49 protein-coding genes and 1 other RNA gene (2 of these 50 running past the window's edge) are annotated in these 56,629 nt (G+C 65.7%); 23 read left to right on the forward strand and 27 right to left on the reverse strand.

Features of this window, described 5'->3' with window-relative positions:
• The 3 genes in view from EJB06_RS18505 to EJB06_RS18515 are tightly spaced (at most 16 nt apart) and all read right to left on the reverse strand, a layout consistent with a single transcriptional unit that may run on beyond the window.
• On the reverse strand, positions 1 to 837 hold the 5' portion of the coding sequence (locus tag EJB06_RS18505) for an efflux transporter outer membrane subunit (protein WP_229427149.1). The gene continues 603 nt to the left of window position 1, outside the view; 837 of the gene's 1,440 nt are visible here — the first part of the coding sequence; its start codon is at positions 835 to 837; its stop codon lies off the left edge, out of view.
• Between the two features lie 16 nt (positions 838 to 853).
• A complete protein-coding gene (locus EJB06_RS18510; RefSeq protein ID WP_126075486.1) occupies positions 854 to 2,461 on the reverse strand; it encodes a DHA2 family efflux MFS transporter permease subunit in 1,608 nt (535 codons plus the stop codon).
• A gap of 9 nt (positions 2,462 to 2,470) precedes the next feature.
• Positions 2,471 to 3,640: an HlyD family secretion protein gene (locus EJB06_RS18515; protein ID WP_126075487.1), complete on the reverse strand. Its 1,170-nt coding sequence runs from the start codon at positions 3,638 to 3,640 to the stop codon at positions 2,471 to 2,473.
• 109 nt (positions 3,641 to 3,749) lie between these two features.
• Between EJB06_RS18515 and EJB06_RS18520 the strand changes: the two genes are divergently transcribed.
• A complete protein-coding gene (locus EJB06_RS18520) occupies positions 3,750 to 4,412 on the forward strand; it encodes a TetR/AcrR family transcriptional regulator (RefSeq protein ID WP_126075488.1) in 663 nt (220 codons plus the stop codon).
• An 87-nt stretch (positions 4,413 to 4,499) separates the two neighbouring features.
• Entirely contained in the window at positions 4,500 to 4,685 is a 186-nt protein-coding gene (locus tag EJB06_RS18525) for a hypothetical protein (RefSeq protein WP_099875462.1), read from the forward strand.
• Positions 4,686 to 4,828: 143 nt separating this feature from the next.
• Here the strand turns inward: EJB06_RS18525 and lpdA are convergent, their stop codons facing one another.
• The 3 genes from lpdA to aceE all read right to left on the reverse strand — a co-directional run bounded on the left by lpdA (position 4,829) and on the right by aceE (position 10,877).
• Positions 4,829 to 6,652 (reverse strand): dihydrolipoyl dehydrogenase, encoded by a 1,824-nt coding sequence (lpdA, locus tag EJB06_RS18530; protein WP_126075489.1) that lies wholly within the window; start codon positions 6,650 to 6,652, stop codon positions 4,829 to 4,831.
• A 13-nt stretch (positions 6,653 to 6,665) separates the two neighbouring features.
• Complete coding sequence (gene aceF / locus EJB06_RS18535) at positions 6,666 to 8,027, reverse strand: dihydrolipoyllysine-residue acetyltransferase (protein ID WP_126075490.1); 1,362 nt, start codon at positions 8,025 to 8,027, stop codon at positions 6,666 to 6,668.
• 153 nt (positions 8,028 to 8,180) lie between these two features.
• On the reverse strand, positions 8,181 to 10,877 hold the full coding sequence (gene aceE, locus EJB06_RS18540; RefSeq protein ID WP_126075491.1) for a pyruvate dehydrogenase (acetyl-transferring), homodimeric type: 2,697 nt from the start codon (positions 10,875 to 10,877) through the stop codon (positions 8,181 to 8,183).
• A 299-nt stretch (positions 10,878 to 11,176) separates the two neighbouring features.
• On the opposite strand from aceE, the gene folD reads away from it, so the two are divergent.
• From folD to EJB06_RS18570, 6 genes are all read left to right on the forward strand, one after another.
• The gene (folD, locus tag EJB06_RS18545) at positions 11,177 to 12,022 is read left to right on the forward strand and encodes a bifunctional methylenetetrahydrofolate dehydrogenase/methenyltetrahydrofolate cyclohydrolase FolD (RefSeq protein WP_126075492.1); all 846 of its coding nucleotides are present in this window, start codon (positions 11,177 to 11,179) and stop codon (positions 12,020 to 12,022) included.
• A gap of 59 nt (positions 12,023 to 12,081) precedes the next feature.
• Positions 12,082 to 14,166, forward strand: coding sequence for a M3 family metallopeptidase (locus EJB06_RS18550; protein ID WP_126075493.1), 2,085 nt, complete (start codon positions 12,082 to 12,084; stop codon positions 14,164 to 14,166).
• Positions 14,167 to 14,192: 26 nt separating this feature from the next.
• The gene (locus EJB06_RS18555) at positions 14,193 to 14,807 is read left to right on the forward strand and encodes a glutaredoxin family protein (protein ID WP_126075494.1); all 615 of its coding nucleotides are present in this window, start codon (positions 14,193 to 14,195) and stop codon (positions 14,805 to 14,807) included.
• A gap of 8 nt (positions 14,808 to 14,815) precedes the next feature.
• Positions 14,816 to 15,241: a DNA polymerase III subunit chi gene (locus EJB06_RS18560; RefSeq protein WP_126075495.1), complete on the forward strand. Its 426-nt coding sequence runs from the start codon at positions 14,816 to 14,818 to the stop codon at positions 15,239 to 15,241.
• The gene (locus EJB06_RS18565) at positions 15,238 to 15,618 is read left to right on the forward strand and encodes a DUF2486 family protein (protein ID WP_126075496.1); all 381 of its coding nucleotides are present in this window, start codon (positions 15,238 to 15,240) and stop codon (positions 15,616 to 15,618) included. The genes EJB06_RS18560 and EJB06_RS18565 overlap by 4 nt, the downstream gene beginning before the upstream one ends.
• A 222-nt stretch (positions 15,619 to 15,840) precedes the next feature.
• A complete protein-coding gene (locus EJB06_RS18570) occupies positions 15,841 to 16,986 on the forward strand; it encodes a branched-chain amino acid ABC transporter substrate-binding protein (RefSeq protein ID WP_126075497.1) in 1,146 nt (381 codons plus the stop codon).
• A gap of 89 nt (positions 16,987 to 17,075) precedes the next feature.
• On the opposite strand, the gene EJB06_RS18575 is transcribed toward EJB06_RS18570, so the two are convergent.
• Positions 17,076 to 17,327, reverse strand: coding sequence for a c-type cytochrome (locus EJB06_RS18575; RefSeq protein ID WP_229427158.1), 252 nt, complete (start codon positions 17,325 to 17,327; stop codon positions 17,076 to 17,078).
• A 242-nt stretch (positions 17,328 to 17,569) separates the two neighbouring features.
• On the opposite strand from EJB06_RS18575, the gene EJB06_RS18580 reads away from it, so the two are divergent.
• Positions 17,570 to 17,800, forward strand: coding sequence for a TIGR04438 family Trp-rich protein (locus EJB06_RS18580; RefSeq protein WP_126075499.1), 231 nt, complete (start codon positions 17,570 to 17,572; stop codon positions 17,798 to 17,800).
• A gap of 37 nt (positions 17,801 to 17,837) precedes the next feature.
• Here the strand turns inward: EJB06_RS18580 and ilvD are convergent, their stop codons facing one another.
• Positions 17,838 to 19,523, reverse strand: a complete 1,686-nt coding sequence (ilvD, locus tag EJB06_RS18585; protein ID WP_126075500.1) for a dihydroxy-acid dehydratase — start codon at positions 19,521 to 19,523, stop codon at positions 17,838 to 17,840.
• A 124-nt stretch (positions 19,524 to 19,647) separates the two neighbouring features.
• On the opposite strand from ilvD, the gene EJB06_RS18590 reads away from it, so the two are divergent.
• Complete coding sequence (locus EJB06_RS18590) at positions 19,648 to 20,562, forward strand: LysR substrate-binding domain-containing protein (RefSeq protein ID WP_126075501.1); 915 nt, start codon at positions 19,648 to 19,650, stop codon at positions 20,560 to 20,562.
• The gene (gene lgt, locus EJB06_RS18595; protein WP_126075502.1) at positions 20,540 to 21,385 is read left to right on the forward strand and encodes a prolipoprotein diacylglyceryl transferase; all 846 of its coding nucleotides are present in this window, start codon (positions 20,540 to 20,542) and stop codon (positions 21,383 to 21,385) included. Before EJB06_RS18590 ends, lgt begins: the two co-directional genes overlap by 23 nt.
• Here the strand turns inward: lgt and EJB06_RS18600 are convergent.
• The 14 genes from EJB06_RS18600 to EJB06_RS18665 form a co-directional block, all read right to left on the reverse strand.
• The gene (locus tag EJB06_RS18600; RefSeq protein ID WP_126075503.1) at positions 21,336 to 22,139 is read right to left on the reverse strand and encodes a sulfite exporter TauE/SafE family protein; all 804 of its coding nucleotides are present in this window, start codon (positions 22,137 to 22,139) and stop codon (positions 21,336 to 21,338) included. The genes lgt and EJB06_RS18600 overlap by 50 nt on opposite strands.
• 95 nt (positions 22,140 to 22,234) lie before the next feature.
• Complete coding sequence (locus EJB06_RS18605) at positions 22,235 to 23,467, reverse strand: EAL domain-containing response regulator (protein ID WP_126075504.1); 1,233 nt, start codon at positions 23,465 to 23,467, stop codon at positions 22,235 to 22,237.
• A complete protein-coding gene (locus EJB06_RS18610; RefSeq protein ID WP_126075505.1) occupies positions 23,464 to 24,075 on the reverse strand; it encodes a response regulator in 612 nt (203 codons plus the stop codon). The genes EJB06_RS18605 and EJB06_RS18610 overlap by 4 nt, the downstream gene beginning before the upstream one ends.
• Positions 24,072 to 25,703 carry a methyl-accepting chemotaxis protein gene (locus EJB06_RS32985; protein WP_126075506.1) on the reverse strand — a complete coding sequence of 544 codons (1,632 nt, stop codon included), beginning with the start codon at positions 25,701 to 25,703 and terminating at the stop codon, positions 24,072 to 24,074. The genes EJB06_RS18610 and EJB06_RS32985 overlap by 4 nt, the downstream gene beginning before the upstream one ends.
• 368 nt (positions 25,704 to 26,071) lie before the next feature.
• Complete coding sequence (locus tag EJB06_RS18620) at positions 26,072 to 27,673, reverse strand: methyl-accepting chemotaxis protein (protein WP_126075507.1); 1,602 nt, start codon at positions 27,671 to 27,673, stop codon at positions 26,072 to 26,074.
• A 402-nt stretch (positions 27,674 to 28,075) separates the two neighbouring features.
• On the reverse strand, positions 28,076 to 28,720 hold the full coding sequence (locus EJB06_RS18625) for an ANTAR domain-containing response regulator (RefSeq protein ID WP_126075508.1): 645 nt from the start codon (positions 28,718 to 28,720) through the stop codon (positions 28,076 to 28,078).
• The gene (locus EJB06_RS18630; protein WP_126075509.1) at positions 28,717 to 29,133 is read right to left on the reverse strand and encodes a response regulator transcription factor; all 417 of its coding nucleotides are present in this window, start codon (positions 29,131 to 29,133) and stop codon (positions 28,717 to 28,719) included. Before EJB06_RS18630 ends, EJB06_RS18625 begins: the two co-directional genes overlap by 4 nt.
• A complete protein-coding gene (locus EJB06_RS18635; protein WP_126075510.1) occupies positions 29,130 to 31,658 on the reverse strand; it encodes a hybrid sensor histidine kinase/response regulator in 2,529 nt (842 codons plus the stop codon). The genes EJB06_RS18630 and EJB06_RS18635 overlap by 4 nt, the downstream gene beginning before the upstream one ends.
• Positions 31,659 to 31,769: 111 nt before the next feature.
• Positions 31,770 to 32,159 (reverse strand): response regulator, encoded by a 390-nt coding sequence (locus EJB06_RS18640; protein ID WP_164557963.1) that lies wholly within the window; start codon positions 32,157 to 32,159, stop codon positions 31,770 to 31,772.
• A 13-nt stretch (positions 32,160 to 32,172) separates the two neighbouring features.
• Positions 32,173 to 32,889, reverse strand: a complete 717-nt coding sequence (locus EJB06_RS18645; RefSeq protein ID WP_164557964.1) for a response regulator — start codon at positions 32,887 to 32,889, stop codon at positions 32,173 to 32,175.
• A 17-nt stretch (positions 32,890 to 32,906) separates the two neighbouring features.
• Positions 32,907 to 33,392, reverse strand: a complete 486-nt coding sequence (locus tag EJB06_RS18650; protein WP_126075513.1) for an EVE domain-containing protein — start codon at positions 33,390 to 33,392, stop codon at positions 32,907 to 32,909.
• A 93-nt stretch (positions 33,393 to 33,485) separates the two neighbouring features.
• Positions 33,486 to 33,666: non-coding RNA, 6S RNA (gene ssrS / locus EJB06_RS18655), on the reverse strand.
• A gap of 44 nt (positions 33,667 to 33,710) precedes the next feature.
• Complete coding sequence (locus tag EJB06_RS18660) at positions 33,711 to 34,022, reverse strand: cell division protein ZapA (RefSeq protein WP_126075514.1); 312 nt, start codon at positions 34,020 to 34,022, stop codon at positions 33,711 to 33,713.
• Positions 34,019 to 34,294 (reverse strand): hypothetical protein, encoded by a 276-nt coding sequence (locus EJB06_RS18665; protein ID WP_126075515.1) that lies wholly within the window; start codon positions 34,292 to 34,294, stop codon positions 34,019 to 34,021. Before EJB06_RS18665 ends, EJB06_RS18660 begins: the two co-directional genes overlap by 4 nt.
• Positions 34,295 to 34,646: 352 nt before the next feature.
• Here EJB06_RS18665 and groES point away from each other — a divergent pair, with 352 nt between their 5' ends.
• Positions 34,647 to 34,937, forward strand: coding sequence for a co-chaperone GroES (groES, locus tag EJB06_RS18670; protein ID WP_126075516.1), 291 nt, complete (start codon positions 34,647 to 34,649; stop codon positions 34,935 to 34,937).
• An 89-nt stretch (positions 34,938 to 35,026) separates the two neighbouring features.
• Positions 35,027 to 36,673 carry a chaperonin GroEL gene (groL, locus tag EJB06_RS18675; protein WP_126075517.1) on the forward strand — a complete coding sequence of 549 codons (1,647 nt, stop codon included), beginning with the start codon at positions 35,027 to 35,029 and terminating at the stop codon, positions 36,671 to 36,673.
• A gap of 108 nt (positions 36,674 to 36,781) precedes the next feature.
• Here the strand turns inward: groL and EJB06_RS18680 are convergent, their stop codons facing one another.
• Positions 36,782 to 37,219 (reverse strand): OmpA family protein, encoded by a 438-nt coding sequence (locus EJB06_RS18680; protein WP_126075518.1) that lies wholly within the window; start codon positions 37,217 to 37,219, stop codon positions 36,782 to 36,784.
• A 115-nt stretch (positions 37,220 to 37,334) separates the two neighbouring features.
• Between EJB06_RS18680 and EJB06_RS18685 the strand changes: the two genes are divergently transcribed.
• Together EJB06_RS18685 and EJB06_RS18690 are read left to right on the forward strand one after the other, a co-directional pair.
• On the forward strand, positions 37,335 to 37,964 hold the full coding sequence (locus tag EJB06_RS18685; RefSeq protein WP_126075519.1) for a 2-hydroxychromene-2-carboxylate isomerase: 630 nt from the start codon (positions 37,335 to 37,337) through the stop codon (positions 37,962 to 37,964).
• 62 nt (positions 37,965 to 38,026) lie between these two features.
• A complete protein-coding gene (locus tag EJB06_RS18690) occupies positions 38,027 to 38,515 on the forward strand; it encodes a hypothetical protein (RefSeq protein ID WP_229427150.1) in 489 nt (162 codons plus the stop codon).
• 17 nt (positions 38,516 to 38,532) lie between these two features.
• Here EJB06_RS18690 and EJB06_RS18695 read toward each other — a convergent pair whose 3' ends face one another.
• The gene (locus tag EJB06_RS18695; RefSeq protein ID WP_126075520.1) at positions 38,533 to 40,377 is read right to left on the reverse strand and encodes a glucokinase; all 1,845 of its coding nucleotides are present in this window, start codon (positions 40,375 to 40,377) and stop codon (positions 38,533 to 38,535) included.
• Positions 40,377 to 42,017, reverse strand: coding sequence for an alpha-amylase family glycosyl hydrolase (locus EJB06_RS18700; RefSeq protein ID WP_126075521.1), 1,641 nt, complete (start codon positions 42,015 to 42,017; stop codon positions 40,377 to 40,379). Before EJB06_RS18700 ends, EJB06_RS18695 begins: the two co-directional genes overlap by 1 nt.
• Positions 42,018 to 42,363: 346 nt before the next feature.
• Here EJB06_RS18700 and EJB06_RS18705 point away from each other — a divergent pair, with 346 nt between their 5' ends.
• The 8 genes from EJB06_RS18705 to EJB06_RS18740 all read left to right on the forward strand — a co-directional run bounded on the left by EJB06_RS18705 (position 42,364) and on the right by EJB06_RS18740 (position 53,237).
• Positions 42,364 to 43,926 (forward strand): POT-type proton-dependent oligopeptide transporter, encoded by a 1,563-nt coding sequence (locus EJB06_RS18705; RefSeq protein WP_126075522.1) that lies wholly within the window; start codon positions 42,364 to 42,366, stop codon positions 43,924 to 43,926.
• A gap of 66 nt (positions 43,927 to 43,992) precedes the next feature.
• A complete protein-coding gene (locus tag EJB06_RS18710; protein WP_126075523.1) occupies positions 43,993 to 44,454 on the forward strand; it encodes a cache domain-containing protein in 462 nt (153 codons plus the stop codon).
• Between the two features lie 198 nt (positions 44,455 to 44,652).
• Entirely contained in the window at positions 44,653 to 45,621 is a 969-nt protein-coding gene (locus EJB06_RS18715; RefSeq protein WP_126075524.1) for an ABC transporter substrate-binding protein, read from the forward strand.
• Between the two features lie 12 nt (positions 45,622 to 45,633).
• Complete coding sequence (locus EJB06_RS18720) at positions 45,634 to 46,455, forward strand: ABC transporter permease (RefSeq protein WP_126075525.1); 822 nt, start codon at positions 45,634 to 45,636, stop codon at positions 46,453 to 46,455.
• 1 nt (position 46,456) lies between these two features.
• Complete coding sequence (locus EJB06_RS18725; protein ID WP_126075526.1) at positions 46,457 to 47,254, forward strand: ABC transporter ATP-binding protein; 798 nt, start codon at positions 46,457 to 46,459, stop codon at positions 47,252 to 47,254.
• Positions 47,255 to 47,299: 45 nt separating this feature from the next.
• Positions 47,300 to 49,069, forward strand: coding sequence for a sensor histidine kinase (locus tag EJB06_RS18730; RefSeq protein WP_126075527.1), 1,770 nt, complete (start codon positions 47,300 to 47,302; stop codon positions 49,067 to 49,069).
• Positions 49,070 to 49,074: 5 nt separating this feature from the next.
• Positions 49,075 to 50,406 (forward strand): sigma-54-dependent transcriptional regulator, encoded by a 1,332-nt coding sequence (locus EJB06_RS18735; protein WP_126075590.1) that lies wholly within the window; start codon positions 49,075 to 49,077, stop codon positions 50,404 to 50,406.
• A gap of 113 nt (positions 50,407 to 50,519) precedes the next feature.
• The gene (locus tag EJB06_RS18740) at positions 50,520 to 53,237 is read left to right on the forward strand and encodes an alpha-1,6-glucosidase domain-containing protein (RefSeq protein WP_126075528.1); all 2,718 of its coding nucleotides are present in this window, start codon (positions 50,520 to 50,522) and stop codon (positions 53,235 to 53,237) included.
• A gap of 2 nt (positions 53,238 to 53,239) precedes the next feature.
• Here EJB06_RS18740 and EJB06_RS18745 read toward each other — a convergent pair whose 3' ends face one another.
• Positions 53,240 to 55,093, reverse strand: a complete 1,854-nt coding sequence (locus EJB06_RS18745) for a glucokinase (RefSeq protein WP_126075529.1) — start codon at positions 55,091 to 55,093, stop codon at positions 53,240 to 53,242.
• Between the two features lie 143 nt (positions 55,094 to 55,236).
• Positions 55,237 to 56,629, reverse strand: the 3' portion of a protein-coding gene (locus EJB06_RS18750; protein WP_126075530.1) for an alpha-amylase family glycosyl hydrolase. 260 nt of this gene lie beyond the right edge of the window; 1,393 of the gene's 1,653 nt are visible here — the last part of the coding sequence; its start codon lies beyond the right edge, outside the window; it ends in the stop codon at positions 55,237 to 55,239.

A 56,629-nucleotide genomic window follows, 5' to 3' on the forward strand; every position in this document is an offset into this window, starting at 1 on the left:
CGGCAGGCCGACCGGTATGGCCGGCGGCGCCGGCAGCTCCGCCTTGGCGCTTGCCGCGATCAGCGGCGACGAGGGCGACACGCCGACCAGGGTGGCCAGGCTGTGTTCGAGCAGGTTGCGCTGGCGCTGCACCTCGTGCAGGTCGGCCTCGGCGTTGGCGCGCTCGATGCGGGCGCGCGAGACATCGAGTTCGTTCGACAGGCCGGCCTCGAAGCGCGCTTCGACCAGCTGCTGCGATTCGCCGCGCGTGGCCAGGGCGTTCTTCAGGATCGCCAGTTCGGCATCCATGCCGCGCAGTTGCCAGTAGGTGCTCGCCACCTGCGCCGACAGCAGCAGGATCACGCCGTCGCGGTCGTCCTGTGCCGCCAGCGCCTGGGCATCGGCCGCTTCGACCACGCGCTTGACGCGGCCCCACAGGTCCAGCTCATACGATAGCGAGCCGCCGACAAGGTAGTTATTCCCTTCGATCGAACGGTGGCCCAGCGCCAGGCCCTGCGAGGTCTCGGCCGAACTGCGCGAATTGCCGACCGAGGTGCTCACATTCACGCTCGGCGAGAGCGCCGCGCGCAGGTTGCCCATTTGCGCCTGCGCCTGCAGCAGGCGCTGCGCGCTGGCCTTGACGCCCGGGTTGTCGCGCACGGCGCGCTGCTCAAGCTCGTCCAGGGTGGCGTCGCCGAACACGGTCCACCAGCTGGCCGGCAGGCGCGCGCCGGCCAGCTGCGCGGTGCTTGCGTGGCGCCAGGCCGGGTTGGCGGCGGCGACAGGTTCGACGAAATCGGCGCCGATGGTGGCGCAGCCGGACAGCGCCAGCAGCGCGCACAGGATCAGTGGCTTCAAGATGATTCTCCCTACTTTAATGAGCGCCCGCGCCGGGACCGGACGGGGCTTTGACGTTGTCGGCGAACAGCAGCGCGCCGACGCAAGCGAACAGGAATACGGCCATGATGACAAAGCCATCGTTGTAGGCCATGACGAAAGCTTCGCGCCGCACCACGCGGTCGATCAGGGCCAGCGCCTGGTTGGCGGCGGTGGCCGGGTCGATGCCGCTGGCGACGAAGGCCTGGCTCAACTGGTTCAGGCGTTCCTGCACCGGGGCCGACATGGCCGTCACCGACTGGCCGATGATCGCGGAATGAAAATGCTCGCGGTTGGTCAGCGTGGTGGCCAGCATGGCGATGCCGATCGAGCCGCCCAGGTTGCGCGTCATGTTGAACAGGCTCGATGCCGACGACATGTCTTGCGGCGGAATCTTGTGCATCGCAAAGCTCGACAGGGTCAGCATGATGAAAGGCTGGCCCAGGGCGCGCACGACCTGAGACCAGAACAGCTGGTCGTACCCGGTGGTCGCATCCATGTGCGAATTCATCAGGCACGAAATTCCGAACAGGGTCAGGCCGATCGAGCACAGGATGCGGTTGTCGACCTTGGACGAGAGCGCGGCGGCGAAGGGCATGACGAACAGCTGCGGCAGGCCGGCCCACATGATGACTTCACCGATCTGCATCGGCGTGTAGCCGGCGATCTGGCCCAGGTACAGCGGCAGCAGGAAGGACGATCCGTACAGCCCCATGCCGATCACCGCCGACAGCACCGTGGCGACGATGAAGTTGCGCTGCCCGTACAGGCGCAGGTTCACAAAGGGATCGGGGCGCGTCAGGCTGGTGACCGCCCACCCCACCAGGCCGATCAGCGACAGCGCGGCGAAGGTGACGATGAAGTTCGAATCGAACCATTCCTTCGAATTGCCTTCTTCCAGGAAGATGGTCAGGCAGCCCAGGCCCATGGCCATCAGGAAGATGCCGAGCCAGTCGGCCTTGAGCAGCAGGCCGATATTGCTGGCGCCGCGCTCCAGGCCCCACCAGATGCCGCCGATCAGCAGCAGGCCCGGCACCCAGTTGATGTAGAAGATCGACGGCCAGCCGTAGATTTCGGACAGGTAGCCGCCCAGGGTCGGGCCCATGGCCGGAGCCAGGGTCGCGGTCAGGCCGAAGATGGCCATGCCGACCGAACGGCGCGAGGCCGGCAGCTTGGCCATCACCAGCGTCATCGCCATCGGAATCAGGGCGCCGCCGGTAAAGCCCTGCAGCGCGCGGAACACGATCATGCTTTCCAGGTTCCAGGCGGAGCCGCACAGGGTCGAGAACACCAGGAACAGCGCGGTGGTGCCGATCATGTACATGCGCATGCCGAACACGCGCGCCAGCAGCGCGGTCATGGGAATGACGACGATTTCGGCGCACAGGTAGGCGGTGGAAATCCACGAGCCCTCTTCCTGCGTGGCCGACAGCGTGCCCAGGATGTCCTTGAGCGAGGAATTGGTGATCTGGATATCCAGGATCGCCATGAAGGCGCCCAGCATGCCGGCGGCGACGGCGATCCAGGTGCGCAGGTCGACCTTCTCGGCGATCGGCGGCGCTGCCGCCATGCTTGCGGCGGTCAGGGTGGTGGTCGGGCTGCTCATGAACGGGACTTAGTGGGCGGCGGGCGCGGGGGCGGCGACAGGCGCGGCTGCGGTCCTGGTGGCGGCCGGTGCGGCCTGGCCAAGTTCGATTTCGGCCAGCGCCGACATGCCGGGCACCAGGCGGCCGTTCAGGGCCTTGACGTCCTCGGCGCGCAGCACGATCTTGACCGGCACGCGCTGCACGATCTTGGTGAAATTACCGGTGGCGTTATCGGCCGGCAGCAGCGCGAACTGGTTGCCCGAGGCCGGCGAGAAGCTGTCGATGCGGCCGACCAGCGGGTGCTTCGGCATGGCGTCGATCACCACGTGCACGGCCTGGCCGGGCTGCAGGTCGGCCAGTTGCGTCTCTTTGAAATTGGCGGTAATCCAGACGTCGTCCTGCACGATGGCGGCCAGCTGCTGGCCCGGCTGGACGCGCGCCCCCACTTCCACGCTGCGCCGCCCAAGGCGGCCTTCGACCGGCGCCAGGATGCGGTTGTAGGCCAGCTGCTGCTGGGCGTCCTTCAACTGGGTTTGCAGGACCTTGATCTGGGCTTTTGCGACATCGCGCGCGGCGCTGGCGGCGGTGATCTGGGCCTGGGCCGCGACCACGGTGCCGCGCCGTGCCGAGACGTCGGCCACGGCGCCGGCGCGGCCGGCGTTGGCGGCATCGAGTTCGGCTTTCGAGACGGCTTTCATCTGCGCGTTATACAGCTGGCCGAAACGCTCGGCATCCTGTTTGGCGCGGGTCAGCTGCGCTTCCGACTGGACCACCTGGGCCGAGGCGGCGGCGGCCTGCGCGCGCACCTGTTCGACCTGGGCGTCGGCCTGCAGCACCTGCTGCTGGGCGCTGGCGATCTGCGCCTGGATCTGTTCGACCTTGACGCGCTGGTCGGCCGGATCGAGCTCGGCGATCACGTCGCCGGCTTTCACGGACTGGTTGTCGTCCACCAGCACCTTGGTCACCACGCCGGAAATGCGGGCCGACACCGGGTGCACATGGCCGGACACGAAGGCGTTTTCGGTCTCGACGAAATGCGAGCTGCGGTACCACATGCGGCCGCCGGCGCCGATGGCCGCCACGGCGATCAGGGCCAGCACGCCGCGCACGCGCCAGTTGGGCGGGGTCGCGGCGGGGGCGGCGACGGCGGGAACGGCGGCGGGGGTTGACGGCTCGGCCTGGGCTGGTGCTTGCGACATGGTACTGCTCCGATAATGAAATGGGGTAAGTGCATTATTCACCAAGCATTTCGCCAAGTCAAGAAATGAAACGGTTGCATTTCATTTTAGATTGAATTAGAGTGAGGGCATGACGACAGCCTCCCCTGCCCCCGTAGTTGCGCCCGCCAAATCGGCGGGCCGCCCGCGCGCCTGCGAGCTCGAAGCGCGCCACAACAACCTGATCGAGACCGCCGGCGAGCTGATGCTCAAGCATGGCTACGGCAAGGTCAGCCTGGAAACCATTGCGCGCGAAGCGCACGTGGCGGTGCGCACGATTTACGTCAAGTTCGGCGGCAAGGCGGGCCTGTTCCAGGCGGTGCTGCTGGCCAACCGCAGCCGCTTCTTTACGGCCAATCAGGTGGAAAGCGACATGCGGCCGCTCAAGCAGGTCATTTCCGAATTCAGCCTGCAGTTCTACGACATGATCACTGCGCCCGAAGCGCTGAGCATGCAGCGCATGGTGATTGCCGAAGCGGCGTCGAATCCGGAATTGTCGGTGTCGTTTTACGAAGCGGGGCCGCGCCAGACGCGCGAGATGCTGGGGCGCTATTTCGCGCGGCCGGACATCAGGGCGCAATTGCGCGAGGACCTGGCGCTGGAACTGGTGCCGACGTTCCTGCTCAATTGCGTGCAGGGCGAGTACTTCGGGCGCTTCCTGTTCCAGCCGGTGCCGCAGGTGCGCGAGGAAGTGGTGAAGGGACTGGAGCAGCGGCTCGACCTGTTTTACCGCAGCGTGCTGCGCCCGGCATAAGCGGCCGCGTGCCCGCGAGAATGTGCGCCAACGCACCGAAACGGTGCGTCTTTTCTGGCACAGTGACGCCCTTTCAAGGAGAACTGTATGAGCAAGTCTGCTCGCTACGAATGGCACGACCAGCAAGCGTCACTGAATGAACGTATGAAGGGTTTTCTCGAGAACCCCAACATGGAACAACTCGAAGCGGTGGTCGCGGAGATGCACGCGTATGCGGCTGCGGCGCGCTCGGGGAATATCGAGATTCCTGCGCGGTGGGTCAGTTTTCACTAAAGCGTGGAATAGAAAAAGCCCCGTTCACGTGATGCGTGAACGGGGCTTTTTTCTGGAGCCGTTACGGCCGATAACTTAAAAACCGTCGTTCCCGCCATTGGCAGAAACGACCTCCCGCGGAGGCGGGAACGACGGTCTCACGCTTACTTCTTGCGCACCGGCGGCAAGTCCGTGCACACGCCTTCGTACACTTCCGCCGCCATGCCGATCGACTCGCCCAGGGTCGGATGCGGGTGGATCGTCTTGCCGATATCGACGCCGTCGGCGCCCATCTCGATCGCCAGCGCGATTTCGCCGATCATGTCGCCCGCATGCGTGCCGACGATGCCGCCGCCGACGATGCGATGCGTCTCGGCGTCGAACAGCAGCTTGGTGAAGCCTTCGTCGCGGCCATTGGCCACCGCGCGGCCGCTCGCGGCCCACGGGAAGTGACCCTTCTCCAGCTTGATGCCCTTGGCTTTCGCCTCGTCTTCGGTAATCCCGACCCATGCCACTTCGGGATCGGTGTACGCCACCGACGGAATCACCTTGACGTCGAAGAAGGCCTTCTCGCCATGCGCCGCTTCGGCCGCCACGTGCGCCTCATGCACCGCCTTGTGCGCCAGCATCGGCTGGCCCACCAGGTCGCCGATGGCGAAAATGTGCGGCACGTTGGTGCGCATCTGCGCGTCGACCGGAATGAAACCGCGCTCGGTGACCGTCACGCCAGCCTTGTCGGCCGCGATCTTGCCGCCGTTCGGGCTGCGGCCCACGGCCACCAGCACCATGTCGTACAGTTGCGGCTCGGGTGCGGTCGCACCCGCTTCGGCCGCTTCGAAGGTGACCTTGATGCCCTCTTCCAGCGCTTCCACGGCGACCGTCTTGGTCTTGGTCATGACCTTGTCGAAGCGCTTCTCGTTGAACTTCTGCCAGACCTTGACCATGTCGCGGTCGGCGCCCTGCATCAGGCCATCGAGCATTTCCACCACGTCGATGCGCGCACCGAGAGTCGAGTAGACAGTGGCCATTTCCAGGCCGATGATGCCGCCGCCGATGACCAGCATGCGTTTCGGGATCTGGCGCAGTTCCAGCGCGCCGGTCGAGTCGACGATGCGCGGATCTTTCGGCACGAACGGCAGGTTGACCACGGCCGAACCGGCGGCGATGATCGCCTTCTGGAACTGCACGACCTTCTTGCTGCCGTCGGCGGCCGTCACTTCGATGTGGTTGGCGCTGACGAACTGGCCCACGCCCTGCACCACGTTCACCTTGCGCATCTTGGCCATGCCCGACAGGCCCGTGGTCATCTTGGTGATGACCTTGTCCTTGTAGGCGCGCAGCTGGTCGATGTCGATTTCCGGCTTGGCGAAGCTGATGCCGTGCTTGGACATGGCTTGCGTTTCATCGATCACGGCGGCCACGTGCAGCAGCGCTTTCGATGGAATGCAGCCCACGTTCAGGCACACGCCGCCGAGCGAAGCGTAACGCTCGATCAGCACCGTGTTCATGCCCAGGTCGGCCGAGCGGAAGGCCGCCGAATAGCCGCCGGGACCGGCGCCGAGGACCATCATCTCGCATTCGATGTCGACCTTGCCGTCATAGCTGGCCATGGCCGGCGCCGGTGCGGCGGCCACTGGCGCGGCCGGTTGCGCGGGCGCCTGCGATTCGGCCGCAGCGGCCGCAGGTGCAGGGGCGGGTGCGGCAGCAGGTGCGGCAGCGGCAGGAGCAGAAGCAGGAGCGGCACCTGCGCCGGCTTCGTCCAGCACCAGCAGCAGCGAGCCTTCGGCGATCTTGTCGCCCACCTTGACTTTGACTTCCTTGACCACGCCGGCATGGCTGGCCGGGATTTCCATGCTGGCCTTGTCGGATTCGACGGTGATCAGGGACTGGTCGACCTTGATCGTGTCGCCCGCCTTGACCATCACTTCAATGACTTCGACTTCCTTGAAGTCGCCGATATTCGGTACTTTTACCTCGATTGTGCTCATCGCTGTGTCGTCCTTATAACAAGGTCTTGCGCAGATCGGCCATGACTTCGGCCAGATAGGCGGTGAAGCGCGCGGCCATGGCGCCGTCGATCACGCGGTGGTCGTAGGACAGCGACAGCGGCAGCATCAGGCGTGGCTGGAAGGCCGCGCCGTCCCACACCGGCTTCATGGACGACTTGGACAGGCCGAGGATCGCCACTTCCGGTGCGTTGATGATCGGCGTGAAGGCCGTGCCGCCAATGCCGCCCAGGGACGAGATGGTGAAGGTCGCGCCCTGCATGTTGGCGGGACTGAGCTTGCCGTCGCGCGCCTGGCCGGACAGCTCGCCCATTTCGGTGGCGATCTGCGAGATCGATTTCTTGTCGGCGTCCTTGATGACCGGGACCACCAGGCCGTTCGGGGTGTCGGCCGCGAAGCCGATGTTGTAGTACTGCTTGAGAATCAGGTTGGCGCCGGTGGCGTCGATCGATGCGTTGAATGCCGGGTACTTCTTGAGCGCGGCGACGCTGGCCTTGATCACGAAAGCGAGCATGGTCAGCTTGACGGTCGACTTGGCCTTGGCCAGCGCGGCGTTCGAATCGACGCGGAACTGTTCGAGGTCGGTCACGTCGGACTCGTCGAACTGCGTCACGTGCGGGATCATAACCCAGTTGCGGTGCAGGTTCGGGCCGCTGATTTTCTTGATGCGCGACAGCGGCAGCAGTTCGGTCGGGCCGAATTTGCTGAAGTCGAGCGATGGCCATGGCAGCAGGTCGAGGCCCACGCCCGAGCCGCCGGCGGCTGCCTTGCTGCCGTTGCCCGGCGACGCGCTGGCGAGCACGCCCTTGACGAAGTTCTGCACGTCCTGCTGGGTGATGCGGCCTTTCGGACCGCTGCCCGGCACGCGCAGCAGGTCGACGCCGAGTTCGCGCGCGAACTTGCGGATCGATGGCGAGGCGTGCGCCTTGGCGTTCGATTGGGCTGGTGCAGCGTCGGCAGCAGGTGCTGGTGCCGATGCTGCCGCAGGTGCCGGCGCGGCTTGCGCAGGCGCTGGTGCGGCTGCTGGTGCCGGCGCCGGTGCGGCTGCTGGTGCTGCTACTGGTGCTGGCGCCGGTGCTGCTGTCGGTGCTGCGGCGGCTGCCGGTGCGGCGGCTGCGTCATCGCTTTCGAGGATCAGCAGCAGTGCGCCTTCGGCGACCTTGTCGCCGACCTTGATCTTGAGTTCCTTGACCACGCCTGCGTGGCTGGACGGGATCTCCATGCTGGCCTTGTCGGATTCGACGGTGATCAGCGACTGGTCGACCTTGATGGTGTCGCCCGGCTTGACCATCAGTTCGATGACTTCGACTTCCTTGAAGTCGCCGATATCCGGGACTTTGACTTCCACAATGCTCATAGCGTTTACTCCGTTCTTATTCGTTTAGTCGCGCGTCTGCGGCACCTCGGCAACTTGGGTTCCCGCCTGCGCGGGAACGACGGGGCTAGCGTCGTCATTCCCGCGCAGGCGGGAATCCAAGTTCAGCACGAGTGCTCAAACGTCGGGGCAAAGTTACTGGGTCACCGGATTCGGTTTGTCAGGATTGATGCCGTACTTGGCGATCGCATCGGCCACCACGGACGTCGCAATCACGCCTTCGTCAGCCAGCGATTTGAGCGCCGCCACGACGATATAGTAACGGTTCACTTCAAAGAACTCGCGCAGCTTGACGCGGCTGTCGGAGCGGCCGAAACCGTCGGTACCGAGCACCTTGTAGGTGCGGCCCTTCGGCATGAACGCGCGGATCTGTTCCGCGAACAGGCGCATGTAGTCGGTCGTGGCGATGATCGGACCGGCGGTCTTTTCCATCAGCTGCGTGACGTACGGCAGGCGTGGCGCCTCGGTCGGATGCACCATGCTCCAGCGCTCGGCGTCCTGGCCGTCGCGGGCGACCAGGGTCAGCGACGGCGCCGACCAGACGTCGGCCGCGATGCCGAAGTCGTTTTTCAGCAGTTCGGCAGCAAAAATCGATTCGCGCAGGATCGTGCCCGAGCCGATCAGCTGCACGCGCTGCTTGGCAGCCGCGTCGCCCGCCTGCAGCAGGTACATGCCTTTCAGGATGCCCTCTTCCGTGCCGGGGGTCAGGCCTGGCTGCTCGTAGTTCTCGTTCATCAAGGTGATGTAGTAGAACACGTCTTCCTGCTCCGCCACCATGCGGCGCAGGCCGTCCTGGACGATGACCGCCACTTCGTGCGCGAAGGTCGGATCGTACGGCAGGCAGTTCGGAATGGTCGCCGCCATCACATGGCTGTGGCCATCCTCGTGCTGCAAGCCTTCGCCGTTCAAGGTCGTGCGGCCGGCCGTGCCGCCCATCAGGAAGCCGCGTGCGCGCATGTCGCCCGCCGCCCACGCCAGGTCGCCGATGCGCTGCATGCCGAACATCGAGTAGAAGGTGTAGAACGGGATCATGATCCGGTTGTTGGTCGAGTACGAGGTCGCCGCGGCGATCCAGGAGCTCATGCCGCCCGCTTCGTTGATGCCCTCTTGCAGGATCTGGCCGGCCTTGTCTTCGCGGTAGTACATGACCTGGTCCTTGTCGACCGGCTCGTACAACTGGCCCTGCTGGTTGAAGATGCCGATCTGGCGGAACAGGCCTTCCATGCCGAAGGTCCGCGATTCGTCGACCAGGATCGGCACGATGCGCTGGCCCAGGTTCGGGTCGCGCAGCAGGGTCGAGATGATGCGGACAAAACTTTGCGTGGTCGAGATTTCACGGCCTTCTGCGGTCGCGTCCAGCACGTTCTGGAAGGCCGACAGCGCGGGCACCGGCAGCGATTCGGCAGCTTGCGGACGGCGCTGCGGCAGGTAGCCGCCCAGCAGTTCGCGGCGCTTGTGCAGGTAGACCATTTCCGGCGCATCGTCGGCCGGCTTGAAGAACGGAATTTCGGCCAGCTTGTCGTCGGGAATAGGGATCGCAAAGCGGTCGCGCATTTCGCGGATCGCTTCGTCGTCGAGCTTCTTGGTCTGGTGCGCGGTGTTGCGCGCTTCGCCGGACTTGCCCATGCCGAAGCCCTTGACGGTCTTGACCAGCAGGACGGTCGGGGTGCCCTTGTTTTCCTGCGCGATCTTGAAGGCGGCATAGATCTTGTGCGGATCGTGACCGCCACGGGTCAGGCGCCAGATGTCGTCGTCGGTCATGTTGGCGACCATTTCCAGCAGCTTCGGATGCTTGCCGAAGAAGTGCTTGCGCACGTAGGCGCCGTCCTTGGCCTTGTAGTTCTGGTATTCGCCGTCGACGGTTTCCATCATCACGCGCTGCAGGATGCCTTCCTTGTCCTTGGCCAGCAGCGTGTCCCAGCCCGGGCCCCAGATGACCTTGACCACGTTCCAGCCGGCGCCGCGGAAGTCCGCTTCCAGTTCCTGGATGATCTTGCCGTTGCCGCGCACAGGGCCGTCGAGGCGCTGCAGGTTGCAGTTGACGACCATGACCAGGTTGTCGAGGCGCTCGCGCGCGGCCATGCCGATCGCGCCCATCGATTCCGGCTCGTCCATCTCGCCGTCGCCGCAGAATACCCAGACCTTGCGGTTGGAGGTATCGGCGATCGAACGCGCGTGCAGGTACTTCAGGAAGCGCGCCTGGTAGATCGCCATCAGCGGGCCCAGGCCCATCGAGACGGTCGGGAACTGCCAGAAGGTCGGCATCAGTTTCGGGTGCGGATACGACGACAGGCCCTTGCCGTCGACTTCGCGGCGGAAATTGAGCATCTGGTCTTCCGACAGGCGGCCTTCCAGGAAGGCGCGCGCGTAGATGCCGGGCGAGGAGTGGCCTTGCAGGTACAGCAGGTCGCCGCCATGGTCGGCGGTCGGGGCGCGCCAGAAATGGTTGAAGCCGATGCCGAGCATGTTCGCCAGCGAGGCGAAGCTCGAAATGTGGCCGCCCAGGTCGCCGTCGGCGCGGTTGGCCTTGACCACCATCGCCATCGCGTTCCAGCGCATCCACGAGCGCAGGCGCTCTTCGTACTCCAGGTTGCCGGGGCAGTGTTCTTCGAGGTGGGCGGGGATGGTGTTGACGTAGGCGGTGTTGCTGGAAAACGGGATGTGGGCGCCGCGGCGGCGGGCCAGGTCGACCATGCGTTCCATCAGGTAGTGCGCGCGGTCGGTGCCTTCATTTTCAATGACGGCTTCGAGCGCGTCGAGCCACTCCTTGGTTTCGAGCGTGTCGGGATCGTTGGCGGCTGCTGCCGTCAACTGGTCGAGTTGAGCTGACATTGATGCGTCTCCTTTGTTAGTGCCCTACCCGATCGACATCGACGGCGGACGTTTTGCTGATTATTTACCAATACCCAAATTTAGTGGAGCAATTCTAACAGCAGTTTTCCGCTTTTTCAAATTACGATATATCGTTTCATATTGTGGAATTTAGCTTGACGTGAACGTCAAGTCCATCTTTCTTTCAGTGCAAGATTATGGTCGCTTGCGGGGATTCGGGGCACGCGATAGCGGCACTGGCTTTATAATCCCGCTTTTCTCCGCACTCTTTCTTCCCACTCTTTTCCCGGCTAAAAATCATGTCCGCTCAACTGATCGATGGTGTTCTCCTCTCCCAACAATTACGCGCAGAAATCAAGCAGCGCGCCGCCGTCCTGAGCGCCAAGGGCAAGCAGCCCGGGCTGGCCGTGATCCTGGTGGGGGAAGACCCGGCCAGCCACGTGTATGTGCGCAACAAGGTCAAGGCCTGCGCCGACGTGGGCTTCCATTCGACCCTGGAAAAGTACGACGCCGACCTGACCGAAGCGGCCCTGCTCGAGCGCATCGCCAGCCTGAACGCCGATCCGGCCATCCACGGCATCCTGGTGCAGATGCCGCTACCGAAGCACATCAACCCGAACAAGGTGATCGAAGCGATCTCCACCACCAAGGACGTGGACGGCTACTCGGTGCTCAGCGCGGGCGAACTGATGACCGGCCTGCCGGGTTTCCGCCCGTGCACCCCGTACGGCTGCATGAAACTGATCGAGAGCACGGGCTACGACCTGCGCGGCAAGCACGCGGTCGTGATCGGCCGCAGCAACACGGTCGGCAAGCCGATGGCGCTGCTGCTCTTGCAAGCGAACGCCAGCGTGACCATATGCCATAGTGCGACGCCGGACCTGGCTTACCACACGCGCCAGGCCGACGTGGTGGTGGCCGCCGTCGGGCGCCGCAACACGCTCACCGCCGACATGGTCAAACCCGGCGCGATCGTGATCGATGTGGGCATGAACCGCGACGATGACGGCAAGCTGTGCGGCGATGTGGATACCGCCGGCGTGCGCGAGGTGGCTTCCCACATCACCCCGGTACCGGGCGGCGTGGGGCCGATGACGATTACCATGCTGCTGATGAACACGGTCGAGGCAGCCGAGCGCGGATAAGCACGCGCGCTGTGCGGCGCCTTCGACGATTACTTGAAACCGACATGAGGAATAACATAATGACGACCGATACCAGCAATCCCCTGCTCGATTTCAGCGATTTGCCACGTTTTAACGACATCAAGCCGGAGCACGTGACGCCGGCCATCGACCTGCTGATCGCCCAGGCGAGCGCGGTCGTGGCCGAGCTCGAAGCCCCGTCCGCCGACGTGACGTGGGACAACTTCGTCATCCCGCTCGAAGAAGCGACCGAACAGCTGGGCCGCGCCTGGGGCGTGGTCAGCCACCTGAACAATGTGGTCGACACGCCCGAACTGCGCGCCACCTATAACGACAACCAGCCGAAAGTGACCGAATTCTGGACCGCGCTGGCCCAGAACGAAGCGCTGTTCGCCAAGTACAAGGCGATCCGCGCCAGCAGCGCGTACGCGGCCCTGTCGGCGGCGCGCAAGCGCATCGTCGAGAACGCCCTGCGCGACTTCCGCCTGGGCGGCGCCGAGCTGCCCGAGTCGAAAAAGCAGCGCTTCGCCGAGATCCAGGAACAGCACGCCAGCATCTCGACGCGCTTTTCGGAAAACGTGCTGGACGCCACCAACGACTATAAATTGAACGTGGACAACGAAGCCGACCTGGCCGGCCTGCCGGACGACGTCAGGCAGGCCGCGCGCGCCGCCGCCGAGAAGGATGGCAAGGCCGGCTGGCAGTTCACCCTGCACTTCCCGTCCTACTTCCCGATCCTGCAATTTGCCGACAAGCGCGAGCTGCGCGAAACCATCTACCGCGCCAGCGCCACCAAGGCCTCGGAAATGGGCACCGTGTTCAGCCAGCTGGAAAAATGGGACAACAGCGACAACATCGCCAGTTTGCTCAAATTGCGCGACGAAGAAGCCAAATTGCTCGACTATCGTAATTTTGCCGAAGTCTCGCTGGTGCCGAAGATGGCACAGAGTCCCGAGCACGTGATCGAATTCCTGGAAGACCTGGCGCGCCGCGCGCGTCCCTTCGCCGAGCAGGACCTGGCCGAACTGCGCGCCTTCGCCAGGGACGAACTGGGCATCGACAAGGTCGAAGCCTGGGACCTGACCTACGCCTCGGAAAAACTGCGTGAACGGCGCTACGCCTTCTCGGCCCAGGAAGTGAAGGAATACTTCCCCGAGCCGAAAGTCGTGGACGGCCTGTTCCGCCTGGTGCAAAGCCTGTTCTCCGTCGAGATCAAGCCCGACACGGCCGCTGTCTGGCATCCGGACGTGCGCTTCTTCCGCATCGAGAAGGGCGGCAAGCTGGTCGGCCAGTTCTACCTCGACCTGTACGCGCGCAGCGGCAAGGGCGGCGGCGCCTGGATGGACGACGCGCGCGGACGGCGCCTGCAGACCGGCGGCCTGCTGCAGACGCCGGTCGCTTACCTGACCTGCAACTTCACCCCGCCGGCCACGGTCGACGGCCAGCTGCAGCCGTCCCTGTTCACCCACGACGAAGTGACCACCCTGTTCCACGAATTCGGCCACGGCTTGCACCACATGCTGACGCAGGTGGACGAAATCGCGGTCTCCGGCATTTCGGGCGTGGAGTGGGATGCGGTCGAGCTGCCCTCGCAATTCATGGAAAACTTTTGCTGGGAATGGGACGTGCTGCAGCACATGACCGCCCACGTCAAGACCGGCGAGCCGCTGCCGCGCGCGCTGTACGACAAGATGCTGGCCGCCAAGAACTTCCAGTCCGGCCTGCAAACCCTGCGCCAGGTGGAGTTTTCGCTGGTCGACATGCACCTGCACTACGACTTCGACCCGGCCAGCGCGCAAACCGTGCAGGAATTGATCAACGACGTGCGCCAGAAATTCTCGGTCATGATGCCGCCCGCATTTAACCGTTTCCAACACTCTTTCGGACATATTTTTGCCGGAGGGTACGCCGCCGGTTACTATAGCTACAAGTGGGCAGAAGTCTTGTCCGCCGACGCTTACGCCGCCTTTGAAGAAGCGGTCGAAGCGGGCGGCGGCGCCCTTTCCGAAGAAACCGGCAAACGCTTCCAGCAAGAGATACTGGCCGTCGGCGGTTCGCGCCCCGCGCTCGAATCGTTCAAGGCCTTCCGTGGCCGCGAACCCAGTATCGATGCGCTGTTGCGCCATAGCGGCATGCAGTCCTGAAAGACCGTGCCAGCAGGAGAATTGTAATGACAGTAACAAAAAAGATGGCTGGCATGCTGGCACTGCTGCTGTGCGCGGGCGGCGCCGGCGCGCAGCAGATGTACAAATGGGTCGACGCCTCCGGCAAGGTCACGTTCAGCGACAAGCCGCCGCCGGCCAACGCCAAGCCGATCGAAATCAAGGCCGGCGCCGGCGGCGCGGCCAGCGTGCCCCTGCCCTACGCGCTGGCGCAGGCGGCGCGCGCCCACCCGGTGGTGCTGTACACGCGCGCCAAGTGCGACTATTGCGACAGGGGCCGCAACCTGCTCAAGGAGCGCGGCATCCCGTTTACCGAGAAAACCGTGCAGACGCCGGCCGACGACGCCAAGCTCAAGGAAGCCGGCGGCGATGGCAGCCTGCCCTTCATCAAGGTTGGCCGCGCCAAGTCGACCGGTTTCGAAGCGGCGGCCTGGAACACCATGCTGACCGATGCCGCCTACCCGGAAAAGAAGATGCTTCCTCCCGGCTACCAGTATCCGAAAGCCACCCCGGCCGCGCCGCCGGAACCGGAAGCGCCCAAAGCGGAAGAGAAAGACAAGGTATCGGACGCGCCCAAGGCGCCGCCGCGTGAAAAGAACACCCCGCCCGACTTCGTGTTCTGAGCGCGCCGATGACAAGGATCGATTTCCATACCAACATCCCGGACAAGCTGAGCTACGCCTGCCGGCTGGCGCGCAAGGCCCTGGCCAGCCGCGCCCGCGTAGTGCTGCTGGCCGAGGATGCGGCGCAGGCGCAGGCGCTGGACCAGGCCCTGTGGACCCTGTCGGAAACCGATTTCCTGCCGCATGTGATGGCCGGCGACCCGCTGGCCGCGCAGACCCCGGTCATCATCACCCACAGCGATGCGGCCGAACTGCCGCATCACGACATGCTGGTCAACCTGACGCGCTCCACGCCGGCCCAGCTGGCGCGCTTCCAGCGCGTGTTCGAAATCATTTCCACCGATGAAAACGACGCCGCCGCCGGACGCAAGCGCTATGTCGCCTACAAGCAGCAATCCTATCCATTGACCCACTTCGTCGCAGGCCAGTCATGAGCCAGGCTCGTCCGTTCGACCCGCATATTCCTGTGTTGACGGAATTGTTTTCAGACAAAGGCGAGGCTCCGGCCGAGCCTGTTGCCGGGAGCGCGCCGGCGCTGCCCGAAGCGCCGCCCGCCAGCCCTGCCGATGCGCACTGGACAGCGCTGGAACAGCGTCTCTCCGAGCGCATCGTTCAGCAACTCCAGGCAAGCGTCGACATCGTCATCGACCAGCGCCTGCGTGCCGGCATCGAACAGGTGCTCCAGCAAGCGGTCGCCAGCGTCACCGCCGAGCTGCGCAAGGGCCTGCAAGAGACCGTCGACAATATCGTCGCCCACGCCATTGCACAAGAAATCAGCACCCTCCAGGCGCTGCGCCCGCCGCCGCCGTAAAGGGCGCGTCTTTCATTTGCTTACAAAACCGCTGCAATCCGGTGCGCCGTCCGGTGCACCGGGCCCCGTCACGCACGTTGATGGTGAGCGGGCGCACATTGTTGTGAAAATTCTGACAATCGGCTTTGCGTAACATTTAAATTGTTGTACCTTTTGGCCTGCACAAAATTTTCGAAACGGCGCCACGAGCGCTGTCTGTTTTCAATCCAATGGAGAATGCACATGCAGTTCACGACCAAACTCATTCCACTCGCAATCGCCATGGCATTCGCCGGCAGCGCCAGCGCGCAGGACGTCGTCAGGATCGGCCACGTGGGCCCGATTTCGGGCGCCAGCGCGCACCTGGGCAAGGATAACGAAAACGGCGCCAAGATGGCCGTGGAAGAACTGAACGCCAAGGGCTTCATGATCAACGGCAAGAAGGTCAAGCTGGAACTGGTGCTGGAAGACGACGGCGCCGATCCGAAGCAGGGCACGGCCGTGGCGCAAAAGCTGGTCGACGCCAAGGTGCAAGGCGTGATCGGCCACCTCAATTCGGGCACCACGGTACCGGCCTCGCGGATCTATCACAATGCCGGCATTCCCCAGATTTCGCCCTCCTCCACGATCCCCGAATACACCAAGCAAGGCTTCAAGTCGGCCTTCCGCGTGGTCGCCAACGACAACAAGCTGGGCGGCACCCTGGGACGCTACGCGGTCGAAACCCTGAAGGCCACCAACATTGCCATCATCGACGACCGCTCGGCCTACGGCCAGGGCGTGGCCACCGAATTCCTGAAGGGCGCCAAGGCGACCAATCCCGCCATCAAGGTGGTCGGCAAGGAATTCACCACCGCCACCGCCACCGACTTCACCGCCATCCTGACCTCGATCAAGAACAAGAAGCCGGACCTGGTCTTCTTCGGCGGCATGGACGCGGTCGGCGGCCCGATGCTCAAGCAGATGAAGGCGCTCGGCATCAACGCCAAGTTCATGGGCGGCGACGGCATCTGCACCGAATCGCTGGTGCGCCTGGCCGGTGACGGCGTGGGCGAAGGCAATGTGACCTGCGCCGAAGCGGGCGGCGTGAGCGGCGAGCAGGAAAAATCGATGGCCGACTTCGTGGCACGCTACAAAAAACGCTTCAACAACGCCGATGTGCAGCTGTACTCGCCGTATGTGTACGATGCGGTGATGGTCATGGCGACCGCGATGCAGAATGCCAAGTCGGCCGACCCGGCCAAGTACCTGCCGGAACTGCAGAAAATCAAGCACCAGGGCGTTACCGGCCTGATCCAGTTCGACGACAAGGGCGACATCAAGGATGGCGCGCTGACCATGTTCACCTTCAAAGGCGGCAAGAAGACCAAGATGTCCGTGGTCAAGTAAGCTGTCGTGGGCGCTGGCCCACCGCCTGCAGGCAACAAAAAACGCGCTCAATTCACATTGGCGCGTTTTTTTGTCGGGGGTAGGGCGATTTACTTCTGGACCATGATCCATTTGACCAGGGTGCGCGCTTCAGCTTCGCTGACCTGCGGATTGGCGGGCATCGGTACCGCGCCCCAGGCGCCGGCGCCGCCCTTCAGGACCTTGGTGACCAGCTTGTTTTCGGCATCTTTTTGGCCGGCATACTTGGCGGCGACATCCTTGTAGGCAGGTCCGACCAGCTTGTTCGCTACCGCATGGCACGCCATGCAATTTTTTGCTTTTGCCAAATCGGCGTTTGCCATGGCGCTCGACGAGGCCAACGCCGACAACACCGTGAACAACATCAGGGACCGTTTCATGTATTTCTCCAGAGTGAACAACTGACTGCAATTTTACCGTGTTTCGGCGCGCCGAATGGGCGGCCACACGCACCATAACGGGTCAGGCATGTGGTTGGTTGACCCAACTATTTGCCCAGCGACACGATTTTACTGCCCCTCTGAAGAAATTGTTTGTAAGATACGCGTATCAAAAGGAGTTTGCCATGCCCGTCATTCTATTAATCGCAGCGCTCGTGGGACTGCGCTATTTCGAAGTCTGGAAGTTCGCCGCCTTGTCCTGGTGGTGGATCATCGGACTGATGTTCGTGGCCTTCATCTGGTTCGAGTTTGTCGAAAAGATACTGGGACTGGACAAGAAAAAAGCCCACAACGTCGACGAAGCGCGGCGCAAGGCACGCATCAAGGAAGCCTTCGACAAGGCCAACAAGCGCTAAGTACTCGCCCCCGCGCGGGGGCGAGATGGCACCGCAATCAGCCGGTCACGGCGCCCTTGCTGGCCGGCGCGGCCAGCGCCGCGAACTTGGCCAGCACCCCGCGCGTATAGCGCGGCGCCGGCTTGACCCAGTTGGCGCGGCGGCGGGCGATCTCTTCATCGCTCACATTAAGCTCGATCAGCTGCTGGTGCGCGTCGATGGTCACCGAATCCCCCTCTTCCACCAGCGCGATGGTGCCGCCCTCGAAGGCTTCCGGCGTCACGTGGCCGACCACCATGCCCCAGGTCCCGCCCGAAAAACGCCCGTCGGTAATCAAGCCCACCGATTCGCCCAGGCCCTTGCCGATCAGCGCCGCCGTCGGCGCCAGCATTTCCGGCATGCCCGGTCCGCCCTTCGGCCCCAGGTAACGCATCACCAGCACGTCGCCGGCCTGGATGCCGTCCGCCAGGATCGCGTCCATGGCCGAATACTCGTCGTCGAAGACGCGCGCCGGACCGGTGATCACCGGGTTCTTCAGGCCGGTAATCTTGGCCACGCAGCCTTCCGGCGACAGATTGCCCTTGAGGATGGCCAGGTGGCCCTGGCGGTACAGCGCCTTGTCGATGGTGCGGATCACATCCTGCGCCGGGTCCGGTACCGACGGGATAGTCGCCAGTTCTTCGGCCATCGTGCGGCCGGTGATGGTCATGCAGTCGCCGTGCAAGAGGCCGGCGTCGAGCAGCAGCTTGAGCACTTGCGGAATGCCGCCGGCCTTGTGCAGGTCGGTCGCCACGTACTGGCCGGACGGCTTGAGGTTGCAGATGACCGGCACCTTGCGCCGCACGCGCTCGAAGTCGTCGATGGTCCACTCGACTTCGGCCGCGTGGGCGATCGCCAGGTAGTGCAGCACCGCATTGGTGGAGCCGCCCGTGGCCATGATCAGCGAGACCGCGTTCTCGATCGACTTGCGGGTGATGATGTCGCGCGGCTTGAGATCCTTTTTCACGGCCTCGACCAGCACGCGCGCCGATTCGGCGGCCGAGCCGACCTTTTCGTCGTCCGGGTTGGCCATGGTCGAGGAATACAGCAGGCCCATGCCCAGCGCCTCGAACGAGGACGACATGGTGTTGGCGGTGTACATGCCGCCGCAGGAACCGGCCGAGGGGCAGGCGTTGCGCTCGATGCCGTCGAAGTCTTCCTTGGACATGCGCCCGGCCGTGAACTCGCCGACCGCCTCGAAGGCCGAGACGATGGTCAGGTCCTTGCCCTTCCAGTTACCCGGCTTGATGGTGCCGCCGTACACATAAATGCCCGGCACATTGGTGCGCGCCAGGGCGATCATCCCGCCCGGCATGTTCTTGTCGCAGCCGCCGATCACGACCACGCCATCCATCCACTGGCCGTTGACGGCCGTTTCGATGCAGTCGGCGATGACTTCGCGCGAGATGAGCGAATATTTCATCCCTTCCGTGCCCATCGACATGCCGTCCGAAATGGTCGGCGTGCCGAACACCTGCGGATTGGCGCCGGCGCTCTTGATCGTCGTAATGGCGATGTCGGCCAGCTTTTGCAGGCCCGAGTTGCACGGCGTGATGGTGGAATGGCCGTTGGCGACGCCGATCATCGGCTTGTCGAAATCCTCGGCCTGATAGCCCATGGCGTAGTACATCGAGCGGTTCGGGCTGCGCGAGACGCCTTCGGTGATGTTGCGGGAACGGCGGTTGTAGCGTGGCTGGTCTGACATGGCTTGCTCCGGATGATTTGATATCGTCAAGAATGCCTTGCGGGCAAGCGCGCGTCAAATATATCATTTGCATCGCTGTGAGTCGCAAAAAATATCACAGGCACCGTTCGACATGGAAAAACATATGAACCTGGAACTGCGCCAGCTGCGCTACTTTGTCGCAGTGGCCGAGGAACTTCACTTCGGCAAGGCCGCGCTGCGCCTGCACATGACCCAGCCGCCGCTGTCGCAAACCATCCAGGGCCTGGAAGAGCTGCTCGGCGCGCCGCTGTTCGCGCGCAGCCGCCGCGCGGTCGAGCTCACCCCGGCCGGCCAGGCCCTGCTGCCGGAAGCGCGCCGCATCCTGGCCGCCGGCGCCGCCCTGCCCGCGCTGGTGCGACGCGCCGCCGGCGGCGAGGCCGGCCGCCTGTCGCTGGCCTTCGTCTCCTCGGCCGACTACAGCGTGCTGCCGCCCTTCCTGCGGCGCTACCGCGCGGCCTTTCCGCTGGTCAGTATCACCCTGCAGGAAGCGACCTCGGACGTGCAGATCGACGAGCTGCTGCATACACGCATCGATGCCGGCCTCCTGATTCCGCCGCTGCCCGACAAGGCGCGCCTGGAACTCGATTACCTGAAGGTGCTGACCGAAGCGCTGATCGTGGCCCTGCCGGCCGGCGCCATCGCCGCCGGCGCCGGCCCGGTGGCGCTGGGCGCGCTGCCGCCGCTGCCGCTGATTATCTTCCCGCGTCCGATCGCGCCGGCCCTGCACGACGCCATCCTGGCCTGCTTCCGCGCGGCCGGCATCACGCCCGAGATCGGGCAGGAAGCGATCCAGATGCAGACCATCGTCAGTCTCGTGTCGGCCGGCATGGGGATGGCACTTGTGCCACAATCGGTGTCCAAGCTGAGGCGGCCCGGCGTAGAATACCGGGCCTTGCGCGACCCGACGCCGCAGGTGGAAACCGGACTGGCCTGGCGGCGCGATGCCGTCTCCCCGGTCCTGCAGGGCTTTTTGGATTTACTACGAAAGAATACCGATGCTGACCCATCCGATGCCTGACCCCGTCGCCTTTTCGCTCGGACCGCTGCATGTGCACTGGTACGGCCTGATGTACGTACTGGCCTTCGCCATGTTCATCGCCCTCGGGCGCGTGCGCATCAAACAGCCGCACATCGCCGCGCGCGGCTGGAAGAAGGAAGACCTGGACGACATGCTGTTCTACGGGATGCTCGGCGTGATCATCGGCGGGCGCCTGGGCGAAGTCTTCTTCTATCAGCCGGCCCGCTTCATGGCCGATCCGGTCGCCATCTTCAAGGTGTGGCAGGGCGGCATGTCCTTCCACGGCGGCTTCCTGGGGGTGCTGCTGGCGATGGGCCTGTGGGCGCGCAAGGCCGGGCGCAACTTGCTCGACGTCTACGATTTCATCGCCCCGCTGGTCCCGCTCGGCTACGCCGCCGGCCGCATGGGCAACTTCATCAACGCCGAACTGCCGGGACGGTTGGCCGACCCCAGCCTGCCGTGGGCCATGCTGTGGCCGGGCGTGCAGGGTCCGCGCCATCCTTCGCCGCTGTACCAGATGATCGTCGACGGCCTGCTGGTGTTCGCGCTGCTGTGGATCTATGCGCGCAAGGAACGGCCGCGCCTGGCGGTGGGGGCGATGTTCACCCTGCTGTACGGCTGCGCGCGCTTTTTCACCGAATACTTCCGCGTGCCGGACTGGCAGGTCAGCGTGGCCGGCCTGCCCGTCAGCTCGGGCCAGATGCTGTCGCTGCCGATGATCGGCGGCGGGATCGCGATGCTGGTGTGGGCCTACCGGAACGGGGGCAAGGGGGTCAGTGAAACGCCTTCCACAGCATATAGCCGGCCAGCGCATACAAAATAAACGCGAAGATGCGCTTCAGGCGCTGCACCGGCATGCGGTGCGCGGCGCGCGCGCCCAGCGGCGCGGCCAGCACGCTGGCGGCGGCGATCACGGCCAGCGCCGGCAGGTAAATATAGCCGAGCGAATACGGCGGCAGGCCGGGCTGGTGCCAGCCGAACCAGATGTTCGACAGGGTGCCCGACAGCGCGATCGGAAAGCCCAGCGCGGCGCTGGTGGCCACCGCGTTGTGGATCCGGACATTACACCAGGTCATGAACGGGATCGACATGAAGCCGCCGCCCGCCCCCACCACGCCCGAGACCACGCCGAACAGCCCGCCGGCGGCGAACATGCCTGGCGCCGCCGGCAATTCGCGCGCGCCGGCCGGCTTTTTCCCGCTCAGCATCTGGGTGGCCGAAAACGCCACGAACACGGCGAACACCAGCGCCAGCGCGGTGGTGTTGAGCTGCTTGCCCAGCCACGGCCCGATCCACGAGCCGATCAGGATGCCGGGGGTGAGCATGCGCACCACCGGCCACAGCACCGCGCCATGCGCGTGATGCGCGCGCACCGACGACAGCGAGGTAAACATGATGGTGGCAAGCGAAGTGGCGATCGCCATGTGCACCACCGCCTCGGGCGGAAAATGCTCGGCCGTGTAGATCATCGTGATGAAGGGCACCAGCACCATGCCGCCGCCGATGCCCAGCAAACCGGCCGCGAAGCCGCCGGCGCCGCCCATCGCCAGCAGGATCAGAATCAGGGTCCAGTTCATCGGCCCCCCCGCACACTGCCCACCGGCGGCATGGAGCCGGCAGATGTCGATCGCATCATAAATTTCCAAAAGAGAACATTCCCGGTCGGGAATGCCTACTTTACACCAAGCCCGGGCGCGCCGCGCAAGCCGGCGCGCTGGCGGTACCAGGGCGCCAGCGCCGGCCCGGCCATCGGGTGCGCCAGGTGGTAGCCCTGGCCGATGGTGCAACCGAGCGCGCGCACCAGGTCGGCGTCGGCCTCGGTCTCGATACCTTCGGCCACCACCCGCAAGCCCAGGCTGGAAGCGAGTTCGGTGATCGAGCACAGGATCAGCAAGCCTTTGTCGCTGGCGCCGGCGGCGCTCACGAAGCTGCGGTCGATCTTGATTTCGGTGACCGGCAGCGCAGCGATCCTTTGCAGCGAGGAATAGCCGATCCCGAAATCGTCGATGGCCAGTTCGACACCGTGCATGCGCAGGCGCACCACGGAATCGAGCAGATCGGCGGCGTGCTCGGGCAGCGCGGTCTCGGTCAGTTCCAGGGTAATGCGTTGCGCCGCGATGCCATAGGTACGCGCCAGCGCCAGCAGGCGATCCGCAAAATCATGGCGCTGCATGCTGCGCGGCGAGACGTTCAGCGACAGCCTGAGGGCGATGCCGGCGCCGTCCCAGCGTGCGCACCAGGCCAGCGCCTTGCCCAGCACGTGTTCGGTCAAGCCATCGAGCAAGCCCTCCTCCTCCATCAGGTCGATGAAGTGCTCGGGACCGATCACGCCCAGGCGCGGATGGCGCCAGCGTGCCAGGATCTCGACCTGGCGGCAAGCGCCGCCGCTGAGCGCGCACTGAGGCTGGAAATACGGCTCGAACTGGCCGGCGCCGAGCGCGCGCGCCAGCGTGGCCCGGCTCCAGCGCGCGCCGGCCGGGGCCGCGGCCGGCGGCGGCGTGGCGCGGGTGGCGGCCGCCAGCAGGCTCGCCAGGCGGGCCGGCTCGACCGGCTTGGGCAGCACGCCGGCCACGTCCAGCCCGTGCGCGCGCGCGCCCTGCATGGCACAAGCGAGCACCCCGCCATCGAAGGCGGACGAGAGCACGAAGCGGTACGCGCCCTGGGCGCCGGCGCGGCGCAGGAACGCCATCCCATCCATGTCCGGCATCTTCAGGTCGACGATCACCAGGTCGGGCGCCTCGGGGCTGTCGGCCAGCACGGCCAGGCCGGCCGCACCGTCGCCCGCCGCCAGCGGCCGCGCCACCCCGAGCTGGCGCAGCAAGGCCAGCATCAGCGCGCGGTGCAGCGCGTCGTCGTCGACCACCAGCACCCGCAGCCCGGTCGGCGACGGGGCTGGCGCGCTCACCGCCCACCCCGGAGCGGATCGGCACGGCCGAAGGCGCGCAGGGCCAGCGCCAGTTGTCCGCCGGCGCTGGCGGCATGCGCCTGCCCCCCGCAAAACAGCAGCACCGGCGCGGCGCCGTCCCAGCCGGCGTAGGCGGCCAGCAGCGCGGCCACCCCGCTCACCCCGCTGTCGGCGACCACCAGGCGAAAGCGCGCCCCGGCCAGCAAGGTGGCGGCGTCGGCGACGCTGGCCGCCAGCACCAGGTGGCAGCCAGGCTCCAGCAGCGCGGCCACGGTACGCCGCAGCGTTTCGTCGGTCTCGATCAGCAATACGCGCGGGGCGGGGCCGGCGCAAGCCGCTCCGGCGCGGGCGGCCTGGGCATCGAGCACGCAGCGGATCTGATAAGCCAGCTGGACGCGGTAGCTGGCCGCCAGCTCGAGCAGGGCCGCGATGCCCGGATGGGCGCCGCCCGCCGTCGCCGCAGCCAGCGTGCCCAGGCCGGCGGGCAGCTGTTCCGGCGTCCCTTCGTGCAGCAGGGTCATGGTGAATTCCTGGCGCATCTGTTCGAACAGTTCGGTGCTGCCGGCGGGCGCGCCGCCGGCGCTCTCATCGTGGGCGCGTGCCATCATGCGTGCTCCCATGCGCGCGTGCGCGGGCCGGCCAGCGCCGCCGGCGCGCTGCGCCCGGCGCGCGGCTGGCGCGGCGGCGCGGCGCGCGCAACGGTAAAGGCGGCCACGACCTGGGACAACACGCCCGACTGCTGCTGCAGGGCCGCCGCCGCCGCGGCCGCCTGCTCCACCAGGGCCGCATTTTGCTGGGTCACGACATCCATCTCGCCGATGGCCTGGTTGATCTGCCCGATGCCCGCCTCCTGCTCGCCGCTGGCAGCGCCAATCTCGGCCATGATATCGCTGACACGGCGCACGCTGGCGACGATCTCGTCCATCGTGCCGCCGGCCTGTTCGACCTGCCGGGCGCCGATACCGGCTTTCTCGACCGAGTCGCCGATGAGGGCCTTGATTTCGCGCGCCGCGCCGGCCGAGCGCTGCGCCAGGCTGCGTACCTCGGTGGCGACGACGGCGAAGCCGCGTCCCTGCTCGCCGGCGCGCGCAGCCTCCACCGCCGCGTTCAGGGCCAGGATATTGGTCTGGAAGGCGATGCTGTCGATGACGGCGATGATGTCGACGATCCTGCGCGATGCCTCGTTGATGTCGTGCATGGTGCCGACCACGCGCGCCACCGCCGCCCCGCCCTGTTGCGCCACATCCGATGCGCGCGCCGCCAGCGCGCTGGCCTGGCGCGCATTGTCGGCATTGCGGCGCGCGATCGAGGTCATTTCTTCCATCGACGACGCGGTCTCTTCCAGCGAGCCGGCCTGGCGCTCGGTGCGCGCGGACAGGTCCAGATTGCCGCTGGCAATCTGGCTCGACGCGGTGGCGATCGCATCGGTACCGCTGCGCACCTCGCCCACCACCGCCAGCAAGGCATCGTTCATGCCCTTCAGGGCCAGCAGCAGCTCGCCGGTTTCATCGGTCCGGTCGACCACGATGATGCTGGTCAGGTCGCCCGAGGCGACGGTCCTGGCCACCCGCAGCGCTTCGCCCAGCGGCACGGTGATCGAACGGGTGATCCAGCCGCCCAGGGCGAGCGCGGCAAGCAGGGCGGCCGCGCTCACGCCCAGCAGCTGGCTGCGTGCCGTCGCGAAGACCTGCTCGCCGTGCGTGCCGACTTCTTCGAACAGGCGCGCCTGCAAGGCGGTCTGCCTGCGCAGGGAAGCGACGAAGGCTTGCATGGCGGTATAGGCATCGCCGTAGGCGAGCTGGCGCGCCTGCTCGCGCTGGCCATCCTTGAACAGCGCCTGTACCTGTGCGCACGCCTGCACGTAGCGGTCGCGCAGCGCCAGCGCTTCGGCATGGTTGGCTTTGCCCTGCTCGGTGCGCAACATCAGGCCCAGCTTGCCCAGGGCCTCATCGAAGGCGGCGCGGTTGGCCTCGAAACGGGCGAGCGCCTCCGCCGAGCGGGCCTCGTCGATCCCGGCCACCAGCTGGAACATCCGGGCGATACTGCCGCGCGCGTTATCGAGCGCCTCGCCTTCGAGCTTGGCCTTGGGCCAATGATTGTCGACCAGGATGGCCGCATCGTCGTGCAGGCGCATCAGATTGACGATGCCGAGGCTGGCGACGGTGGCCAGCAAGACCAGGACGATGCCGAAGCCGAGGCAGAGGCGCCGGGCGATCGTGAGATTCAACAGTGTCATGATGGGCTCCTGAAAAATGGCACGGCGCGGGCGCCGCGGGGCAAGGCAATGGCGGGCGCGGTGGCGCCGCGAAAATCGGTATGGAACATGCTGCTCCTTCGGTTCGGACAAGGTGATTGACAAGGACAAGCGGCCGTACAGCGGCAGCGGGCGAGCGCAGGGGGCGCGCGCTGGCATGAGGGTCGGTCGTGAAGCGGCGGGGTGGGGCCGAGGGGGAAACAGCGGCCGCCCGGACAGGGGCGGCCTTGAAAAACGATTCCGTGGCGCTATCCCGGCAACGGGGAGGGGTTGCGGGAGGGCCGCCGGGCAATGGCGGCGCGATCGGAACAAGCTGGCTACAGCATACCCTGAAAATTTCCCAAGAACAACTAAATTGTCGACAAATCCTGCTGCCGCGATCGCGCCGCGACACCGGCCCGGGCGGGGGCGGCCAGCGTGAACGCGCCGACCACGGTGGCCAGCTCGGCGGCCTGCTGGTTCAGCGCGGCGGCGGCGGCGGCGGCCTGTTCGACCAGGGCCGCGTTTTGCTGGGTCACGCTGTCCATGTCGCTGACGGCCCGGTTGATTTGCTCGATGCCGGCGTCCTGTTCGGCGCTGGCGGCGCTGATCTCGGCCATGATGTCGGTCACGCGCTGCACGCTGGCGACGACCTCGCTCATGGTGCTGCCAGCCTCGCCGACCAGGGTCGTGCCGGACCCGACTTGCGCGACCGAATCGGCGATCAGGACCTTGATTTCCTTGGCCGCCGTCGCCGAGCGCTGCGCCAGGTTGCGCACTTCGGATGCGACCACCGCGAAGCCGCGGCCCTGCTCGCCCGCGCGGGCCGCCTCGACGGCGGCGTTCAGGGCCAGGATATTGGTCTGGAAGGCGATGCCGTCGATCACCGAGATGATGTCGACGATCTTGCGCGACGCTTCATTGATGCCGTTCATGGTATCGACCACGCGGCCCACCACGGCGCCGCCCTGGCGCGCCACCGCCGAGGCCGAAGCCGCCAGCAGCGTGGCCTGGCGCGCATTGCCGGCGTTCTGGCGCGTGGTCGAGGTGATCTCTTCCATCGAGGAGGCGGTTTCTTCCAGCGCGCCGGCTTGCTGTTCGGTGCGCGCGGACAGGTCCAGATTGCCGCTGGCGATGTCGGCGGTCGCGCCGGCGATGCTGTCGGTGCCGCGGCGCACCTCGGCCACGATGCGCACCAGGTTGGCGTTCATTTGCCGCAGGGCCAGCATCAGGCGCCCCGTCTCGTCCTCGTCATGGCCCTCGATGATGCTGGTCAGGTCGCCCGCGGCGACGGTTTGCGCCACCGCCATCGCCGCCTTGATGGGCACGGTAATCGAGCGGGTGACGCGCCACGCCAGCACGCCGCCGGCCAGCAGCGCCGCCGCGCTCAGCCAGAGTATCAGGGCGTGCGCCCACGCGTAGTTGGCGCCGGCGTCCTGGGCCTCCGCTTCCACCGCCTTGAGCTCGGCATCGATATGGTCGGCGATCGCATCCTGCCACTCCTGGGTCAGCGGTCCGGCGCGGCCGAGCAGCAGGGCCGTCGCTTCGGCCTGCTTGCCGGCGCGCGCCAGCACGAGGACGTCATCGTTGAGCGGCCGGACGCGTTGCTCGATGGCCGTCAGGCGCTCGACGAAAGCGTGCTCGGCGGCGTCCTGCGGCGTGGCAGCATAGGTCTTGAAGGCGGCTTCGTAGCGCTCGCGCGCCTTGACGATCTTGAGCGCCTCACGGTCCATGGCGGCCTGGTCCGACAGCAGGGCCATGGTGCGCGAAACACGGGCCACGATGTGCACCGATTCGGACAAATGGTGCAGCAGCTCGGTGCGCTGCAAATGTCCGTGCACGATGCTGTGCATGTGTCCCTGCACGTTGCCCAGCGAACGCAGGCCGGTGCCGGCCAGCGCCAGCATCATGGCCAGCAGGACCGCGAAGCCGATGGCGAGGCGGGTACCGATATTGTGTCGAGCGATCTTCATGGTCAATCCTTTTTGTGAATCGGGCCATCCCTGCCTGGCGGACTGCGGCGCCTGCCGGGGAGACGGCGAACCCGGGAGAGCGGCGGCCTGGCGCTGCCGCTCTCCCGGTATCGAAGGGGAGCGCACGCCGGGTGGCAGGATGCGGGAATGGCGCACCGGCACGCTGGCGCACGGTCGTGGAGCGGCGGGAGCTGGGCCGGGAAAACAGGCGATGTCCACCGCGAAGGGGGTGGCCCGCACAAGGTCGACTGGTATCCCGGCAACGAGGAAGGGTTGCGGCGGCGGTGCGGGCGCCGATACCATCGAAGCGACAGGGCCAGCTTACGCTCGAAATTTCCATATGGCAATAATTATCGGTGGCGCCGTTGCGCATCCGTCACGCGCCCACGCCGCGCGCCGGGCCTACTTGCGCTCGCGCCGCGGCCCCAGGCGCGGATCGGCGAAGTTGAGCGCTTCGGCCGCCGCCAGCAGTTCGGCCGCCACGTCGTTGAGCTTCCTCTGGTGCGAGCGCGCGTGCTCGCGCAGCATCTGGAACGCGCTGTCGCGATCGGTGCGGTGGCGTTCCATCAGCACCCCGACCGCCATCCCCACTTCGCGCCCCTGCTGCAGGGCCAGGGTCAGGCGGCCCTCGTTGCCGCGCAACTGGCGCAGTTCGTCCGCGCGCGCCAGCGCCGCCTGCACGCTGGGGGCGATGCGCGCGGTATCGACCGGCTTGACCAGGTAGCCCACGGCACCGCCGTCGATCGCCTGGCGCACGGTGGCCTGGTCGTCATTGCCCGACAAGAACATCACCGGGATATCGCCGTCGGCATGCAGGCGTTCGGCCAGCTCCAGGCCGGACATGCCCGGCATGCTCACGTCCAGCAGCGCCAGGTCGGGCACGCGGCCGCTCTCGGCCAGCATCGCCAGCGCCATCGCGCCGCTGGTGGCGATGCGCACCTCGTAGCCGGCCAGCTGCAGGAATTTGCCGAGCAGCCCGAGGATCAGCACATCGTCGTCGACCAGCAGGATCAGGCGTTTGGCGGCAGGCGCCGCGGGGCCGCTCATGGCTGCGCTCCGCGCGTGTACCTGGCCAGCACATCGGCAATCTTCTTGGGCGTATAGGGCTTGACCACGAAGCCGGCGGCGCCGCCGCTGAGGGAGGACATGACGTTGTCGACGGCGCTGTCGGCGCTGACGATAATGCAATCGCACGCCGGACAGCAATGCTTCGCCAGGGCCAGCAGTTCGATGCCGGAAAAACCGGGCATGTGAATGTCCAGAAAAGCCAGGCCGAGCGAAGGTCCCTCCTGGCGCATCAGGTCGAGCGCCTGCTGGCCGTCGGCGGCGAACAGGACATGCTGGAAGCCGCAGCGCTTGAGTATGCTCGCCAGCAAGTCGCGCATCAGGCGCTCGTCGTCGGCGATCAGGACAGTAGTGTCGTGCTTGCTTACCGGCGCCATGCCGCCCATCGTGTTCATGTCGTCTCTCCCGTGGTTCCCGTGTTTGCCGGCGCGCGCCGGTTCCCCTGCGCCGCCGCCATGACGCGTCGCACCTCATCCAAGGCGTTCAGGTCGGCCAGCAGGCGCGCCGCCGTGGCGCGCTCGCCGCACAGCAGCGCCTGCTCGATCGCGCCGGCCAGCCCGGTCACGCGCGGAAAGCCGAAGCTGGCGGCACTGCCCTTGAGCATATGCGCCAGATCCGCCGCGGCCTGGTCGGCGCCCTGTTCCAGCAGCGCCGCCAGCTGCGCCAGGCGCGCAATCAGGCTGGCCTCGAACGCGCGCACCAGGTCGTCGTAGTTGTCCAGCTCGTCCAGGCCGAACGGCGCCAGGACCGCGGCCGGCGCCAGCAGGCGTGCCAGCAGCGCATCCATGCGCGCCATGTCGAGCGGCTTGCCGAGACAGTCCGAACAGCCGGCCGCAAGGTAGCGCGCCACGTCCTCGGGCATGACGTTGGCGGTCAGGGCGACGATCGGGCAGGTCAGCCCGGCCGCGCGCAGCAGCCGGGTGGCAGCGACGCCATCCATGACCGGCATCTGGATATCCATCAGGATCAGGTCGAATTCGACCGCCAGCGCCCGCTCCACCGCCTGGGCGCCATTGTCGGCCAGCTCGCAGGACAGCCCGCGCCGCCCCAGGAATGCGCCGATCAGGGTACGGTTATCGGGCCCGTCCTCGGCCAGCAGGACCCGCCCCTGCAACTGTGCCACGCCGCCCTCGGCCGGGCCCGGGCGCGTCTGCGGCGGCGCGGCGTCGAGCCAGCCGGCTCCCTCGGGCGCGGCGGCCGGGATCGTGATGTCGAAGCGCGAGCCCTGGCCCGCCGTGCTGGCGACCGTCACCGCGCCGCCCATCTTGGTGGCCAGCTCGCGCACCAGGTACAAGCCGAGGCCGGTGCCGCCGAAGCGGCGCGTGGTGGCGCTGTCGGCTTGCGAAAACGGCTTGAACAACTGGGCCAGCTGGGCCTCGGACATGCCGATCCCGGTATCGCTCACCGCGCACGCCAGCAGGCCGCGCGCGGCGTCGTAGCGCAAGGTCATCGTCACCGCGCCCAGTTCGGTAAACTTGATGGCATTGCCGCACAGGTTGAACAATACCTGCTTCCAGCGCGTCGGGTCTCCCAGCACCCGGGCCGGCAAGGGGTAGTCGATGCGCAGGATGAAATCGATGCCCTTGCTGCGGGCCTGGGCGCTCATCACCGACTCCACGCCCCAGGCCGTCTCGGCGGGAGAAAACGGGACGTGTTCGAGGCCGAGGCGGCCCGCTTCGATCTTGGCCAGGTCGAGAATATCGTTGATCACGCTGAGCAGGTGCTGGCCGTTGCGCAAGATGACCTGGCCGGCCTCGCCCCGCAGCGCCGGCTCGGCGGCGCTGCCGAGCAGTTCGGCAAAGCCGATGATCGAGGTCAGCGGGGTACGGATTTCATGGCTCATCATGGTCAGGAAATCGGACTTGGCGCGGTTGGCGGCGTCGGCCTTGAGCATCAGGGAGCGGGTCAGTTCCAGGTCTTGCTCGCGCCGCCGCAGCAGGCGGTACAGCACCAGCGAGGCGAACAGCACCGCCGCGCCCGCCACGATGGCCAGCAGCAGGCGCACCATGCTGAATTCGCGCCAGCGCGCCAGCAGCAAGTCTTCGGAAATGGTCAGGTTGACGATCAGCGGATAATTGCCCACCATGCGCGGCGCCCCCATGCGCAGCACCGGGGCGCCCCCTTCGGCGAAGCGCGGCGTCGAGGTCAGGACCACGTCATCGCGCTTGCCCATCAGTTCGACGACCTGGAAGGTCGAGCCGGTGCGGTTGACCTTGCCGATGAGTTCGTCGACATGCGGCCAGCGCGCCAGCAGGGTGAAGTCGCGCCGGTAGAGCGAGATGCTGGCCCCCTCCCCGAGCGTGATTTTCTTGTAGAACTCGGCCAGCGAGGCACAGGAAAAGCCGACCAGCACCACGCCCAGCCATTCTCCCTTGGGACCGCTCAGGCGCCGGCTCAGGTAGAACGTCCACTGTCCGTTGCCCTTGTTGCGCACCGGCTGGCTGATGAACAGCGCGCGCCCCGGGTCGCGCCGGTGGGCGCGGAAATAGTCGCGGTCGGCCAGATTGATCGGCGGCGCCGGCCATGCGCGCGTGAAGTTGACAACGTCGCCGTTGGCCGCCACGATGGTGACCACGTCGACCTGGGGCAGGCCGCGCGTCTTGTCGCGCATGCTCTCGAACATGGCCTGCCCGCCCATCCGCGCGCGCAGGGCGGCGTCGCTGTCGATCCCGGCGGCCTGCACCGAGTCGGCCACGCTGTCGAGCACCAGCGACGCCGAGCTTACCTGCTGGCCGATGTGCTCGGCCAGCACCAGCGACAGGTTGCTGAGCTGCTTGCGCCATTCGCCGACGGTCTGCTTGCGCGCCGTCCAGCTGGCCGCCCCGAGCACCGACACGATCGCCACGAACAGAAAGCCCCCGAACAGCAAGGCGATCTGGCTGGAGCGAAGTTGGTAACGCGGGCGATCGCGGGTCGGCATGGGGACACGATAGCATGCGAAAATGGCTTCGGCGCATCGTGTTGCCGAACGACTACGGTATTTTTCAGGTCCGCGGCGCGCAACGCCGGCGGCCGGACCGGCTCTCGCGCGTCAGGCGCGCGCCGCGCGCTCGATCTTGAGCAGGACGTCGGCGATCTTCTGCGCCGAGTAGGGCTTGACGACGAAGCCGGCGGCGCCGCCGCGCACCGCCGCCAGCACGTTCTCGACGGCGCTGTGGGCGCTGACGATCACGCAGGCGCAGTCCGGGCGTTTTTGCCGGGTCAGGGCCAGCACTTCGAGGCCGCTGGCGCCGGGCATGTCGATGTCGAGGAAGGCCAGGCGCAGCGCCGCGCCGGCCGTGCGCATCAGGTCGGACGCCTGGATGCCGTCCGAGGCGTGCACGAAGTCGCGGTAGCCGTGTTCCCTGAGCACCATGGCCAGCAGGCTGCGCATGGCGCCATCGTCGTCGGCGATCATGACCAGCGTGGCATCCTTGTTCATCGTTCCTCCCCTCTCAATCGCCAGGCGGCAGCAAATGCCGCACATCGTCGAGCCGGCGCACCTGCGCCAGCAACTGCAGCGCCGCACCGGTTTCACCGTCGAGCAAGGCTTGTTCCAGTTCGCCCGCCAGCTCGCTCACGCGCGGATGGCCGAAGCTGCCGGCGCTGCCCTTGAGCATATGCGCCAGCGCCGCCGCACCGGGCAGGTCGGCGCCGTCCAGCAAAGCGTCGATACGCGCCAGGCGCGCGGCCAGGCCCGCTTCGAAGCCGCGCCGCACGGCAGCGAAGCCGTCGAGCTGGGCCAGGGTCAGCGCCGGCGCCGCCGGCATCAAGTCGGCCAGCAAAGCGGCCAGCAAGGCGGCCAGCGCAGCCTCGTCGAGCGGACTGGCGAGCCAATGGGTGAAGCCGGCGTCCAGGTAGCGCGCCACATTCTCCGGCGCCGTGTCGGCGCCGAGCGCCACCAGCGGCATGCCCGCGCCTGCCGCGCGCAGCAGGCTGGCCGCCTCCAGGCCGTTCATGAGCGGCAAATCGAGCGCCATCACGACCAGGTCGACATTGCCCGCCAGCGCCAGTTCGACCGCGCGCGGGCCATCGGCAGCCAGCTCGCACTCCAGGCCGAGGCGCGCCAGGCAGGCCTGGACCCGTCGCTGTTCGGCGGGCTCGCCCATGGCGGCCAGCACGCGCCGGCGCGGCGCAGGCTCGGTGGCTGTGGTGTTCGCGCGACCCGGCATCGTGCCTCCCGACTGGCCTATTGTTCCAACAATGGTTCCAGCAATGGTTCCAGCAATGCCTCGATCGTACGCCATTCGTGCGGCTCGACCGGCATGACCGACAGGCGGCTGCCCTTGGCCAGCAGGCGCATGTCGGCCAGCGCGGCAATGGTGCGCAATCGTTTCAGGCTCAACAAGGCGGTCTTGCGCACGGCGCGCACGTCGACGCCGATCCAGCGCGGCTGTTCGAGGGTGGCCTTGGGATCGTAATACTGGCTGGCGGGATCGAACTGGGTCGCATCCGGATACGCGCCGCTGGCGATTTCGACGATGCCGGCGATGCCCGGTTCGGCGCAGCTGGAATGATAAAACAGCGCCAGGTCGCCGGCCCGCATGCCGTCGCGCATGAAATTACGCGCCTGGTAATTGCGCACGCCGAACCAGCCCACCGTCTGCCGCGGCGCGGCCAGCACATCGTCGATACTTACTTCGTCCGGTTCGGACTTCATCAGCCAGTAGGCCATGGCATGGACTCCGTTCGGCGCGCGCCGGCATGCGAAGCGCGCGCCCATAAAAAAACGGTTGCGCACCGAATGCTTGCAACCGCCTGTAAAAATCAGAGCCCCGCATGTGCCGTCTTTACCGGCATCCTGAACCTAATGGTTCAAGGCGGTCACAGTTAGTCCAATTTCGGGTTCGTCGGACAAGCGACGCTCACTCCCATCGAACAAAATTCCGCAACCTGTGCACATAAATGGTTCAAGGAATATATGGCAATCGCGAACACCGCAGGGTGAGACGCAGTTTACTCCGATGCACCGTCATGTCAAACGAAATTAAACTCAGAACAGATTTTCTTGCGGGGTCAGGGCGTTGTCCAGCACCGCATGCATCTCGCCGAGTTTTTGCTTGACTTCCAAAATCGTCATTTCGGCCAGCGGTCCCTGCGGCGTTTTCACCGACAGGAATTCGGCCGCCATATTGAGCGCGGCCATGACGGCGATGCGGTCGTTGCCCTTGACCTTGCCCGAATCGCGCACCGCGCACATTTTTCCGTCGAGATAACTGACCGCTTCCTGCAGGGTGCGTTCTTCGCCCTCCTTGCACACGAGGCGGTACGAGCTTCCCATGATCATCACGTTCAGCTGGATCATTGCCCGCCTCCGCTTGCCGGCGCCGGCGCCGGCGCCGCGCTCGCCACGGTCACGCCGTTCGGATCGGGCATCTGCGCCAGCAGCGCTTCGACCCGGCGCTGCACTTCGTTCAGGCGCACCAGGCACGCCTCCTTTTCGGCGAACAGCTGCGCGTTCGACTGGCGCACCTGCGTATTCCATTGCCGCAGCTGGGTATTCTCGGCGCGCAGTGAGAGGGTCAACTCGGCAAGCCGGTCGATTTTGTCGGACAGTTCGGTGAATTCAGAAATCATCCCGTAACTATAGGGGTGTGAAGGAAAGTCCGTCAACCGAATCAGTCGCACGGGTGGACGATTGATGTAAGGGGATGTAAGAGAAGCGCGCCGCACCGCCTTGAGATAGCGCCGGCGGCGTGCGGCGCGGCGCACCCGGGGTTTGCGCAAGATCAAGCTCGTCCATTAAATAGTCAACAGGACGCCTTGAAAAAGACCTTGACCGTCCCTATAATTAGCACTCGTTAGTAGAGAGTGCTAACAACTCTTTCTAGTCTTTGCGGCAACACCGCGGGACATGTTGAAACACCGGGAACGCCCGAGGCGGTCCTGACCAATAGCTACTAAACCATTGAATATTAAGGAGTTTTGCATGAACCTTCGCCCATTGCACGATCGCGTTATCGTCAAGCGTCTCGACCAGGAAACCAAAACCGCATCCGGCCTCATCATTCCTGACGCAGCTGCTGAAAAACCGGATCAAGGCGAAATCTTGGCTGTCGGCAACGGCAAACTCCAGGATGACGGCAAACTGCGCGCACTCGAAGTCAAAGTCGGCGACCGCGTCCTGTTCGGCAAATACTCCGGCCAAACCGTCAAGGTCGACGGCGAAGAGCTGCTGGTGATGCGCGAAGAAGACATCATGGCCGTGCTGGTCAAGTAATCGGCCTGAAGTCATTGTCGAGCGCACGCGCACGACCTTTCATCAAGAATTCCACGCGATAGATAGTTACGCACAACGGAGAAAACAACATGGCAGCTAAAGAAGTAGTATTCGGCGACGCAGCGCGCGCCAAAATGGTTGAAGGGGTCAACATCCTGGCCAACGCAGTCAAGGTCACCCTGGGCCCGAAAGGCCGCAACGTGGTGCTGGAGCGCTCGTTCGGCGCCCCGACCGTCACCAAGGACGGCGTATCGGTTGCCAAGGAAATCGAACTCAAAGACAAGCTCATGAACATGGGCGCGCAGATGGTCAAGGAAGTCGCTTCCCGCACCAGCGACAACGCCGGCGACGGCACCACCACCGCGACCGTGCTGGCCCAAGCCATCGTGCGCGAAGGCATGAAGTTCGTTGCCGCCGGCATGAACCCGATGGACCTCAAGCGCGGCATCGACAAGGCAGTCGCTGCCACCGTCGAAGAGCTGGCCAAGATCGCCAAGCCATGCACCACCACCAAGGAAATCGCCCAGGTCGGCGCGATTTCGGCCAACTCGGACTACTCGATCGGCGAGCGCATCGCTGAAGCGATGGAAAAAGTCGGCAAGGAAGGCGTCATCACCGTGGAAGACGGCAAATCGCTGAACGACGAACTCGACATCGTCGAAGGCATGCAGTTCGACCGCGGCTACCTGTCGCCGTACTTCATCAACAACCCGGACAAGCAAGTTGCCATCCAGGACAGCCCGTTCGTCCTGCTGTGCGACAAGAAAATCTCGAACATCCGCGATCTGCTGCCGATCCTGGAACAGGTCGCCAAAGCCGGCCGTCCACTGCTGATCATCGCGGAAGACATCGAAGGCGAAGCACTGGCCACCCTGGTTGTGAACAACATCCGCGGCATCCTGAAAACCTGCGCAGTCAAGGCGCCAGGCTTCGGCGACCGCCGCAAGGCCATGCTGGAAGACATCGCTGTCCTGACCGGCGGCCAGGTCATCGCTGAAGAAGTCGGCCTGACCCTGGAAAAGGTCACCCTGGCGGAACTCGGCCAGGCCAAGCGTGTCGAAGTGGGCAAGGAAAACACCATCATCATCGACGGTGCAGGCCAGGCGGAAGCGATCGAAGCGCGCGTCAAGCAAGTGCGCGTCCAGATCGAAGAAGCGACCTCGGACTACGACCGTGAAAAACTGCAAGAGCGCGTTGCCAAGCTGGCAGGCGGCGTTGCAGTGATCAAGGTTGGCGCAGCCACCGAAGTCGAAATGAAAGAGAAAAAAGCACGCGTTGAAGATGCACTGCACGCAACCCGCGCTGCCGTGGAAGAAGGCATCGTTCCTGGCGGCGGCGTTGCCCTGCTGCGCGCGCGCTCGAACATCTCGATCAAAGGCGACAATCCAGACCAGGACGCCGGCATCAAGATCGTCCTGCGCGCCATGGAAGAGCCACTGCGCATGATCGTTCAAAACGCTGGCGAAGAATCGTCGGTGGTGGTTGCGGCAGTGTTGGCCGGCACCGGCAACTACGGCTACAACGCAGCGAACGGCACCTACGGCGACATGGTCGAAATGGGTGTACTGGATCCGGCAAAAGTGACCCGTTCGGCGCTGCAGAACGCAGCCTCGATCGCCGGCCTGATGCTGACCACCGACGCGATGGTATGCGAACTGCCTGAAGACAAGCCAGCTGGCGGCATGGGCGGCATGGGCGGCATGGGCGGCATGGGCGGCATGGACGGCATGATGTAATTGCCTGATGGGCCGGCGCGGCTGGTCCGCTGCCGGGCTCAATCGCTGCTGCACGAAAAAAGCCTGCAAGGTTCGCGCCTTGCAGGCTTTTTTGCGTGCGTCGATTGCTTACGGTTCGGCCGGGGCCGTCTTTGGCGCCACCAGCTGGACCTCGACCCGGTTATTGCGTGCGCGTCCTTCGCGGGTATCGTTATCCGCCACGGGCAGGCGCTTGGCCTTGCCTTCGGTGTAGATGCGGATGCGCTCGAAACCCTTGTCGGCAAGATAAGTCTTGACAGCTTCCGCGCGCTGCACCGACAGCGTCTGCGAGCGGGCGTCGCTGGGCAGTGCATCGGTGTGGCCGATGGCCATGATCAGTTCGGGATCGAGCTCGCGGCTTTTGCCGAGGACCTGATCGAGGATCGAGACGGCATCGGCCGACAGGCGCGTGCTGCCGCTGTCGAAAAACACTTCGGTCGCGAACTGGATCCTGCCCGGATCGGCCTGCGCCAGGGCCGGCAGCGCGCAGGCCAGGCAAACCGAGAGCGCGGTAAAAAGTTGTCGCATGGCGGAACCTTCCGAGATAAGCTAGTCAGCCGACTGTAACGCAATATTGCATTATTAACAAATAGCCCCGCCGGGTGCCGGGCTGGACATTGACGGCAGGACCAAAGGACAGGCCATGACGACCGATGACCCGCAGCTCGAATTCTGGTTCGACTTCGGCAGCAATTACAGCTACCTCGCCACCATGCGCATCGAGGCGCTGGCCGGCGCGCAGGGCGTGCGCGTGCTGTGGAAGCCGTTTTTGCTGGGACCGGTCTTCAAGGCCTTCGGCTGGACCTCCTCGCCCTTCGTGCTGCAAAAGGAAAAAGGCGCCTACGTGTGGCGCGACATGCAGCGCCAGTGCGATCGATACGGCTTGCCGTGGACCCAGCCAAGCACCTTTCCGCGCCGCGCACTGCTGCCCCTGCGCGTGGCCCTGCTCGGCGCCAATGAACGCTGGATCGGCGCCTTTTGCCAGCGCGTCATGCACGCCAATTTTGTGGACGACCGCGAGATCGACGACCCGGCCCTGGTCGCCGACATCCTCACCGACCTCGGCCTCGATGCCGATGCCCTGCTGACCGCCGCCGGTGCGGAGCAGAACAAGCAGGCGATGCGCGCCCAGGGCGAGCAGGCCGTGCGGCGCGGCATGTTCGGCGCGCCGATGTTCTTCGCCGGCGATGAGATGTTCTGGGGTAACGACCGCCTGGAAGACGCCATCGCCTGGGCCGCAGGCCATGTTGCCGCACGTATAGATTTGGCGTAGTATGGCCCCATCATTCACCTGCCCTGCCGCCCACACCCATGTCCGGATCGTCGAAAAAACTCGTGCTGTTGCTTGCCATGGTTGCCTTTGTCGCGGGCGGGGCCGCGCTATACCATCACCATCACGAAGCGAACCTGGCGCCCGCCGCCGTCAAGCCCCCGGCCGCGTCCCAACCCGCGCAGCTGGCGCGCACCAAGGCCCAGGCGATCGACGCCCTGATGGCGCTGCCCGAGCTGAAAGCCTGGTCCGCGCACATCGAAAAAGCCTCGGCCGGCAAGGCCCGCGGCGCGCTGCTGGACGACCAGGACAGCGCGCCGAGGCGCATCGGCGGCAAGAGCTACTGGAGCCTCTCCTTCGTCGAAAACAGCGACGCGGCGGCGCACCGCTGGGAGAGCTTCCTGGTCGCCACCACGGGCGACGAGATCCTGGTCGACGACACCAACGACGATCGCCAATTGACCCTGGACCAGTGGCGCGCCGAGAAGCGTCCGATGGAGCGCATCGCTAAACAGGACGACAGCGCGCCGACCGAGGCCGCCGCGCCGAAGTAACGCCGCTCCCGGGGCGCTTATCCGCCCAGGTGCGAAATCTGCGTATGCGCGCTGGCGCCGTCGGGCTGCGCATCGGCGCCCAGCGAAATCCCGACCGACAGGATATCGATCAACAGCAGCTGCATGATCCGCGAGATCATCGACAGGAAGCTGGTGCTGTCTTCGGCATGGTCGACCGCCAGGCACACCGTGGCCTTCCTGGCCAGCGGCGTGCCGCTGCCGGTCATCGCAATCACATCGGCGCCGGCCGCGCGCGCGGCATCGACGGCGGCCAGCAGTTCGGGCAAGCGTCCCGAATTGGAAATCGCAATCACCACATCGCCCGGCTTGAGCAGCTCGGCCGCGAGCGAAAACAGGTGCGAGTCGCCGTAAGAAGACGTCGGAATGCGGAAGCGGAAGAACTTGTGCTGCCCGTCCAGCGCCACCACGCGCGAATTGCCCATCGCGTAAAACTCGACCCGGCGCGCGCGCGTCAACAGTTCGATGGCGCGGTCGAGCGCGCGCACGTCGAGCTGGTCGCGGAACTTGAGGATGGCCGACACGGTGTTGTCGATCACCTTGGCCGACACGTCGTGCGTGCTGTCGCCGCCGCGCACCTGGCTGTGACGCACGGGAATGGCGCCGGTCAGGCTGCTGGCGAAGCGCAGCTTGAAGTCGGCCAGTCCCAGAAACCCGAGCGAGCGGCAGAAGCGGATCACGGTCGGCTGGCTCACTTCGGCCAGGCGCGCGATGTCGGCAATCGGCTCGCCCAGCACAAGGCGCGGCTGCTCCAGCACCAGGGTGGCCACGCGCTGTTCGGCGGGCGTCAGTTCGTGCTGCAGGTGCTGGACGCGCTCCATCAGCGTATTGGCGCCGCTGCGTCCGCGCAGGTGTTCCGACAAGATCGTCGCCACCCCATGGAAGGCCGGATTGGGCGTGGTGATCACGTAGGTGGGAATGTCGGCCAGGTAGGTCGAAAAGCGCCCCTTGGCTTCGAAACGGCTGCGAAACGGCGACGCGGCAAACAGGTCGCCGATCCTCGGCACGATGCCGCCGCCGATGAAGATGCCGCCGAACGCGCCCAGGGTCACCGCCAGGTTGGCGGCAGCGCCGCCCAGCATGCCGCAGAAGCACTCGATCGCTTCCAGGCACAGCGGGTCCCGCTCGTCCAGGGCGCCGGCGATGATCTCGGGCGAGGTGCGCGGCGCGGCGGCCAGGCCGTTACGCCGCGCCAGCGCGCGGTAGATGATTTCCATGCCGGGGCCGGAAATGAGGCGCTCGTTCGAGACGTGCGGCCACTCCTGCCAGGCGAACTGCAGGATCGCGAATTCGCGCTCGTCGGCCGGCGCGAAGTTGACGTGCCCTCCTTCGCTGCCCAAAGTCACGAAGCCGTCAAGCGTGGGAATCACACCCGAGACACCGAGGCCGGTGCCCGGACCGAGCACCCCGATCACGGCGTTGGCGGCGGCCTTGCCGGGGCCGACCTGCATTAAGTCGTCAAGCGTGAGGCCGGGCAGCGCCATCGCCAGGGCGGTAAAGTCGTTGACGATCAGGAGCGTGTGCAGCCCCAGTTCGCGCCGCACCGCATCGGTGGAGAATTCCCAGTCGCGGTTGGTCATGCGAACCTGGTCGCCGTTGACCGGATTGGCGACCGCCAGCGCCGCATGATGCAAGGTCATGCCGGCATGGTCGGCCAGGTAAAAGCGCAGCAGCGGAACGATGCCTTCGAAGTCGTCGCACTTGAGCACCCGCACCGAGCGGAACACGCCCGGCGCGGTCTGCAGCGCAAAGCGCGCATGCGTGGCGCCGATGTCGGCCAGCAGGCGCGGGCCGTCGGCAAAGGCGGTGCGGCCGGGTTTGTCGTCGTCGCGCGGCTCGTTCATCAGCGCTTGGTACCGAACCAGGCGCCATACGCCGGCAGGGTGACAACGCCCTCTTCGGCGCTGCCGTGCAGGCCGTGCCCGATCATCGGTACCGCCCCGATGGCCTCGGCCAGTTGGTACGTCACCGGTTCCGCACCGAGGTTGAACACGGCCAGCACGCTGGGGTGGCCGGCCAGGTCGCGGCGCAGCGCCAGCACCGGCTCGGGCGCATCGAAGAAGACGATCTCGCCGCGCGTGAGCTGCGGCTGCTGGCGGCGCCAGGCGACGATGCGGCGCGCAAAATTGAGCGGCGAGTCGGTGTCGGTTTCCTGCGCGCTGGCGGCCGAGGCGATGTGCTCTTCGGCCACCGGCAGCCATGGCGTGCCGGTGGTGAAGCCGGCGTTGGGCAGTTCGGCGGTCCAGGGAATCGGCGTGCGGCAGCCGTCGCGCCCCTTGAACTCGGGCCAGAAGGTGATGCCGTACGGGTCCTGCAGCAGTTCGAACGGCACGTCCGCTTCGGTCAGCGCCAGTTCGTCGCCCTGGTACAGGCACGGCGTGCCCTTGAGCGAGAGCTGCATCGCCAGCACCAGCTTGGCCAGCGCATGGGTCGGCGCGGCGCCGCCCCAGCGCGTCATGACGCGGATGCTGTCGTGGTTACCGACCGACCAGGAAGCCCAGCCGCCCTTGACGCGCGCTTCGAATTGCTCGACCTGGCGCCGTACATGGCCCGCCGAAAATTCCGGCGTGAGCAGGTTGAAGCTGTAGGCCATGTGCAGCTTGTCGCCGTCGGCCGTGTAGTCGGCCATGACGCCGAGCGCGTCGTCGGCGCCCACTTCGCCGATGGCGACCGCGCCGAATTCGTCGAGCAGCACGCGGATCTTCTGCAGGAAGGCGATGTTCTCGGGACGCGTCTTGTCGTACACGTGCGCCTGCATGCCGTACGGGTTGACGTCGGTGACGGTGGAGGTGTCGCGGTTGGCGGCGGCCGGATTGCTGCGCAGTTCAGGATCGTGGAAGTGGAAATTGCAGGCGTCCATGCGCACGCCGTCGACGCCGCGCGCCAGCCAGAAACGCAGGTTGTCCAGGTGCGCCTGCTGCACGTCCGGATGGTGGAAGTTCATGTCCGGCTGGCTGACCAGGAAGTTATGCAGGTAGTACTGCTTGCGCCGGCTGTCCCACTGCCACGAGGAGCCGCCGAACACCGACAGCCAGTTGTTCGGCGGGTTGCCGTCCGCGAGAGGATCGGCCCACACGTACCAGTCGGCCTTGGGATTGTCGCGGCTCTTGCGGCTCTCGACGAACCACGGGTGGATGTCGGCCGTGTGCGACAGCACCTGGTCGATCATGATCTTCAGGCCAAGGCTGTGCGCCCTGGCGATCAGCGCATCGAAGTCGGCCAGGGTGCCGAACATGGGATCGACGTCGCAATAGTCGGCCACGTCGTAGCCGAAGTCCTTCATGGGCGAGGTGAAGAAGGGCGAAATCCAGACGATGTCGGCCCCCAGTTGCGCGATGTAGTCGAGTTTTTCGGTAATGCCGGGCAGGTCGCCGATTCCGTCGCCGTTCGTATCACGGAAACTACGGGGATAAACCTGATAAATGATGGCCTCGCGCCACCATGGCGTATTTTGTTCGGAGTGCAGCGAAATGTCGTTGTTCATGATGGGCGCCCAGGTGAGATTTTGTACATAATATACATCAAATTAATCGATTTTACAATTCGGCCGCCTGTCCCGAAACAAGCCATAAAACGTCTATTTTTCAACTACTTACACATCAATTCCAGCTTCTTCTAAAACCGCAACGGTAGTCAAACTACACCCGCAAGCAGGAAGTTCGGCGCCTTCCCATCCATCCCGCCAGGGCGGGCCGCGCCGGCGCGGCGCTTTGCGGCGCCCATCCTGAATATACCTATTGCCAGCCCCCGGCCTTGGGCTTAGCATCCCATCTGTTTAAATAGTTGGAGTACCCATGTCGCAGTTGGATAAAGAAAGCGGAAACGGGCCGATGCCCCGGCAGATTCCGTACATCGTGGGCACCGAGGGATGCGAGCGATTCAGTTTTTACGGGATGCGCAACATCCTCACCCCCTTCCTGATCAGCACCCTGCTGCTGTTCATGCCGGTCGCCGACCGCGCCGGCGAAGCCAAGCACGTGTTCCACACCTTCGTCATCGGTGTGTATTTTTTCCCGCTGCTGGGCGGCTGGCTGGCCGACCGCTTCTTCGGCAAATACGACACCATCTTCTGGCTCAGTCTCGTCTACTGCGCCGGCCACGCCTGCCTGGCGATCTTCGAAGATAGCCTGAAGGGCTTTTACTTCGGCCTGTTTCTGATCGCGCTCGGCTCGGGCGGCATCAAGCCCCTGATCTCGTCCTTCGTGGGCGACCAGTTCGACCAGACCAACAAGAACAAGGCGAAAATCGTCTACGACGTGTTCTACTGGATGATCAACTTCGGCTCCTTCTTCGCTTCGCTGCTGATGCCGATCTTCCTGCGCGATTTCGGCCCGGCCGTCGCCTTCGGCATTCCCGGCATCCTGATGTTCATCGCCACCATGGTGTTCTGGCTGGGACGCAAAAAGTACATCCACGTGCCGCCCGCGCCGCCCGATCCGGATTCGTTTACGCGCGTGGCGCGCACCGCGCTGCTGGCGCACGCACCCGGCAAGGCCCGCACCGGCCTTGGCGTGGCCCTGTTCGGCGTGGCTGGCGCTGTCGCCTCCATGGCCATGGCGCCGCAGTGGGGCTTTGTCATCGCCGCCTGCACCGCGCTGGTCCTGCTGCTGGCGTTCGGCGGCATCGGCACCTCGATGCAGCTCGAACGCGCGCGCGGCCTGCACCCCGATGTGGCGGTCGACGGCGTGCGCGCCGTGCTGCGCATCCTGATCGTGTTCGCGCTGGTCACGCCGTTCTTCTCGCTGTTCGACCAGAAGGCCTCGACCTGGATCGTGCAGGCCAATTCGATGGTCGCGCCCACCATCAGCATGTTCGGACGCGACTTTACCTTCGTGCCGGCCCAGATGCAGGCGCTCAATCCGCTGCTGGTGATGATCCTGATCCCGTTTAACAACCTGGTGCTGTACCCCGCCCTGCGCAAGATGGGCGTGGAGCCGACCCCGCTGCGCCGCATGACCACCGGGATCGTGTTTTCGGCGCTGTCCTGGATCGTGATCGGCACCTTGCAGGTCCAGATGGACGGCGGCACGCCGACCTCGATGGCCTGGCAGGTCCTGCCGTACGCGCTGCTCACCTTCGGCGAGGTACTGGTGTCGGCCACCGGCCTGGAATTCGCGTACAGCCAGTCGCCGCCATCGATGAAGGGCGTGATCATGGCGTTCTGGTTCCTGGCCACCACCGTCGGCAGCCTGTGGGTCCTGATCGTCAATGCCAGCGTCAAGAACGACGCGGTGGTCGCCAACATCGCCACCAGCGGCTTTAGCGTGATCGCCTTCCAGATGTACTTCTTCGCCGCCTTTGCGTTCGTGGCGGCCGCCGTCTTCGGCTGGTACGCCACGCGCTACAAGATGATGGATAACTACCGTTCCGACGCCGCACCGGCCAAGGCGTAAAACTGGCCTTATCGAAGGCGGGAAGGCAGCAGCTTTCCCGCCTCCACAACGATAGAGGGGTTCGTCATGCGTAAATTGTTCCAGATAGCGTTAATGTGCTGCGCCGCCGTGTTCTGCACCAGCAGCCTCGCCGCCAGCGACCATGGCAGCGCGGAGGAAGCCAAGGCGCTGGTGCAGAAGGTGATCGCCTACATGAAAGCGAACGGGCGCGAAAAAACCATCGCCGAGATCAACGACCTGCAAAGCACGCGCTTTCGCGACCGCGACCTGTACGTGACCATCAACGACATGAACATGCGGAACCTGGCCCATGGCGCCAACGCCAAGATGCAGGGCAAGGACCTGATCGACCTGAAGGACGCCGACGGCAAGCCGTTCATGCGCGAACGCCTGGCCCTGCTCAAGACCAGGAACAACGGCTGGCAGGACTACAAGTTCGTCAATCCGGTCACCAAGCAGATCGAACCGAAGTCGATGTACTTCGAAAAATACGAAGACCTGGTCATCAACTGCGGCATCTACAAGTAAGTACGCCTCGCGGGCGCCGCCAGCGCGGCGCCCCATCCTTCCTCGCGCGGTTTTCCGCACAGCGCCACGCTCCCATTCCGGATTTCCGCCACTTTTCATCGCTCCTTGCGCCCCTGTGCCCCTGCGCGCGCCGCCGCCGGCGCTGGCACGAAAGATGCAATGAACATGGTGTAGTTAAACCATAACGGAGACCGAAGCATGAAAACCATCCACCACCTCGTCCTGGCGGCTGCCGCCCTGTCCGCGTCCGCCCAGGCGGCCGAGAATGTCGTCAGGCTCGGCAACCTCAAATTCGCCCATTACGGCGCCGTCTCGTACATCAAGGAGATCGCGCCCAAGTGCGGCATCAAGGTCGAAGAAAACATGTTCGCCAAAGGCCCCGACGTGATGCAGGCGATCCTGTCGGGCGACCTCGACGTCGGCGCCACCGCATCGGAAGCGGCCATCTCGGGCCGCGCCAACGGCGCGCCGATCTACATCGTGGCCGGTTTCGCCAAAGGTGGCGCGCGCCTGGTCGCGCGCCCCGACGGCGGCATCAAGTCGGTCAAGGACCTCAAGGGCAAGAAGGTCGGCGTGACGCGCGGCGGCATTCATGAAGTGCTGCTGTACGCGCAGCTGGCCAAGCATGGCCTGACCTGGTCCGATTCCGCCGGCAAGGACGTGCACGTGATCTACCTGGCCTTTGCGGACCTGAACCAGGCGCTGCTCGGCAAGAACCTGGACGCGATCATGCAAAGCGAGCCGCAGTCGTCGCAGGCGATCAACAAGGGCTTCGGCATGGAAGTGATGAAGCCCTACGACACCCCGATCGGCGAACCGGTACGCACCCTGGTCATGAGCGAAAAATTCTACAAGGAGAACCGCGCCACCGCCGTCAAGTTCATGAACTGCTTCGTCCAGGCCACCAAGCTGTTCATCGATAACAAGGCCGCCGGCGAGAAGTACGTGCGCGAGTCGATGTTCAAGAACCAGATCACCAAGGACGATTTCGAGGACGCGATCGCCAATTCGCCCTACACCTACGACGTGACCATCGAGCATATCCAGACCACCACCGATGTGATGCACAAGACCGGCACCGGCAAGATGCGCGTGCCGCCGCTGGCCAAGGACTGGGTCAAGACCGACCTGCTGGAGCAGGCCAAGAAGTCCCTGTCGATCCAGTAAGCGGGGGCCTTCATGACTCAAGCTAAGTGGCGCGAAAGCGCCGTCGGATTCGTCGTGCCCGTGGTCGTCGTCGCCCTGTGGCAGGCCGGCGCCATGCTCGGATTGATCAATCCGCAGGTGCTGCCCTCGCCCTGGGCGGTGCTGCTCAAGTGGATCGAATATGCGATGCCGCTCACCGCGTTCGACCCGGCCGCCGGTTCGCGCCTGGCGTGGATGTTTTCCGGCGAACTGCTGATCGACACCGCCGGCAGCATGTACCGCGTGGTGGTCGGTTTCGTCATCGGCGCCGGCCTGGCGCTGCCGCTCGGGCTGGCCATGGGATCGAGCCGCACCATGTACAACTGGCTCAATCCCATGATGCAGGTGCTGCGCCCGATTCCCCCGATCGCCTACATTCCGCTGGCGATCCTGTGGTTCGGCCTCGGCAACGCGCCGGCCGTGTTCCTGATCGCCATCGGCGCCTTCTTCCCGGTGCTGATGAATACCATCGCCGGCGTGCGCCAGGTCGACAGCATCTACATCCGCGCCGCCCGCAACCTGGGCGCCAGCCAGAGCACCATGTTCCTGCGCGTGATGCTGCCGGCCGCCGTGCCCTACATCCTGTCCGGCGTGCGGATCGGGATCGGTACCGCCTTCATCGTCGTCATCGTCTCCGAGATGATCGCCGTGAACAACGGGCTCGGTTTCCGCATCCTGGAAGCGCGCGAGTACTTCTGGTCCGACAAGATCGTCGCCGGCATGATCAGCATCGGCCTGTTGGGCCTGGCCATCGACATCGGCATGAATAAACTGAACAACCACCTGCTGCGCTGGCACCGTGGCCTGGAGACCTGACATGACTTCCTCCCATATCGACGTCGAAAACGTCAGCAAGATCTTCAACGCCGGCGAGCGTGAAGTGACCGCCCTGCGCGACATCAACCTGCACATCCCGGACGGCCAGTTCGTCTGCCTGCTGGGGCCTTCGGGCTGCGGCAAGTCGACCCTGCTCAACGCGATTGCCGGCTTCTCGCTGCCGTCCACCGGCAAGATCGAAGCCAACGGCAAGCTGGTGACCGCGCCGGGGCCGGACCGTGGCATGGTGTTCCAGGAATACGCGCTGTTCCCCTGGATGACGGTCGAGAAGAACATCGGTTTCGGCCTCGGCATCAAGGGCATGGCCCCGGCGGAGATCGACAAGCGCGTCGGCGCCCTGCTGGACATGCTGTCGCTGTCGGACTTCCGCCACCGCTTTCCGAAGGACCTGTCGGGCGGCATGCGCCAGCGCGTGGCGATCGCGCGCGTGCTGGCGCTGGACTCGCCCATCATGCTGATGGACGAACCGTTCGGCGCGCTCGACGCGCTCACCCGGCGCAACCTGCAGGACGAGCTGCTGCGCATCTGGGCCGAACTGAAAAAGACCATCGTGTTCGTCACCCACAGCATCGAGGAGGCGATCTACCTGGCCGACCGCATCATCGTCATGACCTACCGCCCCGGCACCGTCAAGCGCGACATCATCGTCGAACTGCCGCGCATGCGCGATCCGTCAGCGGCGGCCTTCAATGAACTCAAGCGCGAGCTGGGGGCATTGGTGATGGAAGAGCAGCAGCGCCATCACAACGATGAAATCCGGATGGCGGCTGTCGATTAAGCCCCTGCGTGCAGTAGAATCGACGCCACTCACCGCGGACTTTTCATGCACGTAAAACGACAACTCGCCTGGCTCCTCGCGCTGCTCGCCAGCGCGGGGCTGATCGTGGCTGTCTATTACTGGGCGGCGCGCCAGGGCGCGGCCGACGAACTCGAACGCGGCGCGCGCCAGTTGCAGCTGATGGCGCCCGAACTGGAGTCGGCGCTCGACAAGTTCGAAACCCTGCCCTACGTCGTCGGCCTGCAGGAGAACGTGGCAGCGCTGCTGGCCGCACCAGGCGAGCGCGCGCGCATCGACCAGGTCAACCGCAGCTTCCAGGCCATCACGCGCCAGTCCAGGGTCGGCGCGATCTACCTGATGGACCGCGAGGGCAATACGCTCGCCGCCAGCAACTGGGACCTGCCGCTCACGTTCGTGGGCAGGAACTTCGGCTACCGTCCGTATTTTCGCGCAGCGCTGGCCGGGCGCGCCGGCCGCTTCTACGGCATCGGCAGCACCACCAGCGAACCCGGTTACTTCATCGCCCAGCCGGTGATGCGGGGCGCGGCCGTGCTGGGCGTGGTCGCGGTCAAGATCAGCCTCGACGAATTCGAACGAAACTGGGTCGGCCTCGACGACACCATCGTCCTGGCCGACAGCGCCGACGTGGTGTTCCTGTCCAACCGGCCGCAATGGAAGTACCGCAGCCTGCACGCGCTGAGCGAAAGCACCCAGCGCGAACTGGCCAGCACCGATCAATACGCGCGCCGTGCGATCGCGCCCATCGATGGCGTGGTGCCGGCGCATGCGGCGCGCCGCACCGGCCCCCTGGGCTGGCGGCTGATGCTGTTCCCGGCGCCGGAACGGATGCGCCGCAGCGCCGCCCTGTGGGCGCTGGCGGCCGCGCTAGTGGCGGGCAGCGCCATCGTCGCCGCCTGGGCCTCGTACCAGCGCCGCCGCCGTCTGGAAGAACGCCAGGCCGCCAACGCCGCCTTGCAGCGCGCCGCCGGCGACCTCGATCTGAAGCTGGCCGAGCGCACTGCGCTGCTGCGCCAGGCCAACGACGATCTCGAAGCGCGCTACGCCACCCTCAAGGAAACCGAGCAGGTACTGCGTTCGACCCAGGACCAGCTGGTCCAGGCGGGCAAGCTGGCGATGCTGGGCCAGATGGCGGCCGGCGTCACGCATGAACTGAACCAGCCGCTGGCCGCGATCCGCGCCTTCGCCGACAACGCCCGCACCTTCCTCGAACGCGGCCAGCCGAACCAGGCCAGCGCCAACCTGACCCACATCAGCGACGCCAGCGCGCGCATGGGCGCCATCATCGGCCAGCTGAAAGGCTTCGCGCGCCGCAGCGACGCCGTGGCGACGGTCGACATCGCCCAGTCGCTCGCGGCCTCGGCCTTTTTGCTGCAGGGCGAATTCAAGCGCCTGGGCGTCGCGCTGGCGCTGCCGCCGCCGCTGCCGCTCCTGATCACCGGCGACGCCGTGCGCATCGAACAGGTGTTCATCAACCTGCTGCGCAATGCGCTCGACGCGGTCGACGAGGCCGACGTGCGCGAAGTGTCGGTGACCTTGGCGCAGGTCGATGGCTATGCGGTGGTGCGCATCGCCGACAGCGGCCCGGGCATGTCCGACAGCGTCGCCGCCCACCTGTTCGAGCCGTTTTTCACTACCAAGCCGTCGGGCAAGGGCCTCGGGCTCGGGCTGGCGATATCGTCGTCGATCGTGCAGGCCATGAACGGACGACTCGAAGGCAGCAACCGCCCCGGCGGCGGCGCCCTGTTCGAAGTGCGCCTGCCGCTGCCGGGCGCGGACAACGAAGGAGACCAATGAAGACCATGCAAGCCATCCTGGTGGAAGACGAGGCGCCGCTGCGCCTGGCCACCAGCCAGACCCTGGAACTGGGCGGCTTTACCGTCAGCGCGTTCGCCAGCGCCGAAGAGGCGCAGACGGCGCTCGATGCCGCCTTCGACGGCGTGATCGTCAGCGACGTGCGCCTGCCCGGGCGCTCGGGCCTGGACTTGCTGGCGCAGGTGGTGGCGCTGGACGCGGAACTGCCGGTGATCATGGTGACCGGCCATGGCGACGTGTCGATGGCGGTCGGCGCCATGCGCGCCGGCGCCTACGACTTCATCGAAAAACCGTTCGGCGCCGAACGCCTGCTCGATGCGGTGCGGCGCGCCCAGGAGCGGCGTAGCCTGGTGCTGGAAAACCGCCGCCTCAAGACCGCCTGGGCGCTGCATCCGGACACGCCGCAACTGGTGGGACGCTCCGACGCCATCGAGCGGCTCAAGGTCCTGGTGCGCAATATCGCACCGGCCGGGGTGGACATCCTGATCAACGGCCAGACCGGCACCGGCAAGGAAGTGGTGGCGCGCCTGATTCACGCGGCCAGCGCGCGCAAGGGCAATTTTGTCGCGATCAATTGCGGCGCGCTGCCCGAGTCGGTGTTCGAAAGCGAGATGTTCGGGCACGAGGCCGGCGCCTTTACTGGCGCGCACAAGCGCCGCATCGGCAAGCTGGAATACGCCAACGGCGGCACCCTGTTCCTCGACGAGATCGAGAGCATGCCGATGGCGCTGCAGGTCAAGCTGCTGCGGGTGCTGCAGGAACGCCAGCTGGAACGCCTGGGCGGCAACGAGGCCATCGCGGTGAACTTTCGCATCATCGCGGCCAGCAAGGCCGACCTGCTGGAGCTCAGTGGCGAGGGGCGCTTCCGCGAAGACCTGTATTACCGCATCGGCGTGGCGGCGATCGACCTGCCGCGCCTGAACGAGCGGCGCGACGACATTCCGCTCTTGCTTGCCCATTTCACGCAGGACGCGGCGCAGCGCTACGGACGCCCGGTCCCGCAGTGGAGCGCCGAGCAAATGAGCCAGTGGCAGGCGGCGGATTGGCCGGGCAATGTGCGCGAGCTGCGCAACTTCGCCGAACGGCTGGCGCTTGGCATCGCGTCCACGCCGGCGCCGGCATCGGCCGCAGCGCAGGTTCCCGGCGCCGCCCTGAGCCTGCCGCAGCAGCTCGACGCCTACGAACGGGAACTGATCGCCCATGCGCTCGACACGGTCGACGGCAATGTGTCCACCGCCGCCGACCAGCTCGGCGTGCCGCGCAAAACGCTGTACGACAAGCTCAAGAAATATCAGCTGGCACCCGGAAGAAAAATGTAATTTCACTACAAAGCTGCCGGAAATGTGCAAAAATCGGGGGCTTGGGTGAACATTGGGTGTAGCTGAGATACCCGCCGTCCGGGCGTTTTTCTAACGACGACTTCGGACGACAGATGACTTTTTCACTTTTCAGGGTCGCGCTTCTCGCCGGCGCCAGCGCCACGGCATCGGCCGCGGACATGGCGGCGGTGTGCGACAGCGAGGCTTTTCAAAGCGTCGTGCAGCCGGCGCGCGCCAGCATCGAGGCGCGCGCCGTGTGGCTCGACCGGCGGCTCGCGCAATGGCCGGGAGTGGAGAACGCGGGGCGATTCCGCCTGTATCATTCGCCCACGGCCAGCATCGTCGCACCGCCTGGCGGCATGGTGGCCGGCGCTTCCGGCGCACTCGCCCTCGCCGCTGGCGGCGACGCGCCGGCACCGGACCTGGCGCAGCGCTTCAAGTACGTCGGCAAGGGCGTGCTGCTCGCCGTGGCGCCGTCCGACCTTGCGCGCCTGCCCGAGCTGCACCGCCAGCAGCTGGTGCTGGTGCAGGAAGACGCGGAGGGAAAAGTGCAGGCCGCGACACGCCTGCAAGCGGCCGGCGCGCTCGACGACCTGTATGCGGCTGCGCAATCGGCGCGCGGCCTTGGCGCCCTGCCGTCGCGCCGGCGCACCACCTTCGCATTGTGGGCGCCGACTGCGCAACGGGTGTCGGTCTGCACCTACGACAGCGGCAGCGGGCGCGCCACGGCGCTCGATGCGATGCGCTTCGAGCGCGCCACCGGCATCTGGCGCGCCACGCGGCAGGGCGACCTGTCGGGCAAATACTATCAATATGCGGTCGAGGTGGTCGCCGGCGGCGCGGGCGTGGTGCGCAACATGGTGACCGACCCGTATTCAGTCAGCCTGACCACCGATTCGACACGCAGCTACATCGCCGACCTGGGGTCGGCGCGGCTCAAGCCGGCAGGGTGGGACAAGTCCGCGCCGCCGGCGACCGTGAAGGCGCAGACCGACATGGTGGTCTACGAACTGCATGTGCGCGACTTTTCGATCAACGACGCCAGCGTGCCGGTGGCCCAGCGTGGCAAGTACGCCGCCTTTTCCCACGCCGGTTCGAACGGAATGAAGCACCTGGCCGCCCTGGCCCGCGCCGGCATGACCGACATCCACCTGCTGCCGGTGTACGACATCGCCACCATCCCGGAACGCGGCTGCGCCCAGCCCGCGCCCAGCGGCGCGGCCGACAGCGAAGCGCAGCAGGCGCTGATCGGGCAAACGGCCGCAAGCGACTGCTTCAACTGGGGTTACGATCCGTATCACTACAACGCGCCGGAAGGCAGCTACGCCAGCGACCCGGCCGATGGCGCGCGCCGCATCGTCGAATTGCGCGAGATGGTGATGAACCTGCACAAGGCCGGCCTGCGCGTCGGCATGGACGTGGTCTACAACCATACCTACGCCTCCGGCCAGAAGGAAAAATCGGTCCTCGACCGCATCGTGCCCGGCTACTACCACCGCCTGAACGCGGCCGGCGGCGTCGAGCAATCGACCTGCTGCGACAACACCGCGACCGAAAACCGCATGATGGGCAAACTGATGATCGACTCGGCCGCCTTGTGGGCGCGCGAATACAGGATCGACTCCTTCCGCTTCGACCTGATGGGCCACCAGCCGCGCGCGCTGATGGAACGACTGCAGGCGCGCGTGAACGCGGCCGCCGGACGGCATGTGCAACTGATCGGCGAAGGCTGGAATTTCGGCGAGGTGGCCGACGGCGCGCGCTTCGTGCAGGCGTCGCAACTGTCGCTCAACGGCAGCGGCATCGGCACCTTCAGCGACCGCGCGCGCGACCATGTGCGCGGCGGATCGGCCGCCGATGCCGGGGCCGACATGATCCGGCGCCAGGGCTATATCAACGGCCTGGTGTACGACCCGAATGCGCTGGCCGGCGAACGCCCGCAGGAAGACCTGATGCAGGCGGCCGACATGGTGCGCGTCGGACTGGCCGGATCGGTGCGCAGCTACGCCATGCGGACCTGGAAGGACAGTACCGTGCCGCTGGCCGCCATCGACTACAACGGCCAGCCGGCGGGGTACGCCAGCGAGCCCGGTGAAGCGGTCAACTACGTCGAGAACCACGACAACCAGACCTTGTACGACATGAACGCGTTCAAGCTGCCGCTGGCCACGTCAAGCGCCGAGCGCGCGCGCGTACAGGTGCTGGCGGCGGCGATCAACGCCTTCAGCCAGGGCGTGGCCTACTTCCATGCCGGGATCGACACCTTGCGTTCCAAGTCGATGGACCGCAACAGCTTCAATTCGGGCGACTGGTTCAACCGCATCGACTGGACCTACCGCGACAACTACTTCGGCACCGGCGCGCCGCCGGCCGGCGACAATGCCAGGGACTACGCGCTGATCAAACCCTTGCTGGCCAACGCCGCGCTCAAGCCAGCGCCGGCGGACATCGCCTTTACGCGCGATGCGTTTCGCGACCTGTTGAAGATACGCGCCAGTTCCACCCTGCTGCGCATGCGCAGCGCGCAGGATATCGGGCAGCGCCTGCGCTTTTATAACACCGGGTCGCGCCAGCTGCCCACCGTGATTGCGGCGCACATCGACGGCACGGGATACGCCGGGGCCGGTTTTGCGGGCGTGGCGTACTTCATCAATGTGGACAAGGTGGCGCACACGCTCGATGTGGCCGAACTGCGCGGCAGGCGCCTGCGCCTTCATCCGGTGCATGCGGCGCCGACTGCGGCCGACCGGCGCGCCGCGAGCAGCACCTACGACAGCGCGGCGGGACGTTTTACCATTCCCGCGCGCACCGCCGTGGTGTTCGTGGAGTAGACCTAGATATCGAGGTGCGAGATGAGCGAGCGCTTCTTGTCGTGATCGGCCGGATCGGCGCCCTGCGCGCCGAGCGAAATCCCGACCGACAGGATATCGATCAGCAGCAGCTGCAGCACGCGCGAGATCATCGACAGGAAGCTGGTGCTGTCTTCGCTGTGATCGACCGCCAGGCAGATGGTGGCGCGTTTCGCCAGCGCCGACTTGCTGCTGGTGATCGCGATGACATCCGCGCCGGTCGCACGCGCCGCGTCGACGGCCGCCAGCAATTCCGGCAGGTTGCCCGAGGTGGAAATGGCGATCACCACATCGCCCGGCTTGAGCAATTCCGCCGCCAGGGTGAACAGGTGCGAATCGCCGTACGACGAAGTGGGAATGCGGAAGCGGAAGAACTTGTGCTGGCCGTCCAGCGCCACCACGCGCGAATTACCCATGGCGTAGAACTCGACCCGGTTGGCCTTGCGCAGCAGCGCGATGGCGCGGTCGATCGAGACCACGTCGAGCTGGTCGCGGAATTTCAGGATGGCCGATACGGTGTTGTCGATCACCTTGGCCGACAGGTCGTGCGTACTGTCGGACACGCGCACCTGGCTGTGGCGCACGGGGATGGTGCCGGTCAGGCTGCTCGCGAACTTGAGCTTGAAGTCGGCCAATCCCAAAAAGCCCAGCGAGCGGCAGAAGCGGATCACGGTCGGCTGGCTGACGTCGGCCAGGCGCGCGATCTCCGCGATCGGCTCGCCCAGCACCTTGCGCGGATGTTCCAGCACCAGGGTGGCCACGCGCTGTTCGGCGGGCGACAGTTCGTGCTGCAGATGCTGCACGCGCTCCATCAGCGTGTTGGCGCCGCTGCGTCCACGCAGGTGTTCGGACAGAATCGTCGCCACGCCGATAAAGGCGGGGTTGGGAATCATGATCACGTAGGTCGGGATCTGGCCCAGGTAGGAAGAAAAGCGGCCCTTGGCCTCGAAGCGTGCGCGGAACGGCGACGTGACGAACCACTCGCCCATGCGCGGCACGATGCCGCCGCCGATGAAGATGCCCCCAAAAGCGCCCAGCGTGACCGCCAGGTTGGCGGCGGCGCCGCCCAGCATGCCGCAGAAGCACTCCAGCACTTCGAGGCAGAGCGGGTCCTTGTCGTCGAGCGCGCCGGCGATGATCTCGGGCGAGGTGCGCGGCGCGGCCTGTACGGCGTTCCGCTCGGCCAGCGCGCGGTAGATCAGTTCCATGCCGGGGCCGGAAATCAGGCGCTCGTTCGAGACGTGCGTCCATTCCTTCCAGGCGTACTGCAGGATCGCGAATTCGCGTTCGTCGGCCGGGGCAAAATTGACGTGGCCACCTTCGCTGCCGAGGGTGACGAAACCGTCCAGGGTCGGGATCATGCCCGACACGCCAAGGCCGGTGCCCGGTCCCACCACGCCGATGACGGCGTTGGCTGCGGGCGCGCCGCCGCCGACCTGCATCAGGTCCTTGCCGGACAGGCCGGGCAGCGACATCGCCAGGGCGGTGAAGTCGTTCACGATCAGCAGGGTGTTCAGGCCCAGCGTGCGGCGCACTTCATCGGTGGAGAATTGCCAGTCGCGGTTGGTCATGCGGATCATGTCGCCGCTGATCGGGTTGGCGAGGGCGAAGGCGGCGTGATTGATGCGGGTGCCGCTGTGGTCGGCCAGGTAGGTATGCAGCAGCGGGACGATGCCGGGGAAGTCGTCGCACTTCAGTACGCGCACCGAGCGCAGCACGCCGGGCGCGGTTTCGAGGGCGAAGCGCGCGTGGGTCGCGCCGATATCGGCCAGCAGACGGGGGCCGTCGGCGTAGGCGGTGCGGCTGTACTTTTGTTCTGAATCGTTTTCTTTGGTCATCGCAGTCACATCGGACAGTTCGGGCAGTTCGCGCGTAGCATACCCTATTGTGCGAAATGTATGAAATGGGGTGAGTGGCGATAGCGTTAACGTGTACTGCGTCGTTCCCGCGCCAAGGCGGCCCTCGGCGGGAACGACGGCGATCAGTTCGCGATCAGCACAATGCCGTTCCTGGTGTGGAAATCGACCTTCCCGCCCGCCACCACGGCCTTCTTGCCCGAGTAGTAATCGGTCACCGATTCGCCATCGCGGAAAATCGGTCCGACCACGATCGGCGTCGACTTATCGGTCGGCAGGTCGAGCCCCACCACCACACGGTCCTTCTCCCAGGTCCGCGCGAAAATGTACGGCGTCGCCTGCAGCTTGCGATGCTCGCCCGCCCCCACCGCCGGATGCGCCTGGCGGAAGCGGCCGATGATGCCCCAGTGCTTGCGCACGTCCGCGATCCGGTAGCCGTCGCGTTGCGCATTGCTGGCCAGTTCGTCCCAGTTCATGAACGAGCGCAGCACCGCGTCGCCCTTCGCCCCCGCATGCGTGAGCAGGCGCGCGGTCTCGTCGCCATAATAGATCTGCGCCACGCCGGGCGACAGCAGCAGCTTCGCCGCCGAGTCCATGGGACGCGTACGCGCCGGATCGAACGGCGCTCCGTCGTCGTGCGAGCTCAGATAATTGATCACCGAATAACCGCGCAGCGGCCCGGCCAGCAGCGCGGCGTAGCGGCCGAACATGGCGTCGTAGCCGCCCTTGGCGTCGGACGTCATGCTGAAGTTGATCACGCTGTCGAAGCCATTGTCGTAGAAGTCGACAAAGGTTTCGCCGCCCATGTCGAACTGGTGGGCATGGCGCAGCGAGTAGTTATAGACTTCGGCCGTCATGTAGAACTTGCCGTCGCCGAGGCGCTTGGAAGGATTGTCGCGCTTCCAGTCCTCGAACGCCTTGCTGGCGACTTTTTTCAGGTCCTTCCACACGCGCGGCTCCACATGCTTGGCCGTGTCGGCGCGGAAGCCGTCGAAGCCGTACTTGCGCACCCAGTCCGCGTGCCATTTCATCAGATAGTAGCGCGGCGCGCGCGGGTAGCCGGTCTCCTTGAAAAAGGCATCGAGGCTGGCCACTTCGCGCTCGTAGCGTCCTTCTTCCTTCCACTTGGCCACCAGCGCCGGCGGCAGCGCCACCGGGCGGTCGGCGTCGGTGCGCAAGTCCGGCAGGTTCTTCACCAGCGTGCAGTCGACGGTGGTGCGCGCATCCTTGTAGGTGCACAGCGGCGCCGTGCGCACCCATTCCTTCGGCCAGACCGGGTCGGACGCCGTCACCGGACCGGTATGGTTCATGACCACGTCGAGCAGCACGCGGATGCCGTTGGCGTGCGCGGTGTCGACCAGTTCCTGCAGGTCCGCTTCGGTCCCCAGGTTGGCGTCGATGCTGGTGAAGTCGCGCGCCCAGTAGCCGTGGAAGCCGTACGATTTGCCGGTGCCTTCATCGGTGCCGGCGTGAATCTGCTCGACCGGCGGCGTGATCCAGAGCGCGTCGACGCCCAGC

The sequence above is a fragment of the Massilia atriviolacea genome, assembly GCF_003953935.1.
GTDB lineage: Bacteria > Pseudomonadota > Gammaproteobacteria > Burkholderiales > Burkholderiaceae_D > Telluria_A > Telluria_A atriviolacea.

What these genes read in the sequence shown, in the direction of transcription:
- EJB06_RS18510 (WP_126075486.1), bottom strand. Translation starts at nt 2,461, where the DNA reads ATGAGCAGCCCGACCACCACCCTGACCGCCGCAAGCATGGCGGCAGCG.
- EJB06_RS18515 (WP_126075487.1), bottom strand. Translation starts at nt 3,640, where the DNA reads ATGTCGCAAGCACCAGCCCAGGCCGAGCCGTCAACCCCCGCCGCCGTT.
- EJB06_RS18520 (WP_126075488.1), top strand. Translation starts at nt 3,750, where the DNA reads ATGACGACAGCCTCCCCTGCCCCCGTAGTTGCGCCCGCCAAATCGGCG.
- EJB06_RS18525 (WP_099875462.1), top strand. Translation starts at nt 4,500, where the DNA reads ATGAGCAAGTCTGCTCGCTACGAATGGCACGACCAGCAAGCGTCACTG.
- lpdA (WP_126075489.1), bottom strand. Translation starts at nt 6,652, where the DNA reads ATGAGCACAATCGAGGTAAAAGTACCGAATATCGGCGACTTCAAGGAA.
- aceF (WP_126075490.1), bottom strand. Translation starts at nt 8,027, where the DNA reads ATGAGCATTGTGGAAGTCAAAGTCCCGGATATCGGCGACTTCAAGGAA.
- aceE (WP_126075491.1), bottom strand. Translation starts at nt 10,877, where the DNA reads ATGTCAGCTCAACTCGACCAGTTGACGGCAGCAGCCGCCAACGATCCC.
- folD (WP_126075492.1), top strand. Translation starts at nt 11,177, where the DNA reads ATGTCCGCTCAACTGATCGATGGTGTTCTCCTCTCCCAACAATTACGC.
- EJB06_RS18550 (WP_126075493.1), top strand. Translation starts at nt 12,082, where the DNA reads ATGACGACCGATACCAGCAATCCCCTGCTCGATTTCAGCGATTTGCCA.
- EJB06_RS18555 (WP_126075494.1), top strand. Translation starts at nt 14,193, where the DNA reads ATGACAGTAACAAAAAAGATGGCTGGCATGCTGGCACTGCTGCTGTGC.
- EJB06_RS18560 (WP_126075495.1), top strand. Translation starts at nt 14,816, where the DNA reads ATGACAAGGATCGATTTCCATACCAACATCCCGGACAAGCTGAGCTAC.
- EJB06_RS18565 (WP_126075496.1), top strand. Translation starts at nt 15,238, where the DNA reads ATGAGCCAGGCTCGTCCGTTCGACCCGCATATTCCTGTGTTGACGGAA.
- EJB06_RS18570 (WP_126075497.1), top strand. Translation starts at nt 15,841, where the DNA reads ATGCAGTTCACGACCAAACTCATTCCACTCGCAATCGCCATGGCATTC.
- EJB06_RS18575 (WP_229427158.1), bottom strand. Translation starts at nt 17,327, where the DNA reads ATGGCAAACGCCGATTTGGCAAAAGCAAAAAATTGCATGGCGTGCCAT.
- EJB06_RS18580 (WP_126075499.1), top strand. Translation starts at nt 17,570, where the DNA reads ATGCCCGTCATTCTATTAATCGCAGCGCTCGTGGGACTGCGCTATTTC.
- ilvD (WP_126075500.1), bottom strand. Translation starts at nt 19,523, where the DNA reads ATGTCAGACCAGCCACGCTACAACCGCCGTTCCCGCAACATCACCGAA.
- EJB06_RS18590 (WP_126075501.1), top strand. Translation starts at nt 19,648, where the DNA reads ATGAACCTGGAACTGCGCCAGCTGCGCTACTTTGTCGCAGTGGCCGAG.
- lgt (WP_126075502.1), top strand. Translation starts at nt 20,540, where the DNA reads ATGCTGACCCATCCGATGCCTGACCCCGTCGCCTTTTCGCTCGGACCG.
- EJB06_RS18600 (WP_126075503.1), bottom strand. Translation starts at nt 22,139, where the DNA reads ATGAACTGGACCCTGATTCTGATCCTGCTGGCGATGGGCGGCGCCGGC.
- EJB06_RS18610 (WP_126075505.1), bottom strand. Translation starts at nt 24,075, where the DNA reads ATGATGGCACGCGCCCACGATGAGAGCGCCGGCGGCGCGCCCGCCGGC.
- EJB06_RS32985 (WP_126075506.1), bottom strand. Translation starts at nt 25,703, where the DNA reads ATGACACTGTTGAATCTCACGATCGCCCGGCGCCTCTGCCTCGGCTTC.
- EJB06_RS18620 (WP_126075507.1), bottom strand. Translation starts at nt 27,673, where the DNA reads ATGAAGATCGCTCGACACAATATCGGTACCCGCCTCGCCATCGGCTTC.
- EJB06_RS18625 (WP_126075508.1), bottom strand. Translation starts at nt 28,720, where the DNA reads ATGAGCGGCCCCGCGGCGCCTGCCGCCAAACGCCTGATCCTGCTGGTC.
- EJB06_RS18630 (WP_126075509.1), bottom strand. Translation starts at nt 29,133, where the DNA reads ATGAACACGATGGGCGGCATGGCGCCGGTAAGCAAGCACGACACTACT.
- EJB06_RS18635 (WP_126075510.1), bottom strand. Translation starts at nt 31,658, where the DNA reads ATGCCGACCCGCGATCGCCCGCGTTACCAACTTCGCTCCAGCCAGATC.
- EJB06_RS18640 (WP_164557963.1), bottom strand. Translation starts at nt 32,159, where the DNA reads ATGAACAAGGATGCCACGCTGGTCATGATCGCCGACGACGATGGCGCC.
- EJB06_RS18645 (WP_164557964.1), bottom strand. Translation starts at nt 32,889, where the DNA reads ATGCCGGGTCGCGCGAACACCACAGCCACCGAGCCTGCGCCGCGCCGG.
- EJB06_RS18650 (WP_126075513.1), bottom strand. Translation starts at nt 33,392, where the DNA reads ATGGCCTACTGGCTGATGAAGTCCGAACCGGACGAAGTAAGTATCGAC.
- EJB06_RS18660 (WP_126075514.1), bottom strand. Translation starts at nt 34,022, where the DNA reads ATGATCCAGCTGAACGTGATGATCATGGGAAGCTCGTACCGCCTCGTG.
- EJB06_RS18665 (WP_126075515.1), bottom strand. Translation starts at nt 34,294, where the DNA reads ATGATTTCTGAATTCACCGAACTGTCCGACAAAATCGACCGGCTTGCC.
- groES (WP_126075516.1), top strand. Translation starts at nt 34,647, where the DNA reads ATGAACCTTCGCCCATTGCACGATCGCGTTATCGTCAAGCGTCTCGAC.
- groL (WP_126075517.1), top strand. Translation starts at nt 35,027, where the DNA reads ATGGCAGCTAAAGAAGTAGTATTCGGCGACGCAGCGCGCGCCAAAATG.
- EJB06_RS18680 (WP_126075518.1), bottom strand. Translation starts at nt 37,219, where the DNA reads ATGCGACAACTTTTTACCGCGCTCTCGGTTTGCCTGGCCTGCGCGCTG.
- EJB06_RS18685 (WP_126075519.1), top strand. Translation starts at nt 37,335, where the DNA reads ATGACGACCGATGACCCGCAGCTCGAATTCTGGTTCGACTTCGGCAGC.
- EJB06_RS18695 (WP_126075520.1), bottom strand. Translation starts at nt 40,377, where the DNA reads ATGAACGAGCCGCGCGACGACGACAAACCCGGCCGCACCGCCTTTGCC.
- EJB06_RS18700 (WP_126075521.1), bottom strand. Translation starts at nt 42,017, where the DNA reads ATGAACAACGACATTTCGCTGCACTCCGAACAAAATACGCCATGGTGG.
- EJB06_RS18705 (WP_126075522.1), top strand. Translation starts at nt 42,364, where the DNA reads ATGCCCCGGCAGATTCCGTACATCGTGGGCACCGAGGGATGCGAGCGA.
- EJB06_RS18710 (WP_126075523.1), top strand. Translation starts at nt 43,993, where the DNA reads ATGCGTAAATTGTTCCAGATAGCGTTAATGTGCTGCGCCGCCGTGTTC.
- EJB06_RS18715 (WP_126075524.1), top strand. Translation starts at nt 44,653, where the DNA reads ATGAAAACCATCCACCACCTCGTCCTGGCGGCTGCCGCCCTGTCCGCG.
- EJB06_RS18720 (WP_126075525.1), top strand. Translation starts at nt 45,634, where the DNA reads ATGACTCAAGCTAAGTGGCGCGAAAGCGCCGTCGGATTCGTCGTGCCC.
- EJB06_RS18725 (WP_126075526.1), top strand. Translation starts at nt 46,457, where the DNA reads ATGACTTCCTCCCATATCGACGTCGAAAACGTCAGCAAGATCTTCAAC.
- EJB06_RS18730 (WP_126075527.1), top strand. Translation starts at nt 47,300, where the DNA reads ATGCACGTAAAACGACAACTCGCCTGGCTCCTCGCGCTGCTCGCCAGC.
- EJB06_RS18735 (WP_126075590.1), top strand. Translation starts at nt 49,075, where the DNA reads ATGCAAGCCATCCTGGTGGAAGACGAGGCGCCGCTGCGCCTGGCCACC.
- EJB06_RS18740 (WP_126075528.1), top strand. Translation starts at nt 50,520, where the DNA reads ATGACTTTTTCACTTTTCAGGGTCGCGCTTCTCGCCGGCGCCAGCGCC.
- EJB06_RS18745 (WP_126075529.1), bottom strand. Translation starts at nt 55,093, where the DNA reads ATGACCAAAGAAAACGATTCAGAACAAAAGTACAGCCGCACCGCCTAC.